Below are 57,671 nucleotides of genomic sequence, written 5' to 3'. Positions count from 1 at the left end.
CTGGCGTCTTTCGAGTTGCCCATTGGGTTGATACTACTTTTATTCGGCACCGTGTTCGGCATTTCGCACTGGATAGAGTCGTCTACCTCAGGCGTGATTACCTCGGCCGGCACGGTGATGCTTTCTGCTTTGCCCATACTGCTGGGAACCCAATTGATATTGGCGTTTATCGGCTATGACGTGCAGTCGGTACCCAGGCGCCCTTTTCATCTGCGAAAACATTATCTGACCCAAACCGAACTGGATAAAATCACTCACTCATGACTTATCTCATCGCGCTAATTTGTGTACTTGGCATTGCGGCTGGACAGCTACTGTTCAAGCTCAGTGCGATGGAGTTTCATCGCTCAGAAAACTTGTTGAATTCCAGCGCCGTGATTTATTTTATGGTTGCGCTGATTTTATATGGCGTCACTACCATCGGCTGGGTTTGGCTATTGCAGAAGGTCGACCTGGGGAAAATCTATCCATTCATGGCCCTGTCCTTTGTTGTGGTCCCGCTTGCCAGTCACTTACTGCTGGGGGAAAGGTTTCAGGCTCAGTATTTCATTGGTGTGGCGATCATCATCGTGGGGATTGTCATCGCAGTGAAAGCTTGAGCTTGTTGAAAAACGTGCGATCAAGGAAGGTGAAAGCTATGGAGTGTCGGAAGGTCATTAGCAGGTTGCTATCGATACTGTTTGTAATGCTGGTCTTGTTATCGCCCTGCGCATGGTCCTCTGCCTCGGCAAACCTGATTAATGCCGAGGGTGAAGGCTTCATAGATGCGATCACGCTTTCTGATAACCGTGTCAATGTCCAGGGATGGGCGGCACCTGACCAGGCTAATCAGCAGATAACCGCCATCAACATCCTGTTTAACAATACCTCCGTGTACCAGGGCTCATTTGCCCGATTTCAGCGGCCAGATGTCGCCAATGCCTATGCACGGCCGCAATGGAGTGCCTCGGGCTGGAAAGTATCGTTTGAACTGCCGGATGAAATCAGCGTTGGCGTTTACTCGGTAACGGCTCAGGCGCAGACCAGCGCAGGCGAATGGATTCAGTTGATGCCTTCGCAAGCAGCTAAACATATTTCCATTTCACGGGATGCCCGTGAAGAAAAACTACTTATCCGAAACGTGAAGATAGTGATTGCCTGCGCACTGCTTTTTTTGGCGGTGTGTTTTATCAAGGCTCGCCCGTTGGCACTGTTCATCAACACTCGATTCAGGCTCAATTTTTCGGAACCTGTCTTGTTCAGCGGTTGCGTTTTGCTCGTCGCGTTATTATTCGTCAGTCTCGGATTGACCGGTTCCTCATTGGGTCTGGGTCAACCCAACGCACCATTTGTGCAGATGAACTCAACGCCAATAATGGGGCACGACCGCCCAGTGCGCAGCGACGAATGGCTGGTTCTGACCCCGTTGGCTATTGCTCAATACAATCATTCTCCCAGCCATCCCATCCTCAATAAAAATCTGGGTGAGGACGGCCAGAATATGTTGGTCATCGGTATGACCGGTGCGCCTGTTGCACATATCTCCGAAATTGCCAAGCCCGCTACCTGGGGCTTTTTCATATTTGACCTGAGACGGGCGTTGTCCTGGAACTGGTGCTTCTCATTGGTCAGTTGCTTTCTTGGTCTGGCATTTGTTCTAAACAGACTTGGCGCGGAACACTGGAAGCATGGCTTTCTTTTTTCGGCGCTATTTTGTTGCGCGCCTTATGTCGTAGCATGGTCTAACTGGCCTGCGTATGCCGTATTTTTTCCGTGCATCATATTTCTCTGCGCACTGCATATCCTGAAAACGACAACGTTCTATAAATTGTTCTTGCTGGGCGGGTTGCTTGGTTTGGCACTGGCCGGCTTTGTGTTCATTTTGTACCCTCCATGGCAAGTTTCTATCGGCTATGTATTTATAGCAGCCACAATCGGTGTGATGGTACGTGAAAAGCTTTATAAGGCACTGACCATCAGAAGGGTTGCAGCCTACATTTTTGCCTTGTGTATTACTGGCATTATCGTAAGTTTGTGGTGGCTGGATGCAAAGTCAGCCATTCAACTGATGGAACAAACCGTGTATCCAGGACAGCGAATCTCAGTGGGGGGAACAGTAACGCTACCAACGTTATTGCGCGGATTCACCAATATTTCTACGTTGCAGCAATTGAACAGCCCCTTCAGCAATCAAAGTGAAATTGCTTCGTTTTACTATTTTTTAGTTCCATTGGCAGTGTTGTTTGTTGTGCGGTGGTTGCAAAAGACGGTTACCGCGTTTGAGTGGTCCCTGGTGCTGATGATTACGTTCATTGTGTTTTACATGTTTGTCGGGTTGCCTCTTGAATGGGCGAGATATTCGTTATGGGGACGTGTTCCCGCTTCTCGCGCCGATATTGCATTAGGGCTTGCCAGCATAATGCTGACCCATCTCCTGTTTACCCACAGGCATCAACCTGCCGAAGCTTCGTCATTGACACAGTCTCTGGGGCTGGTAGCGGCCGGGGCTTGGGCCTATATCGTCTATCGCAGCATGCGGCAATGGGATGAATCGGTTTTATCAGGGTTGAACAGCAGCATTATCATTGCCCTGTTGTTCGTGACTGCCGCCATCAGTTATTGCATGATCGCCAACAAACTCAAACCTTTTATGTACATGAGCCTGGGGCTCTCACTGGCCACGACAGCAAGCTTCAACCCCATCAATATTGCGCCAGAAACTATTCACATTCGACCATTGAAAAGCCAAAGCTCAGAACTGGCAACGCTGATTGGTAATGATCGCGTGCTTGTATTGGAAAATGCCACCACAGCTATGTTTCTGCTTGCATCGGGCATCCCCGTGGCCAACGGTGTTTTCTACTATCCACAAAAGGCCCTATGGTCGCGGTTGGACCCGGCAGGCTCTGAAACCAATACCTATAATCGCTATCAGCATCTCATTTACCTAGGTTCTGACTCACTGCCAAAGGACTACGTTTTAGGTACACCGCAGGCTGACGTTGTCACCGTAAGCGTCAACCTGGGAACCTTTGACTTTAGCAAGTCAGGCGCCCAGATAATCACCGCACCTGATGTTGACAAAAATGCTTTAAATAATAATTCGAGCTTGGCATTCCTCATGTCAGCTGATGGATGGAGTTGGTTCAGAACAAAATCCCTTTAAACCCTCGGCGGCCACGCCAGCCCAAAGTCATGATGATCCAGACTGAGATTGGGGTTATAGGCCAGGTCATTTCTAATGTCTGGCCATCTGCGGGTCATGTAATCCACTTCCGATTTGAAGCGCTCCTGTTTTTCGGGAGTGTCTTCAAGGCCTCGGGTAGCCGATTCGTGATGGTAAAGTTCGGCAAAGGGCGTCCAGACGTTGGTGTATCCCGCCTCTTGAACACGCAAACAGAAGTCCACGTCATTGAACGCAATCTTCAAGTTGACTTCATCCAGCCCGTTCACTTCCTGGTAGATGGATTTGCGGATAATCAGGCAAGCCGCTGTTACGGCTGATAGTGACTGGATCAAAACAGCGCGCCCAAAATAACCATGTTCGCCCTTGGGCAAGAACTTATGGGAATGGTTGGCAATACCACCGACGCCGAGAATAACGCCGCCGTGTTGCAGGCGATCATCGGCGAACCACAACCGCGCGCCCACTGCGCCGACGTTGGGCTGCAGGGCAATGGCGACCATTTCGTTCAGCCACTCAGGCGTAATCACTTCGATATCGTTATTGATCAGGCCGACCAATTCACCACGCGCCTGTTGCACCGCCTGATTATTCAAGGCGGAGTAGTTGAAAGGCCCGTTGTCCCTCAGCACCCTTACATTGGACTCGTGTGTCAGTTGAGCGAAGTATTCCAGAGATTCGGGCTCGTCAGAGCCGTTATCCACCAGAATGATTTCATAGTTGCTGTAAAGGGTAAGTGTCTGAATGCTGTCGATACATTGTTTTACCAGGCCACAGGCATTGCGCGTCGGGATGATCAAACTGACCAACGGTTGGGGTTCCGGAAGCTCGTAACGTACCCGGTACATTCCGATCGGCAACAATTCAGTGCGGGCCAAGATGCCTGTGCGCTGCAGATGTTCATCAACCGCCGTGGCCCCCGCCACCGCCGCATAGGGTTTCTCCCCTCCAGCCATCGCCGTACTGCCCGGCACGATTCGCCAGTGATACAGCACCCGCGGAATATGAATGATCTGCGCTGGTTTAATCAGCTCGATGCAGCGCAGCGCCAGGTCGTAATCCTGAGAACCCTCGAAACCGATCCGAAACCCGCCCACTTGCTCCACCAGATCCCGTCGGTACACGCCGAGATGGGAAATCATGTTCTGCGAGCGAAACAAAAACTCGTTCCAGTTCGGCTTGAAGTAGGGTTCGCTGCGTCGGCCGCGAATATCGATCTTGTCTTCATCGGAGTAAATCACCCCTGCATCCGGGGTTTCGATGATGGTGCGGGCGACCCAGTACAGCGCGTGTTCGGCAATCAGGTCGTCGTTGTCCATCAACGCCAGGTATTGCCCCTGGGCAATGGCAATCGCCGAGTTGCTGGCGGCCGAGATATGACCGTTCTGTTCGCGAAACACGACATTGATTTGTGGATCGTCACATTGAATCTGTTCAAGAAACTCCCGCACAGCGGGGTTGGTCGAGGCGTCATCGGCGATGCACAGTTCCCAATTCGGATAGAGCTGGTAGCGCACGCTGTCGATAGCCTCGCGCAGCAAATCAAGGGGCGGATCGTATACCGGCATGATGATGGAAATCAGCGGTTTGTCAGCCCAGCTGCGGATGTGTTCAGTGATCTGCCAGCGCCCTTGGGCGTCCAGCGTGTCGTACTGTTTGATCCAGGCGGCGTAGTCGTGCCGATCATGGTTTTCCTGCGTAACGGCGGCGGTGCCAATGCTTGCGTGCGAGCTGGCGTGATCAGTGCCACTGAACCAACGCAGCCGCGCAATCAGCCCGTTCACGCCTTGCTGTTTCAACACGCTGATGGCTTTGCGCGTGGTCGCCTTGAAACCACCGCCTCGGCGAATGATCGAGGGCAGCAGTGCTGAAACGCGCTTCAGACGCCGCACGGTATGAAACGAACCTCGGATGGGCGCAGCGAGTCTGCGACTGTAGGAGGACTCCAGCGCCATGATCCGCAGGTTCAGGTGATGGATATGCGTGTCCTTCTCCACCTGCTGGGTGACCAGCGCACTTTCCAGCTCGGTGATCCTGCATTGGAGCTGGTAGATATGCTCCTCTTTGTCCATTTGCTGTTGCAGGTGCGCGCGTTCCAGATCCTTGATCAGCTGCTGATGGTCATTGGCCGATTCAGTGTGATGGTTTAACAGGCGCTCGACCGTCTCGATGGTTTCATGCTCGGACTCGATCACGCTTTCGGCCAGGGAATGCGTGACCTTGTCCAGCTCGCCCATGCTCAGGGTGAGCTTCTGGATCTGCTCGCTCAAAGGGGCCAGCGCGCTGCGAAACTCGTGCTGGTACTGGCTGACTTCATTGAGCTCGACGCTGATCAGCTGCGCCATGACTTCGTCGGTGTACAGCACCAGGTCCAGCGCCAGGATCAGGTCGCCGGTCTCCTCGATCAGCGCCAGATCGACCGGCAGTTCCAGGTAGGGATCGTCATCCAGGCTCAGAAAAAACACCGGACCGCCGGCCTTTTCGACTTTCATCAGGCCTGAAGTCGAAAGCAGATGCTCGACCTGGCCATCCCAGGTCCAGATATCCCCGGTTGCTGCGGACAGGCGCAGTTTATCTAGCGAGAACGATACTTTCTTGTCGACCGGATCAAGCCTTAGCCGCTTGGGTCGGGTGGTCATTTGCGCGAAGGGAAAATCCACTGTTTGCCGACCGGGCTGCAGCTGGAGGGAAAGGGAAAAGTGCTCCTTGAATTCGCCGTCGCCGTTGCTGTAGTAGAGCCTGGCTTGCGGCGGGGCCTGAACGGGAGGTGTCTTCTGATTGATCGGCTGCTCAGGTTGCCAATCCATGAACTCACTGGCGGCGCGATCGGTGACGTAGGCCTGGAACAACGCTTCGCGGGCGATGTACCGATCAATATCGCGATCGGAAACCGGCAAATCAGCCAGGCGCAAACTCTCCACAATGAATTGCCGACGACTGGGCGGCATGATGCTGGGGTAGAACGGCGTGGCATTGGCGATCAACAGCAGCAATGAGCGCAACAGCAAATGTCCCAGCTCCACCCCATTGGTCACCTCCCATTCGACATCGATCAGCGCAGGGGTACCGTCGCGGGTGATCAGGATGTTATGGGGTACGGCATCGATGAACGCTCCCGGCAAACGTTCATTGGCATGCTCCAGGGAAAGCGTCAGCCCTTGTGCCTCAAGCAGGTTTTTCAGGATATCCAGGTACTGCCTGACGAACAGGGCAAAATCCTGAATTTTCCAGTCGGGTGTGGTGGCAATGTTCAGGAAGCGTTTGCTCAAGGGCTTGCCGCTGGCATAGGCATCGACCCCGGAAAGCACATGCCGAAACTCCCCGTCAGATTCCTCCGGTAGTTTTTCCCGCAAGGGCGCGTGGCGGACTTCAATAGCGGTCTGCGTTTCGACAAAACGCGTCACCTTGCAAAACTCCGCTTTGCGGCTGGTGTTGTAGTGGTACGCGAGCATTTCCAGCCCCACGACCCGCTCGGCAGACCGCGAAGCCACCACCAGAAACGAGTTGGCCAACTCCATGCCCAAGCCGTTTTCGATCACCACTGGCCAGGCACGCTCCAGATTGAAAGCGGTCGCGCCGGGTAATTGCGGGTCTTTTTTTACGCTCTGCCAGGCCAACGCCGCCGCATCGAATGCCTGGGCCTCAAAGCCATGTTGCGTGGTGATCGACAGGGGAAGTTTGTAGTCCGGCGCCGGGAAGAGAAACTCGGAATGATCGAACCCTGCCGCGTTGATCAGACTGGCCAGTTTGTGTCGGCCGAAGGTTTGCGGCTGGCCCTTGATGTAGCGTCCCTCGATGCCATACATGGGCACGCTGAGATGATCTTCGGGCGCACCGGCAAAGTACTTCAGGCCCAGTTGGTTTTCGATGGCCAGAAACAGCTTTCCATCAGGCTTGAGCAGGGCACAAACCCGTTCGAGCATGCCTTGCGCCGCGTCGGTTTGATGGCTGAACACGCTGGCATATTCCAGGACGCCAATCAGCGTGATGACATCGAAGCGCTCATCGGTATCAAAATCATCGAAACGCTCAGCCAGCACCACGACGTTATCCAGATCCCGGGTTCGACTGGCGGCGATCTGTGCCCGGCGGACGCTGCCCTCAAGACTCAGAACCGAGCCGCCGGACTCCCCCAGGTACCGGCTGATCGCGCCACAACCAGCGCCGATTTCCAGGATGCGACCTGCAAGGCAGTGCTCGAACGGACGCAGAATATTGCCCCGTGCGGTCCCCAGGTGATAAAGCGAAGCCCAATCGCTGCACTGCCGGGACAGCTCGGTGGACAGCACTGACAAATCCTCAGCCTCGCGAATAATCCGCGCGACCCGCTCCTCACTTTCGTCGCCATCGCTGTAGGCGAGCCCTTGGTAGTCAGGGCGCAGCCAGATGCCCATGTCCTGATTAAAAACATATCCCTGTTGTTCAAGCTTGAGCATTGTTCGACACCTGATCGATATCCATCGTAGCGGCCAGATCTATGAGGCCAAGTAACTGCGGCGTAGCAGACACGACAAAGTGGATGGAGTCGTAACGGCGATCATGGGGAACGATGGCTTCACCCTCTCGGGAAGCAATGCCGATGGAAATGAAGTAGTCGCCCGTGGCCAGCCGATTGACGAATTTCAGACACGCCCTGGCCTGTGAGCCGGCGTCGCCCAGTGCATGGGCGCTGGAGCATTCCAGCAGGTAGGAGTTGGTCCCGTAGACCGTGACGCCTTCCTTGGTTTTCAGGGTCAGACCCAGAATGGGATTGATCACCGTGCGGTTGAAGCGCAGGGCCAGATGCAGCACGACCTCTTCGCCCGGGGCAATCTGCGGCGGGAATTCATGGCCACCGGCGCACAGATGAAAGTCCGTCAGGCTGGCGGCCCCGTCACCCCAGCGGTATTCGTGGGCGTTGTAGCCGCTGCGCCGGGAGTACGCGTCCGTCAGGAAGTCCAGCGTGGGGCCATCTTCGTCGCGGGTGTAGTTTGAGCTGCCTGCGCTGAGCGCTGATCCATCCTGCACCGCAGCATTCTCCTGAGCAGGCTTGTCACGCCCGAACAGAATGTCCAGATACCGATTGATGACCGCCCGGGACGGCCCGATCATTGCCAACCGACTTTGATCCAGCAGAATCGCGCGATTGCAGTGGGTGACGACTTGTTCGCTGGAATGGGTCACGAGCAGAATGCTCGTGCCATTGTTTTTCAGCTGCCGCAGCCGCTCGAAGCATTTGGCCTGAAAACGTGCGTCACCCACCGACAGCGCTTCATCGACAATCAGGATGGCCGGATCGATCTGCGCCTGAACGGCAAACGCCAGGCGCATGATCATGCCGCTGGAGTAGGCCTTGACCGGTTGTTCGATGAAGTCACCGATGTCGGCAAAACCGGCGATGGCATCAAAACGCTGATCGACTTCTTCGCGACTCAAGCCGAGCACCGAAGCATTGAGGTACACGTTCTCCCGACCGGTGAACTCCGGGTTGAAGCCGGAACCCAACTCCAGCAGCGCCGCCACCCGGCCACGGGTTTCGACACTTCCGGCAGTCGGCATCAAGGTGCCGCAGATGATTTGCAGCAACGTGGATTTACCCGAGCCGTTGCGGCCGACAATCCCCACCGTTTCCCCGCGCATGACCTCGAAATCAATGTTGCGCAGCGCCCAGAATTCACGCCCATAAGAGGACACCGGCGCGCCCAGCCTGCGTTGCAGTCGCGGCATGATCGAATGCTTCAAGCGGTCCGAGGGTTTGTCGTAGGTGTAGAAACACTTGGAGATGTCACGCACGCTGATGACACTTTCTTCAGAGGACATCGGCAAACCCCTTGCGCATCTTTTGGAAAAACCAGAAACCCATGGCAGCAATCGCCAACCCGACCAGCATGGCGATACCCAGGCTATCCCAGTGCGGTAGTTGCCCAAACAACAGCACATTGCGACTTTCTTCGATGATGTAAGTCAGCGGATTAAGTTTGAGCCAGGGTTGGTAAGCTTCAGGCAACGCGGCGACCGGATAGAGTACCGGCGATAGAAATAACAACACCGTGGTCAGCACAGCAATAACCTGCCCCACATCGCGCAGATAAACACCCAGTGCGGCCAGTAACCAGCTAAACCCCAATGTAGCAATGAGCAGTGGCACTAGAATCACTGGAAAGAACACGGCCGACCAATACAGCGTATGGGTCAATATGAATTGCGCAACCAACAGCACGATTAAACTGATAGCCGTATGAAAAATGGCCGAACCCAGCGTTATAACCGGGAGAATTTCCAGTGGGAATACGACCTTTTTTACATAGTTGCCGTTGGACATGATCAATGACGGCGAGCGATTGGCACACTCGGCAAATAATCCATGCACGATCATGCCCACGAATAACAAAATGGCAAAACTACCTTTACCGGCCTCCTGTCCCGGCCAACGAGACTGAAACACTTCGGAAAATACAAAGGTGTACACCGCCAGCATCAATATCGGGTTGAAGAAAGACCACGCCAGGCCCATGACCGAACCGCGATAACGCCCGATGACTTCACGCTTGGTCATGACGAAAATAAGTTGTTTATGGTGCCACAAGCTACGGACAAGACTCAGGGGTCCCGCCCCCGGTGCGCTATGAGGATTCACGTTTATCAGTTACTCCCGCAAATTTATCGGACGGTAAGTGTTATTCCTCAAATTTCTCTAATGACTGCAGCCATGATCAATCCCAGGTTGCCCAATAGCGTCTGGCGATACACGCCCGAGCGCTTGAGATTCAGCAGACGGCCAGCGAGCCCTTGCGCGCGCATGGCCTTGAAGCGATCCAGTGCGATGCGATTGTCCTGGGTCAGGCGGTGACGGACGGTTTCCAGTCCCGCAATATTGATCTGGTTCCAGGAACGGAAACGCCCTTTGAACAACATGCGCAAGCGCACCATGCGCGCCGCCCAACTGGAGTTTGCACCCACCAGATTGCCCCCATGCTGGCGATAACGCACATAAGGTCTGGGGTCATAAAACACCTGCCCGCCTACGCCGGTTATCAGGAGATAAGCCCACCAGTCATGGGACACGATGTGCAGATGTTCCCCCGCCTCTTGCAACAAGGCACGCGCCGCGCGATTCAACACCATCGTGTTGCCACCGCCGATGTTTTGCACCAGGGCATTGGCAAACGAAGCCGGACGGCGGAACAGCGGCGAATAGCCCATGGGCTCGCCACCTTCGCTGATCAACTCGGTCCGCCCCAGATAGAGCGCGGGAACGTCTTCGGCCACGGTGCTCAGCCAGGCGACTGCGGCCGCCAGTTTGCCCTGATCCCAGATATCATCCTGATCACACCAGGCAAAATAATCGGCGTGCAATTGGCGATTACAGATGAATGACAGAAAGTTCCTGGCAAAACCCTGACAAGGCCCCTGCCAAAGACTGACTTTGTCTTCACCCCACAAATACCGGTAACGATTGGCGATGTTCAGTGTGGCGTCACTGGAGCCATCGTCTGAAATAGCCACATGCCAGTTGCCATGGCTTTGACACTGGATCGACTGCAGCTGTTTTTCCAGAAAATCCTGCCCGTTGTAGGTACACATGAGTACCGCAACACGGCCGTCGTTCTGCTTGTTGGCAAGCGCAGTATCATCGGCAACATTTTCATGATGCCTTGGTGTAATAGCTGCCGCACCGGGCATGGAGCCGGCAAAAGTCTTTTTAACGGGACACTCTAACGTTTCATTTACACGCGAACCACCATGAAGACTACACGAGGTCCCTTTCGAATGATCGTCGATCATTAGTTGGGCTACCTGTCAGGGATTCCAGTTCCCTGCTGCACAGCAGTGTGGCAGTCAATATGACATTAGGCCTGTCGAGGCGATGGATGGTTATTAGTACTTGTTACTTGCAGTTAACAGTTGAATCAATGTGTATCACTTCGCTTTAGAAACAGTGTTTGCGTTTCATTTTTGAAACATAATCGCCCGGATTTTTACCTGATTATCCGGTACAACAATCGACTTGCCAGCATGAAAATCAGCTACACATTTACAGGGAGTTTTAACATGTTCTCTAAAAAATCGAAAATCCTGTCTGCCTTCTTGATCTTGGCAGCAAATCCAGCATTGAGTTGGGCCGGGACATTTGACTGCGCGGTCTATGACAAGAAAATCAACAACGGTCTGGGTCCAGATGCCCGACAAGGTGATGTTCCCGTCGAAGCAGACACTATCGCCAAGGCTGTAAAGCAGACCCGTATTGACTATCCGGCATGGAAAAATGCCAAACGCTACAAGATCGAGTGTCGCGCGGGCGAGGAAGGATAAAAATTCCTAGGGTGCTGGCCTGGCAGATGACCGATAAGCGCGCGGGGAGGATGACTTTCCCACATAATCCCCCGCGTTCCTTTCACTGCCAGGTTTATCTTCAAAATGAAAAAAATTCTTCCTTATTTGCTCAGCGCCGCTTTTTCTTTCGTCCCTGTGGCCTTTGTTCACGCAGCAACGGTGGCCAAACCCGTTGAGCTTATCGTGCTTAGCTCCGGCGGCATCATGGGTGCGTTCAAGGCGATCAGCGCCGATTACGAACAGCGCACCGGCGTACGCCTGGTGGCTGAAGTCGCGCCGTCGATGGGCGCGACACCGCAAGCCATTCCCAACCGGCTGGCGCGTCATGAACCCGCCGATGTGGTGCTGATGGTCAGCTCGGCCCTGGACAAGCTGATCAAGGATGGTCAGGTCGATCCCAAGAGTCGCGTCGACCTGGGCAAATCCTACATCGCCATGGCCATCCGTCACGGTGACCCGAAACCCGATATCAGCACCATGGAAGCGTTCAAGCAGACGCTGATCGACGCCAAATCCATTGCCTATTCTGACAGCGCCAGCGGCGTTTACCTGTCGCGCGTGCTGTTCAATCAGATGCACATTGCCGACCGGATCAAAGACAAAAGCCACATGATCCAGGCCACTCCCGTGGGTGAGGTAGTGGCCCGTGGCGAGGCGCAGATCGGCTTTCAGCAACTGAGCGAACTCAAGCCTGTGGAAGGCATCGACATCATCGGCCTGATCCCGGATCAGGCGCAGCAGATGACCCTGTATTCCGGCGGTGTATCGTCGCGCAGCGCTCACCCGGAGCAGGCCCGGCAGCTGCTGGATTATCTGGGCTCCCTGGCGGCGGCCCCGGCGATCAAGAACAGCGGACTGGACCCGATCGCCAAATAATTACAGCGTCAGTTCAATCAACTCGCCACGCACGCCTTGCTCGTCGATGTGCAGCAAGCCCACCGCAATCGGTAGCTTGAAACGTCGCGGGCCGGCGCTGCCCGGATTGATGAACAACACGCCGTCACGTTGCTCGATCAGCGGTTTGTGCGTGTGGCCGGTAATGACCACGCCGATGTTCGCTGGCAGCGTCTGCGGCACGTCGGCCGGGATGTGGGTGACGTAGATGCCGACGTCGCCCACACGCAGCATGGCCGAATGCGGCACATCACTTGCCCAGGCGTCGTCCAGGTCGTTATTGCCACGCACCACAGTCAGTGGCGCGATGGCGCGCAAGGCGTCGAGGATCTCCGGCTTGCCGATATCGCCGGCGTGGATCAACTGGTCGCAGCCGCGCAACGCCTCCAGGGCATGCGGGCGTAACAGCCCGTGGGTATCGGAAATCAGGCCGATTTTCATGGGTTATCGCTCAAGTCAGAAGGAATCGAATGCTGTTCTGTTGGAGATTCTATATTCGCGGGCAAGCCTCGCTCCCACGGATTCTGAGCTGTGTCAGGGAGGCGGCGAGTTCATTTCCAGCGTCGCAAGATCAATCAGAGTGAAATAACCACTGCCGTTGGAGCGCCAGCCTCCGGTGTCGATGTGGAACACATTGCCGAGCACTTCTGGCTCAGGCAGCGGCGTGTGGCCGACGATCAGCGCGCGCAGATCGGGGATGCCACTCATGTCCTGCAACTGCTGGCGCTTGCGCGACCACTGGCAGAACTCTTCCAGCCCGCTCTGTTCCGGCATATGTCCCAATAACGTCGAGCGCAATAAATCCCAGGTCGGCAACGGGCAATCGGCATGCACCAGACCAATCAACCCTGAAGACGTTTCCACTTCCAGCGCCAGAGGCATCCGGGCGAAATGCGCGGCAAAAAGCGTCTGGGCATCGGGCTTGAGTTCCAGAAACCAGGCGCCGCCGCTGGCTTTGTACATTCGGTAATCCAGCGGCCGGTGCTGGACATGCTGGATCGCCAAAGACTCATGATTGCCTTGAATGGCAAAGAACCACGGTTTGGCCAGCCAATCCAGTGCCTGCTCGCTTTCCGGGCCACGGTCGACCAGGTCACCCACGCTGAATAACCGGTCCGCCGCCGGATCGAAGCCTGCCTCATCCAGCGTCGTCTGCAGGCGGGTGAAATGTCCGTGGATGTCGCCCACCGCAAAATCGCGGCCATCCGGATTAGCGTCAAAATGCTCGAACTTGCTCATGTCACAACCCCTTGGGTCAGTAGACGAAGGCCGATCGACCACGACAGCTTTCCCTGAGTCGGCTCATGTACAGCACACCCGCGAATGATTGGGGTCTTTAATTGACTGGTTTTGGGGGGGTGGGTTCAGTGCGAGGGCAGTCAACAGAAAACCTGTTGGAGATTCTAGGCTTGCCCGCGAAGAGGCCTACTCAGGCAATAACTGTCGACAGCAATAACGATACGCGTGCAAGTCGAAACGCCGTTCGCTCGCGCCAATGAGCGTAGGCCTACGCCATAAAAGAAACGCATCGCCTCACAAGCTGAACGCATTACCCCGGCCGGTTCGGCCGTGCCACCCTTGGCTCGACAATCAAAATAATGCCGGTTTTTTTAGTTAACGACCTGCAATGCCCCATACCTTGGCGCACGCTTGCACCGCGCCGGGTCTAGAGGCCCGAAACCCGATCCTAGACTTTCGTCTACAGACGGATTGACAAACCCGCTACAGGCTGTAAATAATCCATCAAAGTTGTACGACAACAGATAACAAAAATAACAATAATCAGGGAATCCAACGTATGACGACCTTCGTCTCTACCGCTCCCCCTTTGTCCCGCGTTTACGCCGCGACAAAAAACCTTGTGCCAACTAATCATTCCCCTCCTTTATTCCGATTAACCACGGGATGAACGCTGTCGAATTCGCTAAAGGCTAGACCTGAAGCAAAGGCTCGTCCGCATCGGCGGTTTGAGTCCAAAGCCCTGGCATAAGGGGCATCACAATCCTCCAACTAATGGCCGTAGTTAGCGGCCAGTGGAGGACAGCTTTGCATAAAAAGGGAGCACAACAATAATGAGATCTCACAACACCCGGTCGTTGGTCCTGTTGGGTTTGGGCAGCATGAGCCTGGCCATGCCACTAGTGGCCAGTGCCGAAGGCTTTGTCGATGACACCAAGGCCACGCTCAACTTCCGTAACGCCTACTTCAACCGTAACTTCACCAACCCCTCCTACCCCAACAGCGCGTCGCCGCAGGGCAAGGCTGAAGAGTGGACCCAAAGCTTCATCCTGGACGCCAAATCCGGCTTTACCCAAGGCGTAGTGGGCTTTGGTGTGGATGTGCTGGGCATGTACTCGGTGAAGCTCGATGGCGGCAAAGGCACCACCGGCACTCAGTTGCTGCCGGTCCATGGTGATGGCCGCCCAGCGGATGATTTCGGGCGTCTGGGTGTCGCTGCCAAGGCGAAGATTTCCAACACTGAACTGAAAGTCGGCGAGTGGATGCCGGTCTTGCCGATCCTGCGCTCGGACGACGGTCGTTCCCTGCCGCAAACCTTCCGTGGTGGTCAGGTCACCTCCAAGGAATTCGCTGGCCTGAGCCTGTACGGCGGCCAGTTCCGGGGCAACAGTCCGCGTAACGATGCGAGCATGGAAGACATGTCGCTCAACGGTCGCGGCGCCTTTACCTCGGACCGCTTCAACTTCGGCGGCGGCGAATATGCCTTCAACGAAAAACGCACCCAGGTCGGCGTGTGGTATGCGCAACTGGAAGACATCTACCAACAGAAATTCCTCAACGTCCTGCACAGCCAGCCGATCGGCGATGTAACCCTGGGCGCCAACCTGGGTTATTTCTGGGGCGAAGAAGACGGCAGCAAACTGGCCGGCGATCTGGACAACAAAACCGCCTACGCCCTGCTGTCCGCCAAGTACAAAGGCAACACACTGTATGTCGGCCTGCAGAAAGTCAGCGGCGACGATGGCTGGTTCCGGGTCAACGGCACCAGCGGCGGCACCCTGGCCAACGATAGCTACAACTCCAGCTATGACAACGCCAAGGAAAAATCCTGGCAGCTGCGTCATGACCTGGACTTCGCCATCCTCGGCGTACCGGGCATGACCCTGATGAACCGCTACATCAGCGGTGACAACGTGCACACCGGCGCGATCACCGATGGCAAGGAATGGGGCCGTGAATCGGAACTGGCCTACACCGTACAAAGCGGCACGTTCAAGAGCCTCAACGTGAGATGGCGTAACTCGAGTATCCGTCGCGACTACAGCACCAACGAGTTCGACGAAAACCGGATATTCATCAGCTATCCGCTGTCGTTGCTTTAACCTGAGTCGTGTTGGCGAGGCGCTGGTCCGGGTGATCGGAATATCGCCTCGCGAACAACACATCATCTGAACTAATGAGGATCCGTGGGACCGGATTTATCCGGGAAGAGGCCGGTAGATCACTGTATTTCTGTCGTCAGGAAAGCCGCCTTCCCGGATAAATCCGGTCCCACATGTTCGGTGTTTGCTACATAGGCTTTCGACCTAAGTCGCGTTGACAAGATCAATAATGACTGTTGATAATCCGATCCAAGTCATACGACAACAGATGACATCAATAAGAATTCAAGGGACTCTCCATGACCACCACTCACACCGTCCAAAATCCCTTCAATCGCCTTCTCTTGACTGGCGCAGCTGGCGGTCTGGGGAAGGTGTTGCGCGAAAGCCTGAAGCCTTACGCCAAGGTACTGCGACTTTCTGACATTGCCGAAATGGCCCCCGCTGCTGGCAGCAATGAAGAAGTGCAGATCTGCGATCTCGCCGATAAGAACGCCGTTCATCAGTTGGTAGAAGGCGTAGACGCCATTCTGCATTTTGGTGGCGTTTCGGTTGAGCGTCCGTTCGAGGAAATCCTCGGCCCGAACATCAGCGGCATCTTCCATATTTACGAAGCCGCACGCCGTCATGGCGTCAAACGCGTGATCTTCGCCAGCTCCAACCACGTGATCGGTTTCTATAAGCAGGATGAAACCATCGACGCCCGGTCGCCGCGCCGTCCGGACAGCTATTACGGCCTGTCCAAATCCTACGGCGAAGACATGGCCACCTTCTATTTCGATCGCTACGGCATCGAAACTGTCAGCATCCGCATCGGTTCTTCGTTCCCGGAACCGCAAAACCGCCGAATGATGAGCACCTGGCTGAGTTTTGACGACCTGACCCAGCTGATCGAACGCAGCCTGTTCACCCCCAACGTCGGCCACACCGTGGTGTATGGCGCGTCCAATAACCGTGACGTCTGGTGGGACAACCGTTTTGCGGCACACCTGGGCTATCAGCCCAAGGACAGCTCCGAAGTGTTCCGCGACAAAGTCGAAGCCCAGCCGATGCCAGCAGCCGATGATCCGGCCATGGTCTATCAAGGCGGCGCGTTCGTTGCGGCAGGACCGTTTGGCGACAACTGAAATACCCGAATCACAATAAAAACAGAACAAGTGGATCGAGCTGCCATGGATGCTGAACTGATTCTCGACGCACGCAATGCCACCGGCGAAAGCCCGGTCTGGAGCGCCCGTGAGCAGGCACTTTACTGGGTTGATATCCCGGCAAAACGCCTGCACCGCTGGAGTCTGGCGGACGGTACCAGCCAGAGCTGGGAAGCGCCGCAGATGCTGGCCTGCATCGCGCGTTATGGCGACGGCAGCTGGATTGCGGGCATGGAAAACGGCCTGTTCCGGCTCGTCGCCACTGATGATGGCAACCTGAGCGGCACGCCGCTGACCAGCGTGCCGCATGCGCAACCGGGCATGCGTTTCAACGATGGTCGCTGTGATCGCCAGGGTCGCTTCTGGGCGGGCACCATGCTGCTGGACATGGCCGCGGGCGCACCGGTCGGCGCGATGTATCGCTACAACGTCGGGCAAACCGAGCCATTGCACGCACAGCTCGACGGTTTCATCGTCCCCAACGGCCTGGCATTCAGCCCTGACGGCGCAATCATGTACCTCTCGGATTCGCACCCCAGCGTGCAGAAAATCTGGGCTTTCGACTATGACACCGACAGCGGTACGCCCCACAACCGCCGCCTGTTTGTCGACATGAACAGCTATCTGGGCCGTCCCGATGGCGCCGCCGTCGATGCTGACGGTTGCTACTGGATCTGCGGCAACGATGCCGGCTTGATTCATCGCTTTACGCCGGCCGGCAAGCTCGATCAATCCCTGGTGGTCCCGGTGAAGAAACCCACCATGTGCGCGTTTGGCGGGCCGAATCTGGACACCTTGTTTGTGACGTCGATTCGCCCTGGTGGCGATATCAGTGATCAACCCCTGGCCGGTGGCGTGTTTGCGTTGCGACCGGGCGTCAAAGGCCTGCAGGAACCTGAATTCAGGGGCTGAACCCCCCACTTTTTTCCCAACAATGCCGCTGCACAACATTAAAAAAACAACAACAACACTGGAGTTATCCATGGATTTCAAACGCAAGCTTCTCATCGCAGCACTTCCGCTGGCTTTCTGCATGTCAGGCCTGGCTCAGGCGGAAGTCAAAATCAAATTCGCTGAAGTTCACCCGGCCGGTTATGCACCAGTAGTCGCCGAGCAGGCCATGGGCAAGAAGCTCGAAGAGCAAAGCAAAGGCGAGATCAGCTTCAAGATGTACGCGGGCGGCGTGCTCGGCTCCGAGAAGGAAGTTGTGGAGCAGGTCCAGTCCGGCGCCATCCAGATGACCCGCGTCAGCCTCGGCATCGTCGGGCCGGTAGTACCGGACGTCAACGTCTTCAACCTGCCGTTCGTGTTCCGCGATCAGGCGCACATGCGTACGATTATCGACGGGGAAATTGGTCAGGAAATCCTCGACAAGATCACCAACTCCCAATTCAACATGGTCGCTTTGGCCTGGATGGATGGCGGCACGCGCAACCTGTATACCAAGAAACCGGTACGTCAGATCTCTGACCTCAAGGGTATGAAGATCCGCGTGCAAGGCAACCCGGTATTCATCGATACCATCAACGACATGGGCGGCAACGGCATCGCCATGGCCACCGGCGAAATCTTCAGCGCCCTGCAAACCGGCGTGATCGATGGCGCAGAAAACAACCCGCCGACCTACTTCCAGCACAACCACTATCAGAACGCCAAGTTCTACACCATGACCGAGCACTTGATCCTGCCTGAGCCGATCGTGATGTCCAAACCGACCTGGGAAAAGCTCACGCCTGAGCAACAGACCCTGGTGAAAAAACTGGCCAAGGAAGCACAGGCTGAAGAGCGCGTGTTGTGGGACAAGTCGTCCGCTGAAGCCGAAACCAAACTCAAGGCTGCTGGCGTGGAATTCATCACCCTGACACCTGAGCAGAAAAAAGCCTTCTACGACGCGACCCAATCGGTTCGTGACAAGTTTGGCGCACCTTACAAAGATCTGATCAGCCGCATCGAAGCCGTTAAAACCAACCCGGCCCTGGCCTCGGCAAAAAACTAAGCTGCCCAATAAGTCTGTCCGATAACGCTGCGGGGGCGAGCGCAAGCTCGTTCGCCGCCGCTGTGGTGAGCCCCCATGAAAAACACGCTACTAAGCATTAACGACATTCTGTATCGGGTCTGCGTCGGGATCGCCGGTATGTCGATCCTGATCATGACTCTGATCATTCCCTGGGGCATTTTCGCCCGTTATGTACTGGGCAGCGGTTCCAGCTGGCCGGAACCGACGGCCATTCTGCTGATGGTGGTGTTCACCTTTTTCGGTGCCGCCGCCAGCTACCGCGCGGGCGCGCACATGGCTGTGGCCATGGCCGTCGACCGCATGCCAGCTCAGGTGCGCAGATTTGCCGCCTTGGCAGTGCAAATCCTGATGGCTGTGGTTGCCCTGTTCATGATCTTCAAGGGCTTCAAACTCTGCGCCACCACCTGGAATCAGTTCGTCGGCGAACTGCCATTCCTGCGGGTCGGCATTTCTTATCTGCCGATTCCCATCGGCGGCATCATGACGTTGATTTTCATCCTGGAAAAATTCTTCCTGGGTGACCAAAGCCACCGCGCGGTCATGCGGTTCGACGTTGTAGAAGCAAGTGAAGGTGCCGCATAAATGGATGCTTTTATACTGTTGGGCAGCTTCATCGCGCTGATTCTGGTTGGCATGCCGGTCGCCTATGCGCTGGGCCTGTCGGCACTGGTCGGTGCCTGGTGGATCGATATTCCCGCCGACGCCCTGATGATTCAGATTGCTGGCGGCGTGAACAAATTCTCCCTGCTGGCGATTCCGTTCTTCGTCCTGGCGGGCGCGATCATGGCCGAAGGTGGCATGTCACGACGGCTGGTGGCGTTCGCTGCGGTACTGGTGGGTTTTGTGCGCGGCGGTCTGTCGCTGGTGAACATCGTGGCGTCGACCTTCTTCGGCGCGATCTCCGGTTCTTCCGTGGCCGATACCGCCTCGGTGGGCTCGGTGCTGATTCCGGAAATGGAGCGCGCCGGTTATCCCCGTGATTTCTCCACGGCGGTGACGGTCAGCGGTTCGGTACAAGCCTTGCTGACTCCGCCGAGCCACAACTCGGTGCTCTACTCGCTGGCCGCTGGCGGCACGGTGTCCATCGCGTCGCTGTTCATGGCCGGTATTCTCCCGGGCCTGCTGCTCAGCGCAGTGATGATGGGCCTGTGCATGATCTTCGCCCGCAAGCGCAATTACCCCAAAGGTGAAGTCATCCCGATGCGCCAGGCGTTGAAAATCGCCGGTGAAGCGCTCTGGGGCATGATGGCCATGGTCATCATTCTCGGCGGCATCCTGTCGGGTATTTTCACCGCGACCGAATCGGCGGCCATTGCCGTGCTCTGGTCGTTCTTCGTCACCATGTTCATCTACCGCGACTATAAATGGCGCGACCTGCCCAAGCTGATGCACCGGGCGGCACGTACCATTTCCATCGTGATGATCCTGATCGGTTTCGCCGCCAGCTTCGGTTACATCCTGACGCTGATGGAAATCCCGATGAAGATCACCACGGCGTTCCTGACGCTGTCGGATAACCGTTACGTGATCCTCATGTGCATCAACGTCATGTTGCTGCTGCTGGGTACCGTGATGGACATGGCGCCGCTGATTCTGATTCTGACGCCTATCCTGTTGCCGGTAATCGTCGGCGTCGGCGTCGACCCGGTGCACTTCGGCATGATCATGCTGGTCAACCTGGGGATCGGACTGATTACACCGCCGGTGGGTGCGGTGCTGTTTGTCGGTGCTGCGGTGGGTAAAGTGACCATCGAAGCAACCGTAAAAGCGCTGCTGCCGTTCTATCTGGCGCTGTTCCTGGTGTTGATGCTGGTGACTTACATCCCTGCAATCTCGCTGTGGCTGCCGAGCGTGGTGTTGTAACAGTCCAATCGAGGTTCATAGCGACACATGTGGGACCGGCTTTAGCCGGGAAGGCAGCACTGCTGACGATACATATGCGTCGGCAGTCCCCACTTCCCGGCTAAAGCCGGTCCCACGAGGTTATTCACCATCCTCTGTTTTCCAGCCAAGGAGGCTGGTTGCTCATGTCCGTTCCTGCGCTGTTCCCCCGCCATATCGCCGTACTGATCCTCGCTCTTCTGGCCTGCGCGTTCGCGGGCAACCATATCGCGGCACGTATCGCTTTCGACCATGACACCGGTCTGCTGCTGGCCATCCTTTGCCGCTCGGGCGTGACGCTGCTGGTGCTCACCGGCCTGGTGCTATGGCAACGGGAACGTCCGCGTCTGACGGCGCGTACCTGGCGCTGGCAATTGCTGCTCGGCTTGTTGATCGCAGCGCAAAGCTTTTGCATTTATTCCGCCGTGGCGCGGATTCCGGTGGCGTTGGCGTTGCTGATAACCAACATCGCACCGATTCTGCTGGCGCTGCTGACCTGGGCGCTGGGCGGTCCGGCACCGACCCGCCGCGCGGCGTTGCTGATGGGGCTGATCCTGATCGGCCTGGTGTTCGCGCTGGACGTTCCCGAGCGGTTATCCAGTCAGGCCAGCACCGAGGCGCAATGGCTGGAAGGCATCGCCTTCGGCTTTGCGGCAGCGGGTGTGTTCGCCTGTGCGCTGTGGATCACCGACCACAAACTGTCAAGCATGCGCGGCACGGTGCGTAGCATGTTGACCATGCTGATCGTGTTCAGCGCCGCTGCCCTGGCGGGTTTCAGCGGCCTGTTGCCGGGCGGCATTTCGTTGCCCGGCACGTCCACGGGCTGGACCGCTCTAGTGTGCCTGGTGGCGTTGTACGGGATTGGCTTTTCTCTGCTGTTCATCTGCATGACGCGCCTGGACATGGCCCGCAACGCGCCGGTCATGAACATCGAGCCGGTGGCGAGTCTGCTGTTTGGCTGGCTGATCCTGGATCAATTGCTCAGCAGCGGTCAGGTCGTCGGGGGCCTGATCGTGGTGACCGGTATTGTGCTGCTGACCTGGCGCCGCGCCACACCTTGAGTCGTCATTCCATTTAATCGCGCATTGCTGCGCCCAACACGGTGGATCGCCATGCAGCCGCACATCCTGACCCTTGAAGATGGCGTGACGCGCCTGACCCTGGCCCCGCAAACCGGCGGCAGTATCGCGAACTGGAGCGTCATTGCCAGCGGCCAACCCTTGTTGCGGCCCAACGATGAGCAGGACTTGAGCGCGGGAACGCCGCGCAAGCTGGGGTGTTATCCGCTGGCGCCCTGGTCGAACCGCATCGGTAACGGGGGTTTCGAGATCCCGCAAGGCTGGCTGGCGCTGGAGCCCAACAGCGCCAACGACGCCTTGCCGATTCATGGCAGCGCCTGGCAGCAACCCTGGCAAGTGATCGAACAGAGCGAGCGGCACGCCTGCCTGCAACTCGACAGCACCATCCCCTTCGCCTACCGCGCGCAGCTGCGTTACAGCCTGGACGAAGGCGAGCTGAGCATCGTCCTGAGCGTCACTCACCTTGATCCGCGCGCCGCCTGGCATGGCCTGGGTTTGCACCCGTACTTCCCGCGTACCGCCAACACGCGTTTGCGCGCCAAAGCTGCGCAAGTCTGGCTCTGCGATGACGCTGGCTTGCCTACGCAGCTCGAGAATCTACCTGCCGAATGGGACTTCAATACGTCGAACGCCCTGCCCGAGACGCGTCTGGACAACGGCTTCACGCAATGGGACGGCAATGGCCTGATCAGCCAGCCGGATCTGGGCTATGAGCTGGAATGCCAGGCCAGCGGCAGCCGCTTCTTCCTGGTCTTTTGCCCGCCGGGGCTGGATTTCTTCTGCTTCGAACCGGTCAGCCACCCCGTCAACGCCCACCACCTGCCGGGGCATCCGGGGTTGCAGCTGTTGCAGCAGGGGCAAACAGCGGAGTTGAGTTTCAGGTTGCGGTATCGGGGGGTGTGACGAATATGAACTGATGATGAGCTGTGCAGACTGTGTGGGAGCGAGCTTGCTCGCGAAGACGTTATCGCAGGCGACGAATCTGCCGACTGGAATTCCGATTCGCGAGCAAGCTCGCTCCCACAGTGATTCATCTATCAATCAGTACGCTGCACCTTCACCCCCAACGACTGCAACGCATCCCAATAACCGGGATAGGTCTTGCCCACGCAATCGGGGTCGAGGATGTTGATACCGGCGATTTTCAAGCCGGCCAGGGCGAAGCACATGGCGATGCGGTGGTCGGAGTGGGTGTCGATCAGCGCGTCCACGGTTTGCCCGGCCAGTTGCGGATTGGCGTGGACGATCAGGTCGTCGCCCTCTTCCACTGCCAGACCCGGCGCGATGGCGCACAAGCCGTGGGACAGCGCGGAAATGCGATCGCATTCCTTGACCCGCAGGTTCGCCAGGCCAACGAAACGCACCGGCTGATTATTGAATGCCGCCAGTACCGCCAGAGTCGGGATCGCGTCCTGCATTTGCGAACCGTCGATCACCGCCGGCATGTTCGGGAAGCTGCTGATGAGCTGGCTGGCCAAGGCATCCGGCTGGGTGAAATCCTCAGCCGCGACGCCCAGATCAATCGCGCCATCGGTCAGCGCCTGGGCGGCCCACAGGTAAGTGGCCGCCGAGGCATCAGGCTCAATGTGAAAATCGGTGGCCTGATAACCGGTGGCGGCGACTTTCCATGCGGTGTCACCCACGGCTTCAACCTGGGCACCGAAGGCTTTCATCGCCGCCAGCGTCAGGTCCACATAACCGCGCGCGCCGATGTCGCTGCCGGTCAGGGCCACTTCCACAGGACCTTTGCCGCAAGCGCCGGCCATCAGCAAGGCCGACACGTATTGGCTGGACAGGTTGCCATCAATTTCGATACGTCCCGCCGCGAGTCCGCCCTGGCCTTTGATGGCGACCGGAGGGCAACCGCTGGGCGCGCTGATGTCCACGCCCATGCGCTGCAACGCATCCACCAGCGGCCCAATCGGACGCTTGCGCATGTACTCGTCGCCGTCGACCACGAACTCGCCCTGAAAGTTGGCCAGCGCGGCAGTCAGGAAGCGCGTGGCCGTGCCCGCGTTACCCAGAAACAGCGCTTGCTGTGGCGCGTGCCATTGGCCGGTACTGGTGACCACGAAGGTGCTGTCGTCCGGCTCATCGATCTGCACGCCCATCAGGCGCAAGGCTTCGGACATCACTCGCGTGTCGTCGCTCTTGAGCGCCCCGCTCAGGCGACTGGTGCCTTTTGCCAGACCGGCCAGCAACAGCGCGCGGTTGGTAATCGATTTCGAGCCAGGCGGGCTGACACGGCCAATCAATGGCCGGTCCACCGGCAATACAGTGAGAGTGGATGAAGGTCGCATGATGCCCCTGATCGTCGCCGGAAAAATCGCGATCCTACCAGCAATCGGCTCTGCTCCAGAATGCAGGCGGGCATAAAGCCGGGTTTTTTCTACACAGACCTTGGCTTGCGGCAGCATATAGATAGCTAGATATCTAGCTATCTATATCGAAGCGCCCTGCTCCAGCCGTTGTCCGGCCGGGGTTTAATCGTGTACGGAGACTTGATTGCGGCCGTTTTTCTTCGAGATATAAAGTGCCTGATCAGCCCGCTCGATCAGGCTCTTGTAACTGGCCGTCGGCGTGGCGAGGTCCGCTACCCCAAGGCTGACGGTGCAGCGGATCGCGTGCCCGTCGTACTCGACCACTTCGGCTTCGATGGCCTGGCGCACACGTTCACTGAAGATACGCGCGCCCTCTTTATCAGTACCGGGCAGCAGCACCGCGAACTCTTCGCCGCCATAACGCCCGGCAATATCGGCATCACGGGCATGATGACGGATCACCTCGGCGACCCGCTGGATAACTGCGTCACCGGCCTGGTGACCATAGGTGTCGTTGACCCGTTTGAAGTGGTCGATGTCGAACATCACCAGCGAGGAGTTGGAGGCATAGCGACTGTGCCGCGCGTATTCGAGCTTGAGCGCTTCTTCCCAGTGACCACGGTTGTACAAGCCAGTCAGGCGATCGGTGCTGGAGAGCTTTTGCAGCTCGGCGTTGGCCGCCTGTAGCTGATGACGGTTGGTGGCAACGTCGGTGACGTCGTAGATCACCAGGCAGATATGGCTGATTTCGCTGTTGGTCGAGCGCAGCGGAAACAGGGTGGTGTTCTGGTACATGAAGTCTTCCTGCCCGGTAATCGGCTGGTAGTTCTTGAACCGCACCAGATAGGGCCGCTGTTCCCAGATGGTGAACGCCGGCGTACCCAGCGTCACCACGCTGTCGATTTTCCTGCTGAACCACTGTTCGTTGACTTCCGGGAACATCTTGAAAAATGACTGGCCAGCCGCTTCAGACGGCACCACACCCGAGCGGTTTTCCATAAAAGTGTTCCAGACCTGCACCCGGTAATCCCGATCCAGCACCACAACCCCCACGTCAATACTCTGGGTGATCGTCAGCAACCAATGAAGTTCTTTGAGATCGATACTGTCGTTCATGGGTCAGCCCATCAGGTAAGCGAGTTTGCGAGTCAGCAGTTCCACCGAGTCTTCGGTGAACAACATCAGCAGATCGAAATGGATATTGTGGCCTTCAAGGCTGTAGCTGATTTCCACCGCCAGGGTTTTCTTCCAGCGTTGCTGGTTGATGCGAATCAACTCGTCGATGCCGCCATGCGTGCCCAGCACTTGCGGATGGCCTTGGGAAAACTCCACGTCGATCTGCTCGGCGATGCCACTCAAACAGGCACCAATCAGGATCGTGGACAGATCCAGAAGCATTTCCATGTCCGAGTATTCGGCCGAGTCGCGGTTCATCAACTGGGCCATGTCGGCGACTTCCGAATCATGGAAAATCAGCAGCGCTTCTCCGGCGATGCCACCGCCGATATAGCCCTGGCAGACGGCGGTCAGGCGATCACTGCTCTGGGCATCGGCCAGCGCCATGTGCAACTCGCCCACCTCAAGCATGTTGACGTTGGGCACCGGCAATTGCACAAAAACCCCAAGGACCCGCGCCAGCAGCGCCGCCGCACGGCCCATCGCTACGTTGATGGTTTCGCGAAACGTATCCTGGAAGCTGATCAAACCGGTGTTGCCGGCCGGAATCACGGCCTGCACCGCTGGTTCGCCCAACAAGCCAAGGCGATTTAGAGTCTGCTTGAGTTCTTCGGGATCAGCCGGCTTTTTCAGAAATGCCAGCGCGCCCAGCTCCATGACCCGGCGTACCGCTTCTTCCTGGACGTCGCCGGAAACCACGATGATTTTGGCTTCAAGGTTTTCCGCACGAATGGCGGCCAACGCCTGGTAGCCGTCCATGACCGGCATGGTCAAATCCAGCAGTACAACCTGACCCAGACCATTGCGAACCGCGTCAAGACCTTCCTGGCCGTTGGTGGCCATAGTGACCGACACGCCCCAATCGGCGGGTAAAGCCCTTAACAGCTGCTTGCGCGCCATGTTTGAATCGTCGCAAATCAGCAGGGGAATCATGGGCATTGCTTTCTTTCTCACTGCAAAAGAGTTTCGGGCGCATACGCTCGAGAGGATTGGTGCGTTTATTTCAACAACGGGTAAATGAAACACATCCATGCACAAGCAGCTTGACCCATGCCTTCATAACGCTTCGATTGAGTGAAATATTCACCGATTCCGTTTACCGCTGCGCTCGATGCAATATTTGTGCTCAACAAATATTTAAAGGTCTGGATCAACGCACGCGCCTAAGCATCTGTTTTTTTTATACTCACTCATCCACCGTCAATACCTTGGCCTATCCACCTGTATACAGGCAGACCCTGCTGATCGGCTAATTCCTGCGATGGATGGCGAATAAATCTGACTGCGGAATGACCGCCCGGAATGCCGCAAAAATAAATGCACCATCGCTGCCGCGTTGAATATTCGTGAGCCATGGATGGACCGGTTATTTATTTCCTACGGCCAAGCACGGCAAATTCGCCATATTCCTGAGCACTTCAATGACGGATTACAAAAATCCTGCTCGCAAACTGCAGTCGACCTTTTCCCGGCCTGAACCGAGGCCTTCGCGAGCCCGCCTCTCCCCCTGAAAAGCGTGAATACCTCGACACCATAAAGTCGTTTCTTCCCGCTATCCCAGCAATCAAACAGAATATTGGCGTCAGCAACAGCCGCAAAACAGCATTTTGTAATCTGTTGGTATTACTTAAATTGGCGTCAGAAAAAATATTTTATATTTAACAAAAATAGTAATGGCACTTTGTGCCAGCCCTTATATAAATCGCCTTCCAACCCGTCAGCGACTTTGCGACATATGAATGACTCACGGAGTATGAGTGCAAACGTTTTGCAGCTGTGCCTGGTCACAACAACCTTTGCTGAATCGAGCGTCAGCGATATGGCAACACTGGCACAACAACGAACGCTCACCAGTAAGGAAGTCGGCGGGCTCAAGTTGCTTAAAGAAGCTGATAGCGACTGTAAGTGACATCGCCAGGTTGGCAGGTCACCACCGCACCTGTAGGACCGGACTTGTCCGGGAAGGCGTCGGTTCAGGCGCTGCATTTCCAGCGCCTGACAGATTTGTCCCTGCGACAGCGATCAGTAATCCCAGAAAGCCGCGATCCAGCGAAAGGCGTCACCACTCGCTGCCGCTTCTTGCATCAGGCGGACCCGAACACGAACCGACTCCTCGGGGTCATGTTCAAAACCGTTGTGCCAATCGGGGTGTTCGAAGGCGACCGGGAACAGCGCCGGCATTTTCGGTGTAGGTGAAATCGGGCGACTCCCAGAACGCGACCTCGGTCGCCGCAACGTGGATGCGCACGTCCGGGCGCAGGCGGCTTTTCACATTGTCGACCAGCAGCCCGCCGATATGGTCCATGTGCATGTGCGTAATCACCACGTCGGTCACGGCCGCAAGATTGATACCGGCGGCTTCCAGTCGTTTGGGGAGCTGCCCGGCCCGCGGAAAGCCGGGGAACTGCCCTCCCAGCCCTGCGTCGACGAGAATGAGCTGCTCGCCGCTGCGCACCACCAGGACGTTCAGCGCCCAATCGAACGCGTCCGGCCCCAGGTACATGTCTTTGAACCAGGCGGCACGATCAGCTGGACTGGCGTTGGTAGACATTGTCGAGGTCGGCAGCGGCAGCACCCCATCGCTGACCACCAGCACATCAATCGCGCCGACCCGCAGCGCATAGCGCGACGGAACCAGCTCCTCGAACCCCAATCCGGCGTGCGAAGCGGTGGGCTCGCTGACGGTTGCTGCCTGCTGATCGCTCACTGCCTGATTCTGGGTGACGTGGTTCAGATACGTTGTCATGGTCGCTCTCCTGTTGCTTGGGTCAAGAACTCGGGCGGTAGCCGCTCTCTCGGAGGTGAGAGCAGCGGATAACCAGGAGAATGAGTCTGCGTCGCGAGCAGCGGCCCCGAAACCATACTCGGGTATAGCCCGCGACCGCCGACCGGGCGCTGCATGCCGAATGCCTCTGTTGAAGGCGAGCGCGAACAGCGCAAGAACGGATCGGACAGCAGGCAGCGACACAGCTTCCCTGCTTCATACCTATGTATGTCTGGCCGCCGCAGGCGGCGCTTCAGCGCATGTGTGATCGGGAATACCGCCTCGTGAACAAGTTCGCTCTTACAGACATGCGTTCACTTGCACGGCATCTAGGGCAATGCCTTTGATATTCCGACACATACCCGATATGGCTAGCATCAATGTGCCACCATCGAATGAAATGTGAATCATTCGATCTTTTTTTAATTAATATTCTTGCAACTGAACTTTTATTGTCCGACACTCGCTGCATCGAGTCCGACAATATACAGGCGTCATTCGCGTGACTATCACGCTCAGGTTCATCCCGTAACGTTTCTATATGCTGCTTTTCGCGACATCGGTATATAAGAAAAGGTTCGTGCTTACAGACGAGTGGTATTGGATAAACACCAAACCCCTGTAAACAAAGGGCGAAACGCTAAACCAGAAGCCCGCAAGGTATCCTCTTTTAAAAACACAAAACCTCTTAAAGACCCATAAGAAAAATAAAAGTTTCACACTTAAGAATTAAACATTATTTTTGCATTTAACCCTTTGCAGTCCTCGCGGTTAGTGTTAATAATCCGGCCTGTTCCGGGAAGCAAGGCAATGCGCCATCTCACACGAAGTGAATATCAAGCTTTCATTCCGATTAAATCCCCGGCCCGATAAAACTCATTACGTTAGTTTGCTCAAGATGCCATCACACCTTGAGCAACTGTTGTGCGGCGCAAAAGCTGCGCGAGGAGGGCATCATCGCTCGTAGTCATTCAAGGATTAAAATCCTGTCGATTTTCGGCACACGTCCAGAAGCCATCAAGATGGCTCCTTTGGTTAAAGCTTTGGCTGCAGAACCGGGTATCCACTCGCAGATCTGCATCACCGGCCAGCACCAGAGCATGCTTAAACAGGTGCTGGAGCTGTTCGATCTGAAAGCTGATTTCACTCTGGATGTGATGACGCCGCACCAGACCCTCAACTCGCTGACCGCTGCGCTGTACGGGGCGATTGATCCGGTTCTGGAAATGACCCAGCCGGATCGTGTGCTGGTGCATGGCGACACCACCTCCGCGATGGTCGCGTCGATGTGTGCCTTCCATCGCCGCATCCCCGTCGGCCACGTGGAAGCCGGGTTGCGTACCGGTGATATCTACAGCCCGTGGCCGGAAGAAATGAACCGTCGCTGCATCGACCTGGGTGCCGACATGCTGTTTGCCCCGACCGATGAGTCGCGTCGCAACCTGCTGGGCGAACGCTTGCAAGGGCGCACTTTTGTCACCGGCAACACGGTGATCGATGCCCTGCAATTGACCGCGCAACGCATCGAGCAGGATGCCGAGCTGCGTGCCAGCCTGGATCAACAGTTTTCCTTCCTGCAGGCCGGCCGCAAGGTCTTGCTGGTCACCGGGCATCGTCGGGAAAACTTCGGCGACGGCTTCCTCGATATCTGCAAAGCCCTGCGTCAGCTGGCGCAGCGCAGCGATATCCAGATTGTCTACCCGGTGCATTTGAACCCCAACGTCCTGGGCCCTGTGACGGAACACTTGGGCGACCTGCCCAATGTGCACCTGATCCAGCCCCTGGATTACCTGGCGTTCGTGCGCTTGATGCAGCTTTCCCACGTGATCCTTACCGATTCCGGTGGTGTGCAGGAAGAAGCACCGTCGCTGGGCAAACCGGTTCTGGTCATGCGTGACGTCACCGAACGGCCTGAAGCCGTGGCGGCGGGCACCGTGCGTCTGGTTGGCACCCAGCCGGACTCGATCATCAGCGGCGTCAATGCGCTGTTCGACGATGACCTGCTGTGGCGTCGTGCCTCCCAGGCGGCCAACCCGTACGGCGATGGCAAGGCCAGTTCGCGCATTGTCGATGCCTTGATGGGCCGTCCGGTGGACGACTTCGTCGTTGGCCAGCTGAACCTTGAGCATGCGGCAGCGGACAACACCCGCCCGGCTTTCACCTATCAGTAACAAACGCTCGTCCCCTCTATCAGCTTGAGATCTGCCTGAATGAAGTCTTCCGTTGCCACCCATACGGGCGCGCTCAGCGCCCTTGCCTGTGGCGTGAGCCTGCTCGCGCTCATGCCGAACTTTGCCCTGGCGGCGGACAGTCCGCTCACCCAGGCGATCAATCGCCTCAATGCCGATACGCAGCAACAGCGCGAGATCCGCTTGCGAGATCTGGGGATCGACGCACCGATCATCCTCGGCTCCACCGATTCGCGTCGCGAGTTGTACCTGCCGGTTCCGGCCGGCGTGCCGCTGACCGATGCGTCGCTGACCTTCGATGCCAGTTATCTCAATGGCGAAGGCGGTCGCAACACCTTGCTGCTGTCGCTGGATGGTTATCCGGTTCGTGCCGAAGGCTTGAGCGAAGCCCAGGGCAACGCCAGCTCGACGTTGGGCGTGGACAAGGCCGCTCGCGACAGCGGCTCGGTCCGCCTGGGCGTGGCCTGGTCGTCGGTGGTTTCCCGCGTGCTATGTGAAGACGAACGCGCCATCGGCAACGTGTTGCGCATCGAGCCCGACACCCGCCTCAATTACAGCTACGACGCCAACCTGTTGCAGGACGTGGGCGCCGCCTGGACCGCATTGCCGGGCAAACCCGGGATCATGGTCGCGCCAGGCAGCCTGACGGCCGGCAGTTACGATGCCGCCTGGCGTTTGGGCGTGGCATTGGAGCGGATCGGCAAACACGCGCGTATCCTGCCCTTCCCTGCCGTCCAGGACAGCGTCGACCTGAGCGCTCTGCGTATTCCGGCCGAATTGCAGAACATTCCGGCCTTCGCCGCTCTCAATGGCAAGGGCGCGCATACCCTGGCCAACCCGGCGGAAATCGGCGCATTGCTGATGCTCGGTCAGACCCCGAACGTGCAGGCTGACCTGGCGATTAACGACCCGCAATTGCTCAAGGCGATCAATGAATCCCTGGACGCCTTGCAGAGCCAGTTCCAAGGCGCCGACGCCAGCGCAGGCAGCGCGTTCACTCAATGGCGCGAGCGTCATGTGAATGCCGGTCTGGCCGCCAAAGGTACCGACAACGTACGCCTGGCCTTGCTCGGCACGCGTCCGGTATTGATGATCGCGCCTGAAGCCACCGGCAAAGCCATGGCCCTGTTCAGCAGCGCCTGGAACAAACTGGCGCGCAGCCGCACCTTGACGGTCAGCGAAGCACAAATGCCGTTGAGCGCCGATGGCCGTGTGGCCTTGGCTAATCTGGGCGGCAACCCCGGCACCATCGACGTGCTCGCCAAGTCCGACTGGAGCGCTTCGTTCCCGTTGGGCAGCGTCGCCTACGACGGTCGTCTGCCGGTCAAGGCCGTGGTGGATGTCTCCGCCGCACCGGGAGCTTCGGACACGGCGCCAGTGGCGTCGCTGTTTCTCAACGATTACCTGATTGGCGCGCAACAACTGGTTGCCAACGGCGAGAAGCAACGCATCGAAGGTCGGATCCCGAGCTATGCATTGGGTTCGAAAAACGTGCTGCGTGTGTCATTCCAGCGTCAGCCGGTCAGTGATCGCTGCCTGGAAACGCCACAAGCGTTCCCGGTTTCGGTGCTGCCGACCAGCCACATCGTGCTGGACAAAATCAGCCTGAATGACGGCTTCTCCGGCATGGCCGCGCGGTACGCCGTGAACACGCAAATCCTCGTGCCTCAGGCGTATCTGGATCATCCGGCGAGCAGCTTGCCGCAAGTGATTTCGGTGGCCGATGGCGCCGGTGTTTCGCCACTGCGCGCCGAACTGAAAGTCAGCGCCGATCCAAAAGCCACGGTCACGCCGGACAAAGACTTCCTGGCCTTCGAGTTGCCACTCAAGGACAGCAAGGAATCGGTCCAGGTCGATGATCAGGGTCGCCTGCGCATCAATCACAAGGACCAGCCGCTGCTGGACCTGCACCCGCTCAATCACCTGGCTTCGTTGCAGGCTGTGGACGCCGGTGGGCAGCACGGTCTGATCTACCGCGCCCTGGGCAGCGACGCGCCAACCTTCACCAAACCGGTGCTGTTGACCCGTGGCGACGTGACGATTCTGGGCGACAACGGCGTGGTGACGACTTTCGACACCAAGGACCCGAGCGGCAGCCAGTTCATCGACAAGGAAGAACCAAAAGGCCTCGACGCCTGGCGCACCCCTTCGCTGTTGTGGTTGATTCCCGGCGGCATCCTGTTGGTGCTCATCCTGATGCTGGCTGGCCGTAGCGCCCGTCGCAATCGCCAGTAACGGAAACCTTCGATGACGTCGCTTTATTGGCCTTACTGGCTGGCCCACTACTACAGCTTCCTGGAAGTCGCGACCATTGTGGTCGCGGTGCTGATCCTGATCTCCAGCCTGGACGATCTGTTCATCGACCTGTGGTACTGGTCTCGCCGCCTGTTCCGCAAGTTCACCGTGGATCGCAAATACCGGCCACTGACGGCCCAGCAACTGCTGGACCGGGATGAACAGCCGTTGGCGATCATGGTCCCGGCCTGGCTGGAATACGACGTCATCGCGCCGATGATCGAGAACATGGTGTCGACTCTGGATTACCAGAACTATGTGGTCTTCGTCGGCACTTACATCAACGACCAGCGCACCATCGATGAGGTGGAGCGCATGCGTCGGCGCTACAAACAATTGCACCGCGTGGAAGTCCCGCATGCCGGGCCGACCTGCAAGGCCGACTGTCTGAACTGGGTGATCCAGGCGATTTTCCTGCATGAGGAAACCCACGGGGTAACCTTCGCCGGGGTCGTGCTGCATGACAGCGAAGACGTGCTGCATCCACTGGAACTGCGCCTGTTCAACTACCTGTTGCCACGTAAAGACATGATCCAGTTGCCGGTCGTGTCCCTGGAGCGTAACTGGTACGAATGGGTTGCGGGCACCTACATGGACGAGTTCGCCGAATGGCATGGCAAGGATCTGGTTGTCCGCGAAAGCATGACCGACACCGTGCCCTCGGCCGGCGTCGGCACCTGCTTCTCGCACCGCGCCCTGCAAGTGCTGGCCGGGGAAACCCAGAACCAGCCGTTCAACACTGACAGCCTCACCGAGGACTACGACGTTGGCGCGCGCCTGGCCAAAGTCGGCATGAACGCGATCTTCGTGCGCTTCCCGGTGGAGTTCCGGGTGTTGCGTAAATCGTGGTTCCGTAAACCCTACGAATCGACCCTGAAGATGCCGCTGTGTGTGCGCGAATTCTTCCCGGACACCTTCCGCACCGCGTTCCGCCAGAAAGCGCGCTGGACCCTGGGCATCGGCCTGCAAGGCTGGGAACAGATGGGCTGGAACGGCTCGCTGGCCAACCGTTATCTGCTGTTTCGGGATCGCAAAGGCGTGGTGACGGCGTTCGTCAGCATCCTCGCCTACGTGATTCTCGTGCAGCTGGTGGCGCTGATCATCCTGCGTCAAAGCGGGTTGTGGGACGTGAGCTTCCCGACGCCGTTTGAATCCAATGGCTGGATCAAGTATCTGCTGATTGCCAATGGTCTGGCTCTGGGCTGGCGCATCCTGCATCGCTGCTACTTCACCACCGTGTTGTACGGCTGGCAGCACGGTTTGCTGTCGATCCCGCGCATGGTGGTGGGCAACTTCGTCAACTTCATGGCCGCGTCACGGGCGTGGCGTATGTTCCTGGTCGGCAAGGCGCTCAATCGCAAGCTGGTCTGGGACAAGACCATGCACGATTTCCCGTCTACCGATCTGGTCGCCGCCGCGCCGCGCAAGCTGGGCAGCGTATTGCTGTCCTGGCAGGCGATCAACGACACCAATCTGCAAACGGCGCTGGACGAACAACGGACCCGGCACATGCCGCTGGGTCGGATTCTGCTCAGCCACGGCTGGCTGGATGACGAAACACTGGCCGAAGCCATCGCCTTTCAGAACGATCTGCCGCGAGTCTTCGATGTGGCCCACAAGGCCGATGCATCGCTGCTGACCGATGAATTCGCCCTGCGCTGGCGCGTTGTGCCGTTGGGGCTGAACGAGGAAGGCCGGGCGCAAATCGCCGTGGCCAGCCCGTTGACCGCCGAAGGCCTGCAACAGATCAGCGATGAACTGGGCAGCGAGCCGGTGCAGCTGATTGCCCGGGAAAGCGAAATCGTCGCGCAATTGCGCAACGTGAACGCTATTGACGGCCAGTCCGTACCCAATGCCCGTGCGCCGTTGCTGGGTGATTTGCTGATCGAAATGGGCCTGCTGGACCGCGACGTGTTCAGCCGCGCCATGCTCAGTTATCGCCCGCAGCACCACGGCCGCATTGGCGACTATCTGGTCGATATCGGCGTGCTGCCCCGCGCCACCATCGAACAGGCCGTGGCCCGTCAGCACAGTCACTACCCAACGGAGCTTCCGGCATGAATCGCCCCTTCCTGACGCTCATGGCCACGGGGCTGAGCCTGTTGCCGGCGCTGGCCCATGCCGAAATCCTGCCGCTGCCGTTGAGCGGTCCGGCGTACCAGACTGCCAACGAAGCCTACAGCGCCTACGACCGCAAGGACTACGACCTGGCCATCGCCAAGGCCCGCGAAGCCTTGCGCCAACGCGCCGATGTCACCCGTTTGAACCGGCTGATCGTGCAGGCGCAACGCGACAAGGAAATGCGCGATAACCCCAAACGCTATCCGCAATCGCAGTCGCGCCAGGCCCCCGGGTTCAGCGCAGCGGCCCAGGCGTTCAAGGCTTACGACCGCGATGACTTCGGTGTCGCTGCGCAATCAGCACGCAAAGCCATCGCCCAGGCGCCCAAACGCATGGATTATCGGCTGCTGCTGATTGAATCCCTGCAGCGCCAACAGCATCTGCAAGAAGCCGATCAGGCCACCACGGAAGCCCTTCGGGTGTTCCCGGATGACGACACCTTGCTGATGCGCCGCGAAGCCATTCGCCGCCAGTTGGCTGCGCCGCTGGCGATTGCCGGTTATCGCGCCCTGGAAGGCGGAAACTTGCCGCTGGCCGTGGATCAAGCGCGCAAGGCCGTGGCCTGGGCACCGGAAATCGGCGCTCATCAGCAACTGCTGATCAGCACGCTGATCGCCGCCAAGGATTATCGCGGCGCCGAACTGGCCGCCACTGGCGCGCTGGCTCAGGATGATGGCGAAACCGCGCCGTGGATTCTGCGCAGCTACGCCCTGGATCGGCAGGGCAAGACCCAGGCCGCGCAAGCCGATCTGAATCGGGCGCTGGCCATCGACGGTTTGCTGGATTCGGAAGTGCGCGAGATTCGTTTTTTCGCCGCCGACCTGGCGCTGGCCAACAACGAGCCGCAACAGGCACTGGACCAGCTGCAAAAGCTGCCCGCCGACACGGGCGGTGAAGTCGCCCGTCGCCGTGCCGCTGCGCAGGTCGCCTTGCGCCAGAAGAACAACGGCCTGAAAACCGCAATCCACTTCCCCGCGCCTGCGCTGAATTGCCAGGAAAGCGCGTTCGGTCTGATCTGCGATATCTGGCCCGGCAACCAGCGCGACGGCGGTACCGACATGGCCGTGCAGGCTTACGCTGCACTGGCCCGCAAGGACTCCGCTTCAGCGGCTGCTCTGGCTAGCCAGGCCATCAGCCGTGCGCCGCAAAACCCGGCGTATCGCAGCCTGTTGGTTAGCGCGCTGACCGAGCAGAAACGCCTGCCCGAAGCAGTCGCCGCAGCCAGCGACGGCCTGCAAGCCAATGGCGACGATGCGCGCTTGCTGGCCCAGCGCGGTCGCCTGCGTCAGCAAACCGGAGATGACGCCGGTGCCCGCCGGGACTTCACTCAAGCCCTCGCGCTGGGCAGCCTGCCGACTTATGAAGAAGCCAGCCTCTACGCCGCACTCGGTCAACGCCGCACCGCACGCGAACGCTTGCAGCAGGCGCGCAATGCCGGCGAACTGGATGGCATGACTGATCTGCAGGTCGCTTATCTGTCGGTTCAGGCCGGTGACGATGACGCCGCTCACCAGTCATTCCGCAAGGCCGATGCCGCCAAACCGCTGCCGCCGACCGCCACTCAGGATGCGGCCTACACCGCGATGCGCGTCAATGACGACGAGCACGCGGTGGCTTACTTCAAGCGGGTGATCGACGCGAAGAATTCCGGCGCACTGGATATGCCTGAACAACAGTTGTTCGACACCCGACGCGCCGTGGCGGATGTCTCGCGCACCTGGGGTTTGACCAGCACCACCAGCTATCGCGGCAACAGTTCCAGCAGCGGTCTGAGCTCCGCACCTAGCACTGGCACCAACAACGGTAATGGCGGCAGCGGCAGTAGCAGCAACGACAGCCTGCAAAACAGCACCGAGCTTTCGTGGCGTCCGCTGGGTTACCGCAACGCGCGTTTCGTCGAGCTTTACGGCCGGGTCACCGACACGCTGTGGAGTAAGAACAGCGATTCGGACACCGGTCTGGATGCCCTGCAAGGCGCGCTCGGCGTGCGGGTCAAGCCGTTCACTTCGCTGAACGTCATGGCCGCCGTTGAACGCACCTTCCCGCTCGGCTCGTCGGATGTCGACGGCGACTGGCTGCTGCGTCTGGGCTACGGTTCCAGCATCGGCACTGATTTGCGCGTCGATACCCCCAGTTGGTGGACGTCGCAGTTGTTCGCCGAAGCCGGGCATTACGTCAACGATTCGCGCAACTACATCAACAGCGAATGGCAAGGCGGCCGCAGCTATGCCATCGGCGGCACCGGCTCGCGCTGGGTGACTTTCCCGCATGTGGTCGCAGCCTTTGATTACGACTCCAAAATGGACAGCGAAACCAGGTCCGACGGCAGCACCGACTATTCATCCGGGCGAGCCGGCGGTGTTGGCGTGGGCAACAACGTGCGCTACTGGTTCCGCGAAGACACCTACAACGCGCCGCGCTCCTATGTGGATTTCTCGCTGCAATACCGAGTGAAGGTGTTTGGCGATGACCGCGCCAAAGGCGTGTTCGCTCGCCTGACTTACTCCTATTGAGGACTTTTATGCACCCTCGTCTTTGGTTGTTACTGGGGCTTGGCCTGGCCTCGACAGCAGCGCAGTCCGCGTCGGAAATCGCGCAGCTCTACGCGCCGAAACTGCCGGAAGGTTCGGCGTGGGTGCGGGTGGTCAATCCATCCGACAGCGCCGTGCAAGTGAGCGTGGATCAAAAACCAGGCATCGCCCTGTCGGCGCAGTCGGTGGTCGCCAGCCCGTTCCAGGTGGTGGACTCGCGACAGCCGCTGCGCGTCTCGGTCAACGGTCGTGAGATCAAAGGCCTGAGCGTGCCGAAAAACGCCTTGGTCACGCTGGTTCTCGACAACGAACTCGCCGCTGCACCTCGGGTCATCATTGATCCGCAGCCGCGTGGCAAAGACCTGCGCGCCGAGCTCAACGTCTACAACCTCAGCCCAGGCTGTGAAAAAGCCGACATCAAGTTGGCCAATGGCTCCAGCGTGTTCAGCCAGCTGCCGCTCAAAAGCCAGGCGCAACGCACCATCAACCCGGTGCAGGCGACCTTGATTGCCAGCTGCGAGCAGAGTGTCAGCCTGCCGCTCACCCTTGAGCCGTTCAAAGCAGGTGATCGTTACAGCCTGTTCCTGGTCGGCTCGCGCCAGACCCCACGCCTGATTGGCCTCGTTGACCAGACTGCCCCATGACTATTCACGTAAAACCTGAGCGTTTCCTGCGTCACCTGCCAGTCTCCGCAATGATTGCCGGCGTGCTGCTGAGCCTGTCGGGCACTGCCGTACAAGCCGCCTCGGCGGTCATCACCGGCAAGGATGGCTGGTTGTTTCCGGCCTGGGAAAGCCTGAACAAGGTCGACAATGCTGGCACCGCGCGCAGCATCGACCTGATCAAAGACGTTCAGCAGCAGCTTGAGCGCGAGAAGATCGCCCTGGTGGTGCTGGTGGTGCCGATGAAAGCGCCGTTCTACGCCCAGCGTCTGCCCGCCGATCAGTCGTTGAGTCCGGCGGTGGTGCAGCGCTACGAGCGTTTGCAAAGCGACCTGAGCAAAGCCTCGCTGACCACGCTGAACATCAAGCCGATCCTGCAACAGACCGAACAAGGCAAACAGACCGCGTTTTACCGCGCCGATTATCACTGGACCGCCTGGAGCGCCGAGAACACCGCCGACGCCACTGCGAAACTGATCAGCGGACGTTATCGCCTGCAGGGCGAACCCGGCGGTGGGGCGGTGCTGGGCGAATGGTTCGACAAGCGCGCGTTCGGTGACCTGGCCAGCAACTTCCTGCCCGCCATCAAGCGCAAAGCCATTGGCCGCGACATCTACACCGTGCGCCATCAGGTCGAAAAAGACCTGCTGATCGACGACGCTCCGGCGCCGGTCCAGGTGATCGGCAACAGCTTCGTGCAGCCTTATCTGGGCTATACCCAGAAGCTCTCCAGCGCCCTGGACCGCCCCGTCACCCTGACCTGGAACCCCGGCGATGTCGGGCCTTGGGCGACGCTGCTGCAATATCTGGAATCCCCGGACTTTGCCCAGCACAAGCCGCAAGTGATTGTCTGGCAATTCAATGAGGGTCAGTTTCATCTGGGCCCCGACGCTGCTGCCAACTGGAACGCCAAAGGCGTGACTTCGCTGAACCAGTGGCATCAGCGCATCAAGAAGGCGCTTCCTTGAAGATTCTCGGCAAGACCCTCAGCCGTGCCAGTCTAGGCGTTCTGCTGCTTGCAGCGACGCTTGGAACAGGTACCGCCATGTTATACGTCACTGCTGTGAAACCGCTGGACCCCGGCATCGTCGGCATCGTCTGGCAGCCGGACAACAAAACCGTCGGCATCAAGGGCGACTGGCAAAAACTCGGCGCCCGGGAGTTGCTGGTGCAATGGACCGTGGTCGACGATCAGGCCTTCGTGCCTGGCACCGGCCTGCCCAACGTGCCGGTATTGCCGGACTGGGCACGCATCGCCAAAGAGCCCTGGGCCCAGGATGTAATCGTCGGGCTGGCGGGTTACTTCAGCGAAAACCGCTCGCGGGACAACATCGAGCAACTGGCCGCCGTGTCCGAACGCATCGCCAGACTGCCAACGCCGCTACACGTCACCGGCTATTACTTCCCGGCGGAAGTCGACCCCAGCTGGACCCGCGCCAAGGAACTGCCTGCGCTGCTCGCCAAGCTGCCGCGTCCGTTGTGGATCAGCGTCTACGACGGCGCCAACATTGGCCCCGCCGCCACCGCCGACTGGCTCAAGCAATGGCTGCCGGACGACATCGGCGTGTTCTTCCAGGACGGCGTCGGCGTATATGCCCGCACCGCCCCCGTGGCCCGCACTTACGCTGATGCCTTGCGCGAACGCCTGGGCAAGAAGCGCGTGCGGATCATCGTCGAAGCTTTCCGGCCCAACTATGGCGGCGGCTTCCGTTCCGCCACCGCTGCCGAGTTGAAACCGCAACTGGCCGCCTACAACGGCTATCCGCTGTACCTGTTCGACGGCCCGCATTACGTGACGCCGGCGTTGGTCAAGGCGTTAGCGAAGTAACACCTGCCTTGTGTCGCCTATCAGCGTTGCCGCATCCAGATCGACTTCGCTACGCGCCTGGCATCAGGTGCCGCTGATCAATCAGGTTGCGCGACGAGACGCGCGCCTTTCTGAGTGACCTTCTGGCCTGGAGTGAAGCGGGCATTGGGCGAGCGCACGATGCTGCGCTCGCCTTGGCTGTTTTCTATTTCATAGGCTGTGCCGCTCAGGTCAGATGCTTCCTGAACGGTGCCGCCCATCCAGAAACCGGCACCTGCGCCTGCAATTGCCCCAATAGGGCCGGCTGCGGCGCCAATCATCAAGCCGGTCAGCGCGCCGTAACCTTTGCCTGCGATGGTCTCGGGCACTTCCCGAATGACTTGGTCTGCCATCGTCAAAGCGGGTACGAACGCGCATACGGATAAGCAAAGGAGGATTGCACTTCTCATGTTGATTCCTATAAATCAGTTAAAGACATCCAGCTCCTTCATTAAACGTGCCAATGAAAAACATCTTTATATTCAGATACATAGGATTTTATAGGTCATAATAACCATTTTAATTATGGTCTTTATGACCTTTCTAGTCGTGTCTTTATGACCCAGATCAATATCCGGGCGCGGGTTTGAGAGGATGATGAACGAGCCCGGCGTTGTGCACCGCTATCCCCTAAGGCCTGAGCATCATTGATAGTCGGCCTCCACGATTCCCCGTAGCGGATAATCACATATCAACTACTTGATGGTCGGCGAATAACACCGATCTAAAATATCCCTGCACTCTATAAGATAGCCGACTAATAGTTAGCTGGATCTCTTTCTCGACAACTTTACTTATTGATAATGGCAAGTTTTATCCCATTTAAATAGATAGCATCCTAAATACCGACAGTCTTAATTTTTGAATGCAAAACTACTGACTGCTATGCATTCGCATTGATAACTTGTAAACACATCTCCCTGTTTAAATTTTCTTCAGCCTATCGCCAAAAAATATAAACATATTCGATACCTAAGTAGCATATACACCGGGAATGGCTAATTGGAATTATGGCAATGCCTTGGTGTACATCCTGCCGCCTTGTTAGCAGGCGACAATTGTTTTGAAAGCAGTACAGGAACCCTACCTATGAAATTTAAATCCTTGCAGACCCGCATTTGCACCACAGCGGGTATCTGTCTTTTTATTTCCTGTACAAGCCTTGTTTTGTATGGACTCTATTCATCAAAAGCCAACGAAGTCTTCGTCTCCACTGAAGTCTCGAAACTGGTTCAGGATTCGACTATCCGCGAGGTAAAAAACCTTGCCGAATCACGCGCTACGGCGATCCAGGCCAAACTGCAGACAGCGCTGGATGCTGCACGGGTCATGGCCAACACCTTCGCGACGAGTAAATCTGCCAATAGCTCACTGCTGGTGGGCCGTGAACAGATCAACGCCGTATTGCTGGGCGTGCTCAAGGACAACCCTGAGTTCAACGGCACTTATTCCTGCTGGGAGCCCGATGCGCTGGATGGTCTCGATGCCTCGAACCGTGACGGCCAGAACGGCAACAACCCGACCACCGGGCGCTTCACCCCGTACTGGACGCGCAGTGCCGATGGACGTGTCGCCGTGCAGCCATTGGTCGAATACGACACTCAGGATCGTCACCCCAATGGCGTATTGAAGGGCGGCTGGTACAGCGGTCCGCGCGACACCCTTCAGGAGAGCGTGCTGGACCCTATCCCCTATGTGGTTCAAGGCAAGAACGTATGGCTGACCACCCTTTCAGTGCCGGTGGTGGTGAACAACAAGTTTTACGGCGTTGTGGGCGCCGACTACAACCTGGATTTCATTCAGAAACTGAGCGAAGAAATGTCAGCCGGTTTGTATGGCGGCAAGGGTTCAGTTTCGATTCTGAGCAACCAGGGTTTGGTCGTTGCAGACAGTCAGCATGCCGAGTTGATCGGCCAAAATCTGAAAACACTTCTACCGCAGACATGGGAGAAAATACTCGCCGATATCAAGTCAGGAACCGGCAACGGTCATTTAAATGAGGCGACGCAAAATATTGAAGTCTTGATGCCTATTGTACTGGGACGCACCAGCAAGCCATGGTCCATATTGATTCGGCTGCCCAAAGCCGTGGTCATGAGCCAGGCGATTGGCCTGGAGAATGAACTTCAGGCACGCAGCAACAGCAGCAGTATTTTGCAAATCCTGGTCGGCCTGGGCGTTTCAGTGCTTGCCTTGATAGCCCTGTGGATTGCCGCCGGTAAAATTGCCGGTCCGATCAAGGAATCAGCCACGCTTGCATTGCAAATCAGCCAGGGTGAATTTTCAAAGCGTCTGGAAAAAACCTCCGAAGATGAAGTTGGGCAACTTTCCGTTGCACTCAATGAAATGTCCGACAGCCTGCAAAGACAGGTCAAAGTGGCCGAACGAATATCTGAAGGCGATCTTGATCTGGAAGTGACTCTGTCCTCGCAAAATGATCAGCTGGGCAAGGCATTGCAGAAAATGGTGCGCAACCTCAACCACCTGATCATTGAAGTGCAGAGTAACGCCACGCAAATTACCGGCAGCTCGGCTCAGGTCAGTGAACTGAGCCATAACCTTTCCGACGGTGCTGCTAACTCCGCCTCTTCGATCACCGAAATCAGTGCGGCGATGACCCAGATGGCGGCGCAAACCAATGAAAACGCGGAGAACGCAGAAAAAGCCGATGAACAATCACAATCCTCACGCTCCGATGCCGGACAAAGCGATCAATTGATGAGCGAGTTGATCGCGGCCATGGGCGAGATCGATGCAGCGGGTAAAGACATCACGGCAATCATCACCACCATCGACAACATAGCTGCGCAGACCAACCTGTTGGCGTTGAACGCAGCCATCGAGGCCGCGCGAGCCGGAGAACTGGGCCGCGGGTTTGCAGTGGTCGCCGATGAAGTACGCAGCCTGGCCGCACGCAGCGCCGAAGCCGCACAACAAACAGCGGCATTGATTGCCGACTCTTCAATCAAGACCCAGCGGGGCATGGTGATTGCCAGCCGCACCGCCAGCTCCCTCAAAGGCATCGTTACCGGCACCAGCGAGGTCTCGACGCTGGTTTCATTGATCTTTCAAGCCTCCAGCGAGCAGGCTTCCGGGCTGCGCCAGGCCAGCATTGGTCTGGAGCAAATTGATGAAGTGACCCAGCAGAATAATGCCAGCTCCCAGGAATGCGCCGCCGCTGCCCAGCAACTTTCCGAACGCGCCGCAGCCATGCAGCGGGCCTTGAGCAGTTTCAAGGTCAAACGCGCCTGAAGGTCGCAAAAACTCAACACGTAGCACTCTGTATCGGCACTGAAACAATTCGGTAAACCAGCCTTGTTACCGTCCGAGGTCTTCCAACTCCAAGAATGGACCTCGGCACTCATGGCTACGACGCTCGAAACAGTCACTTCGTTCTATAAAAACATGCTCGGCCGCGATGCCTCCGCCAGCGAAACCGCCTACTGGGTCGCACGCATCGACAGCGGAGCGCAAAGCGTTGCGGACGTGGTGACAGCCTTCACCGTTTCGGCAGAAGCGGCGACTAACGTGGCGCCGATTGTCGAGCTCTACTTCACGGCATTCGGGCGCGCGCCGGACGTCGCAGGTTTGCAGTACTGGGTCAGCGCCAAACAGAACGGCATGAGCCTGGGACAAATCACCCAGGCCTTTACCCAGTCCCAAGAGTTCGCCCCAAGCGCCAAAAGTGATAACGCGAGTTTTCTCAACACCCTGTTCCAGAATGCGCTGGGCCGGGCACCGGACGCCGCAGGACTGAGCTACTGGACTGCCCAGCTGGCCAACGGGATGACCCGTGATCAGGTGCTGTCATCCATCAGCGACTCGCGGGAAGGTGACAGCAGCGTGGCCATCAAGGCGCAGGTCGCGCTCACTTATAACGGTTTGCTGGGTCGCTCGCCGACGACAGCGGAGATCACCACCATCGTCCAGAATCAGGGCCAGAAGTCCCTGACCGACCTGATCAAATCCACCGCCGATGATCTGTTGGCCGGGGCTGGCAGCACGCCTGTCGTCCCCGTCCCTCCGACTGCGCCGACAACACCCACAACGCCAACGCCGAGCCCTGCGCTGGAAGCGATTTTCACGCCCAAGGCGGGCACCAAAACCGGCTCGTCGGACGCCTCGGCGGCCGTGGCGCTGGACAGCAAATACATGATCGTCGGTGACGACGAAGGCAATGTCCTGCGCGTTTACGACCGCGAAGGTGGCAATGCCGTTTACGAATGGGATTACAGCGCAGCCCTGGGCATCAGTGGCGAAGTCGATCTGGAAGCGGCAGCGCTGGTGGGCGACACGCTGTACCTGACCGGCTCCCACAGCAACACCAAAAAGGGCGTGGATGCCGACAGCCGTGAAGTGGTGTTCAGCGTGAAGGTCGGCGGCACCGGTGCCAACACCACGTTCACCTATCAGGGCAAATTCACCGGTTTCGAAGCGGCGTTGGTGGCCTGGGATCAGAGCGGAGCCAATGGCAAAGCGCCGGGCTACTTTGGGTTTGCCGCGTCATCAGGCGCGGGCATTGCGCCGGAAAACACCAACGGTTTTTCCATCGAAGGCATGACCACCTCCGTCGACAATACCCAGTTGTGGCTGGGCTTCCGCGCCCCGCAAACCGACACCACGACCCGTGACAAAGCGTTGATCGTGCCGGTCGAAAACTATCAGGCATTGCTGGCTGGCACCGCCACTGCGCCAGTATTCGGCGCCTCTATAGAACTGAACCTGGGTGGTCGCGGCATACGCTCTATCGACAAGGCCGCCGATGGCAGCGGTTACCTGATCATCGCCGGGCCTGCGGGCGGCGCTTCCGATCAAGTCACCCATGACTTCCGGTTGTTCACCTGGGACGGCAACGCAGCGAGTCAGCCGCAGGAACTGGACAACAATCTGGATGCGCTGCTCAAGGCTACGGGCGGCAGTTTCGAATCCATCGTCTCGCCGGCCAGCATCAAGCCCGGCACTCAGATACAGCTGCTGCAAGACAACGGCGATACCGTTTGGCCCGGCCAGACCGAGGTTTCCAAAGACCTTGCTCCGGCAAATCAGCAGTTCAAGGGCAACCTGATCACGCTGGGCTCGCCGACGGTCGACAAAACCGCACCGGTGCTGGTTGCGGCAGCCCCTGCCGATGCGGGCACCGGCGTGGCGGTCAGCAGCTCGCTGTCGTTTACCTTCGACGAAGGCGTGGCGCTGGGTTCAGGCACCATCGACTTGCAGGACGCCAACGGCAATCTCGTACAAAGCTTCGCGGCGGGCAGCCCGCAGGTAAAAGTGGACTACAACAAGATCACCCTGCAGCCCACCAGCAAGCTGCACGCCACCACCGATTACAAACTGGTGCTCAACACCAACGCGGTGACCGACCACTCGGGCAACGCTCTGGCGAGTAAAACCATCAGCTTCACCACCGGCGCATTACCGCATTACGACCTGCTGATCACCGAGGTTAACTCGAATGCCGAAGGCGGTGATTTTTTCGAGATTTACAACTACGGCTCCACGACCATTGACCTCAGTGGCTGGAAGATGAACGACGAGGCCGGGACCTTTATCGGCGCAACCAGCCTGCCGGCGAGCCTGACCCTGGCCGCAGGCAAGAGCCTGGTTGTTGCCTCGATCACGGCCGACAAGCTGAGCGCCTTCAAGAGCGTATGGGGCTTGAGCGACAGCACCAACCTGATCAGCATCGAGGGTCCAGGGTTGGGTAAGAAAGATGCCGTGCTGCTGTTCGACAGCAATGGCAACGTCGCAACGTCGCTGAACTACGGCGCAACTACCATTACCGCAAGCGACGGCACTTTGGTCGCTCAGGCGCTGGCAACCAAGACCTTCACCAACGATCAACATGCCGGCGCGGCCTATGGCAGTACCGCCACCGCATCCGCCATGTGGGACGGCGTCTCGACCAGCAATCCGCATTACGTAGGAGCAGTCACCGGGCAACTGGGCGCCTACGCCCAGACCGCCAAACCCACTTCGGTCGGCTCGCCAGGCATCGTCGAAATCGTGCAGAGCGGCGTAGCGCTGGTTCAGGGCGAAAGCCTGGTGGCGTAAACCAGGCTGAAGAATATGCACGTCGACTTGCTCAGCAGCAGGTCGTAGCAGCTGAATTATCGGTACTTCGCCCTCGTATTGTAGGCGCCGCAATTGATCAACTTTTGAGGCAAGCAAAGGCAACGCTAATCGAAATAAGCTATGCCTCAAACTCTCAGCCGCTGACTAACGGCATCATTATATTCCCAGGCCCGAAAGCCATCACCGTAGCCATCGACAGTGCATTGCTGACCGTTGAGGGTGAAATACGCGCAGCCGTCAGCGACTTTTCACAGGCAATCGACATGCAGGAAGATGTTTCGGCAATAGGGGCCTTCAGTGCGATGTTGTACGCCTTCAAACAAAATGGTGTTGATATGCGAACCATCGGAGAAGCTGTTTACCCGCATTCATAAAATGCCACCGTGGCGCCTGGACGCCTCGGCTTGGGCGAACCCATTTAATTACAAGTTGGAATTAGGTCAACCTGTACAGAGTGTGTGAAAACCTCGGAGACGAGTTAGCTGGCTAAAAAACGAACTAAAACCGCGCTTCTACATGAGTTTCAGGTCTGCACACCACGCGAACTTTTAGAGAATTCACGTGAGAGCGCGCAGTTCGTTTTCAGTCGAGGGTTTCACACAGTCTGTGTAGGAGCGAACTTTTTCGCGAAGAAGCCGGTGTGAATGGCGCAAAGCTACGTCGTCAGGTACGCCGCTTCGCGAGCAAGCTCGCTCCCACATTTCCTAAAAAAACCATTTGATATAGTATATAAATATCAAACGATCAAGAGGACCCACCAATGTCCATCGCCATCCGCAATTATCAACCGGCTCCCGCTCAGGATCCGGGCTTCTGGCAGCAATTGGGCGTTCCGGCACGGGGCGCGCAATTGTATGCCGCGCTGCGCAAAGGCTTGCCTTACGAGGTATTCGAACGCCTGGCGCAGTACACCGACCTCAACCGTTCGACCTTGGCCATCCACTTGGGGATTGCGCCCGCCACGTTGCAGCGGCGCCTGAAAGTGCGGCAATTCAGTGCCGAGGAAAGTGATCGTCTGTTCCGCCTGGCGGCGGTCTACAAAGCTGCGCTGGATCTGTTCGAAGGCGATACCGACGCCACGCGGCGCTGGCTCGTCGAACCGGTGCGCGGGCTCGGTAACCATCGTCCGCTGGAAATGCTCGCCACTTCAGCCGAAGCTCAGGCGGTGCTGGACCTGATCGGCCGTCTTGAACACGGGGTTGTGGCTTGATCAGCATTTACCGTCTGGTCAAACGCAAATGGCTGGCTCAGGCGTTCGACGGCGAAGGTGCCCGGCTCTATGGCGGACGCTGGAACAGCAAGGGCAAAGCCTGCGTGTATTGCGCTGGCAGTGAGTCCCTGGCGCTGCTTGAAGTGCTGGTACACCTGGGTAATAGCGCTGTCATCCAGCACTACGCCATGCTCGAACTCCAGCTCCCGGAGCAGGACATCCTTAATGCCAGCGCGGACATCCTGCCCGCCGACTGGCGCGACGAACCCGCGCCGCCTTCGACAGCCAGTTTCGGCGACACCTGGCTGGAATCCGGGCAAAGCCTGGCGCTGGCGGTGCCCAGCGTCATCATCCCGCGCGAGTCCAATTACTTGCTGAACGTCCAGCATCCGGCGTATCAAGCCATAGTGGCCGAGGCGCGGGAGCTGGACTTCATGCTGGATGAGCGCTTGTTGAACGGTTAGAAATTGCCTTTCAACGCTTCCAGGCCACCTTCATAGATCCCCTGAAACAACTCATGAGCCTCGGTATCGGAAATGCCATTGGGCGTAAAGCTTCCGGACCAGGTCACCTGCGTTTCAGCGTCGCCAACTGCCTCGACCTGCAACGTAGCCAGGTAATCAGTGACCGGAAACGGCCCTTCGGTGATTGAGTAGCTGTAGGTGCGCGCCTGATTGTCGTAGGTTTGCAGGCGCTCGACGATTACTGCGCCGTCGTCCGTGGTCAGTTTGCGCAGACGTCCGCCTTCAGCAGGCTCGCTGGCGGCGATGAACGGCAGCCAGTCCGGCAGGGAAAGGAAGCCGCCGACCAGTTGCCATACTGTGTCGGCCTCGACCGGAAGGCGCAGGGATGCAGATGCTGTTGCCATGAGAAATTCTCCAGAATGAATGCCAGTAACAGGCCGATCAGATCGCCATGCTGTCCACTACGCCGCCGTCCACACGCAATGCGGCACCGGTGGTGGCAGATGACAAGGGAGAAGCAAGATACGCCACCAGATTGGCAACTTCATCCACTTCTGCCGCACGCTGAATAATCGACGTAGGTCGCGCGCTACGCACAAAATGGTCCGCTTCGTCCCGGGCGCTGCGGCCTGACTGGGCGATGGCGTCCTTGAGCATCTCTTCAACGCCATCGGTAAAGGTCGGGCCTGGCAAGATGGCGTTGACGGTCACGCCGGTGCCCGCCAGGCGCTTGGCCAAACCATGGGAAACCGCGAGGTTCGCCGCCTTGGTGGTGCCGTAATTGATCATGTTGGCCGGGATCGCAATGCCGGATTCGGATGAAACAAAGATCACCCGCCCCCATTTGCGCGCCACCATGTCATTCACGTAATGCCGCGACAGGCGCACACCGGAAATCACATTGACCTGATAAAAGCGTTCCCACTCGTCATCCGGCGTGTCGAAGAAATCCACTTCGTTGAACACACCCAGATTGTTGACCAGAATGTCTGCGGTCGGCTCGGCCTCGAACAACCGCTGTGCGCCTTGCGCCGTTCCCAGATCTGCCACACATCCGCGCAGTTGCGCGTCGGGCACCTCGCGCTTGATCGCTGCAATCGCCTCATCCACTTTGGCTGCGGCGCGACCGACGATCACCACAGTCGCGCCGCAGGACGCCAGCGCCTTGCCGACGCCCAGGCCAATGCCGGCGGTGGAGCCACTGACGATGGCGAGTTTTCCATTCAAATCGATTTTCATGGTGGGTCTCTCTTTGAATTCAGGCAATGGTTGTTGGCAACGGTGCCAGAGGTGAAATCAGCTCAGCCTTGACCAGCGCCTGCCAGAATTCGGCCGGAATACGCTGGGTCAACGCCGCCACATCCTGCTCGATACGACCGGGGCGGCTGGAGCCGGGAATAACCGCCGCCACGGCGGGGTTGGCCAGGGAAAATTGTAGCGCTGCGGCCTTGATGTCGACGTTGAAACGCTGGGCGATGGATTTGATCGCTTCGACTTTGGCAATGATCTGCGGCGAGGCTTTCTGGTACTCGAAATGCTCGCCGCCGACCAAAATGCCCGAGCTGTAAGGACCGCCGACCACGATGTCGACGTTCTGCGCGTGGGCCGAGGTCATCAGGCGTTGCAGCGCACGGTCGTGGTCGAGCAAGGTGTAGCGCCCGGCCAGCAGGAAACCGTCCGGCTGGGCTTCTTCCAGATCCAGGGTCAGTTCACACGGCTCGACGCGGTTGACGCCCAAGCCCCAGGCACCGATCACGCCTTCTTCGCGCAGTCGCGTCAGGACCTTGAACGCGCCTTTGCGCGCGGCGTTGAAATATTCCAGCCACTCATCACGGTAGAAATCCTGGGCAATGTCGTGAATCCAGACAATGTCCAGACGGTCAGTCTGCAAGCGCTTGAGGCTGTCTTCGATGGAACGCAGGGTCGCATCGGCGCTGTAATCGTTGACCAGTTTGTTCGGGCGGCCATGGTCGAACACGCCCGCCTTGTCGCCCAGATCGCGGGCAGAAACGTCTTCGATTTCGTCCAGCACCAAACGACCGACCTTGGTGCTCAGCACATACTGATCGCGGTCATATTGTTTGAGCGCTTCGCCCATGCGCAGCTCGGAAAGGCCCGAACCGTAGAACGGCGCGGTGTCGAAATAACGCACCCCGGCGTTCCAGGCGCCCTGCACCGTGGCCAGCGCTTCGTCCTCAGGAATCGCACGGAACATGTTGCCCAGTGGCGCGCCACCGAAGCCCAGTACGCCGGGCAATTTGTCTCTGATGCTCATGATTGATCCTCTTTATCTGCAAAGGACGGGAGACGACTCCCATCAACTTGCCACCCTCAGGTGACCATGAGGCTAGGTTAGGTTGACCAGTAAAGACCGTCCAAGACATAATTTGGCTGACTTGAGTCCTTGGAGGTCTGATCCCGTCATGATCGATTTACGCCAGCTTCGCTATTTCGTCGCCGTCGCCGAGGAAGAACACGTCGGTCGCGCTGCGGAACGACTGCATATCTCGCAGTCACCGCTGAGCCGACAGATTGCCCAGCTGGAAGAATTCCTTGGCCTCAACCTCTTCGAGCGTAGCCAACAACGTATTCGTCTGACAGTAGATGGCCGCACCTTTCTCGCCGAAACCAAAGCCCTGCTCACCCACGCCAAACGCCTGGAATCGTTGGGCAAGCGTCTGGGTCGAGGGGAAGAAGGCGGCCTGTGCATCGGCTACATCGAAAACGCCATGCACACCTCAGTCTTGCCCGACGCGCTGAAAATCCTGCGTGCGGCCCGGCACGATCTGCATATCGCGCTCTACAGCCAGGCCTCTTCGGATCAACTGGAAGGCCTGCGCCAGCGCAGCCTGGACATCGCCCTGGTGAGCGAGCCGCCTGCGGCCGATGATCCGGATCTGGACAGCGCGCTGGTACTCAACGACGTGATGCTGCTGGCAATGCCCGAACATCACCCGCTCGCGCAGAAGAACGTACTAACCCCCGAAGACCTGCAGACCGCGCAGTGGATTTGCGTGGCCAGCGGCCTCGCGCAACGCAGCGCGGGTGCTCACGAAGAAAGCTTCGTGGCGGCGTGCATGAAAGCCGGATTTTCCCCGGACATCCACCTGGAAGTCACCGAACCGATGACCGCATTGCGGCTGGTCGGCGCGGGCCTGGGCATCGCCATGCTGCAACGCAACCTACGCTCCAGCGCGCCGGAAAACGTGGTCTTGCGCGAAGTGCCGTGGATGCAATACACCACGCCGGTCTGGGCCGCCTGGCACCGCATCAATCTGCGCCCGCTGGTGGCGATGGCGCGGGAAGTGCTGCTCAGTGGTCCCGCAAGCCGCACAGCCAACGCAAACCCGGTAGGAGGGGACTTGTCCGGGAAGGCGTCAGCGCAGATATCGGTTCGTTCAGGTCAACCAGTTGTATTGGGTTGACGCATCCGGTGTGGACTCAAGCCAAACCGCATCCCACAGCGGGTAGTCACCGATGTATTGAACAAGGTTGGCGCGCAGGGGATTGGCGATGATGTAGCGGGCCATGTTTATCAGCTCTTGATCACGACGAATGGCCTGGTCGTGGAAGTCCGGCTGCCACAAACGCCCATTACTGCATCGCGCTCTGTTGATGGCTATGGCACTGCGTGCCTTCACTTGTTGGATCAGGCCGCTCAGCGTGCCTTTCTGCAGCTGGAACAACCAGTGCAGATGATCCGGCATGACGACCCATGCCAAGGACTGCGCCAATTCTTGCTCCTGTGCGCGCCGCAGCTCTTCGACAAGCAGGCGACCCAAATGAAACTCGACAAAGACCGGCTGCCGGTCCTGCACGACTGAAGTCACCAGATAGATTTGTCCAAGTTTGGAAAAGCGTCCATAGCGTAGATGTGAACCTGGCATTCCCTTGCCCTCATTCAGCGGATGAGCCGCCAGAATGATTCAGGCAATAGCTGGAATGAAGATGCAGTGTTTTTCGGGGCGTTTCAGAAGGGTGTCAGACAAGGTGATGACGCCATCGGGGACAAGTCCCCTCCTACCGGGCTTGCACGGATTCGGTAGGACCGGACTTGTCCGGGAAGGCGTCAGCGCAGATACCGGGCAGGGTCAGGCTGAATGAGGTTGGCCGATCCAACGCCTCGGCGGGTTTCAGCGGCGTGTTCATTTCGTACCCTGCTGGCGTTTCAAATTCTGCAATTGCGCAGACGAGTTGAATTCCATCAGCTTGAAGAAAATAAAAGGCCTATATAGCCCATTTAGTAGTCAGAACATTTACTTCCAGGCTCATTTTTTCACCTTACGAATCAAACCGGTTCCTGTAGGCTGCTGACTCTTTCTGTCCTTGTGCCATCAGGAGACCGCCCTTGCCTAAAGGGACGAGCACGCGTGCTACCGATACGTTCCCCACGCTTGAGTCTTCGGATTTTGCCGGTGAAGGGTCTTTCTATTTCGAGCTGGTGCGGCTGGAAGATCACGACGACATCCCGCGCGAATTCCTGCATCGCCACAATTACTATCATCTGCTCTGGATGACGGAGGCGAGAGGGACCCATATGCTGGATTTCGAGCAATTCGAAGTCCGCGACCACTCGGTGTTTTTCCTGTCGCCCGGTCAGCTTCACACCTGGACAACCTCGGTCAAACCGCGCGGTTTTGTCTTGAATTTCAGCACCGATTTTTTTGCGCAGATGTTCCCCCGGGTCGACGACATCGCCAAGTTTCCCTTCTTTCACCTGACCCGTGGCGCGCCAGCGATTTACCTCACCCGTGAGCAGCACGATGCAATGCTGCCGCTGCTCAATGAAATCGAATGCGAATCCCGGGATCGCCAGGTCGGCCGTTTCGATATCGTGCGTTCTTACTTGCTGATCCTGCTGACGCAACTGCGACGCCTGTATCCCGCTGACGAACACGGGCGCAGTTCGGGGCTCAGTTATTCGCTGACCAAACGCTTCGCGCTGTTGCTGGAAGAGAATTACCTGAGCTTCACAACCATCCGCCAATACGCCGATACCTTGTGCATCAGTGAACGGCAGCTTAATGAAGCGCTCAAGCGCACGGTGGGAAACACGGCCAGCCGGTTGGTTCAGGAACGGATTGCGCTGGAAGCCAAACGCCTGCTCAGCAACACCAAATTGAGCACTGCGCAAATCGCTTTCCAGCTGAATTTCGATGATCCGGCCTACTTCACCCGTTTCGTCAAAAAGCACACCACCTGCACGCCCGGCGAATTCCGTAAAAAGTATTCCCACCCTTCTGACTAAGCCCGCAAAAAAGTACAAAACAACGTCTGAACTGTCCTAACGCGCGCCCGGGCAGGGTGCGTACATTCCATCGGAAGAAGCCGCGGTCACGCGCCAATAAGAAAATATTCCGATGCCCATGATTCAGGAAATGAAGCTGCGCGTGCGCAGTCCTGCCCTCCGCTGCCTGGCCTCCAGTGCAACGCACAAGCAGCTCTTTGCCCATCGGCAAACGAGCCTTCATGACCCTGTTGCCTGTCCGTCTTCCTCTTCTCGACACCCGGCCTTTCACCGAGCGCATACAGACGCACTCGGTTGCCGGAGTCACCGCTGCAATTCCTCTTTCAACTGGAGTAACCGCCATGCTTTATGACGTTCGCACATACACCTGCCGCCCGGGGACTACCAAGAAACATCTGGCTCTCTATGCCGAACATGGCTACGAGATTCAAAGCCGCCACTTGGGCAAACCCTTGGCGTACCTGCAAACCGAAAGCGGCAACATCAACAGCTACATGCACATCTGGGTATACGAAAGCGCCGCAGATCGTGATGCCAAGCGCAAGGCGCTGCAGAACGATCCGGCCTGGTCGGTGTACCTGACCAAAAGTGCCGAAGCGGCCTACCTGATCAGCCAGGAAAACCGCTTGATGAGCCCGACGCCGTTCTTCAAACCCTGAGCCGAAACCGCATTTTTCAATAATAAAAAGCTCCGCAAAAGGAGAGACAAATGTTCCAGCAGGTTTACGACCCGGTAGGAGGATCGCTCCTCTTTTCGTCGCTTTTTGCTGCACTGCCATTGGTGACAATGTTCTTGTTGTTGGGGTGGTTGCGGGTAACGCCGCACATTGCGGCGCTTGTGTCGCTGGTGGTCTGTGCCCTGGTGGCTATTTTCGCCTATGGCATGCCGGTGGCGACGACATTGAACGCCGGCTTCTACGGCGCGGCGTTCAGCGTGCTCACGGTGTTATGGATCATCCTCAACGCCATCTGGCTGTACAACCTGACCGTCAAATCCGGCCACTTCGCCGTGTTGAAGGACAGCTTTGCGATGCTCAGCAAGGACACGCGCATCCAGGCCATTTTCATCGCCTTCAACTTCGGCGCCTTGATGGAGGCGCTGGCAGGTGCAGGCACGCCCATTGCTATCTCCGGGGCCATGCTGCTGGCTATCGGCGTCAGACCGATCAAGGCTGCGGTCCTGGCGCTGGTGGCAAACACCGCACCGGTGGCCTTTGGCGCATTGGCCGTACCGATCACGACGCTGGCCCAGGTCACTGGCTTGCCTTTCGAAACACTGGGCGCCATCGTCGGTCGTCAGACGCCGATCATTGCCGCCTTTGTGCCGCTGATTCTGGTCGGGTTGATGGATGGCCGTCGCGGGCTGGTTCAGGTCTGGCCTGCTGCGCTGGTGGCCGGTATTGCCTTCGGGATCAGTCAATGGTTCAGCGCCACTTACGTTTCGGTGGCCCTGGCTGACGTGGCAGGCGCCTTGGGTTCTGCCGGCGCATTGATCCTGTTCCTCAAGTTCTGGACGGCGCCTCATGTCGATGACATCGACGGCATGGATGTCCCGGTGAGCAGCAACATTCGCCACACGTCCAATGCAATGTGGCTGGCTTACTCGCCCTACATCCTGATCATTGTCATCTTTTCCCTGGCGCAGATCCCGCAGGTGAAACAATGGCTGTCTGCGGGCACGCTCATGTTCCCGTGGCCGGGGCTGGATATTGTCAGCACCAGCGGGAAAAAAGTGGCGACCAACTTCACCCTCAACAGCTTGTCCGCTACCGGTTCGCTGTTGCTGTTGGCCGGGGTAATCAGCGCCTGGATGCTACGCGTTCGGGCCAGTACCGCCATCGCGACTTACGGCGAGACCGTGCGACAGCTACGCTGGGCTATTCCAACGGTGCTGTGCGTACTGGCCATCGCGTTCATCATGAATTACTCGGGGCAGACCGTTACCTTGGGCGTCTGGCTGGCTCAGGCCGGGCCCGCCTTTGCTTTCCTGTCGCCAGTGATTGGCTGGATCGGCGTGGCAGTGACCGGCTCGGACAACTCGGCCAACGCCCTGTTTGGTGCACTGCAAGTTGCCGCTGCGCATCAGACCGGGCTTGATCCTGCCTTGCTGGCCGCAGCCAATGCCTCCGGTGGTGTGCTGGGCAAGATGATCTCCCCGCAAAGCCTGGCGGTGGGTGCCGCCGCGGTGGGCATCATCGGTCAGGAAGGGCTGATCTTCCGCAAGGTTATCGGCTGGAGCCTGGGGCTGCTCGCGGCAATGTCGCTACTCGTATTCCTGCAGACGGGCCCGCTGGCCTGGATGCTTCCGTAATCAAAGGAGTCTCTATGACTGACTATCGCGAACTCTTCAGCCTCAAGGGCAAAATTGCCGTGGTGCTGGGCGCCGCCTCGGGCATCGGCCAGGCTTCGGCCCATGCATTGGGGGCGATGGGTGCTCATGTGATCTGCGCCGACCGCGACGCTGAAGGTGCCAAGGCAACCGCGCAAACCATCAGCCAGGACGGTTCGAGCGACTGGATGGAAACAGACGCCGCCAGCGGCCAGGCCATCGGAGAACTGGCGGCCAAAGTGCTGGCCGATCACGGTCGGGTCGACATCGCGGTGTCGACGCCCGCGCTCAACATCCGCAAGCTGATCGTCGATTACACGGATGAAGAATTCGATCAGGTGGTAAATCTGAATCTCAAGGGCGCGTTCCATTTCATGCGTCACTTTGGCCGGCCCATGATGAAACAGGGCTCGGGCAGCCTGATTCTATGCTCCTCGATGCGCGCCGTGACCATTGAGCCCGGCCTGGGTATTTACGCCTCCACCAAGGCCGGTATCGAGATGATGGTCAAGGCCTTTGCCGCAGAAGTCGGAGGCTACGGGGTTCGAGTCAATGCGGTCATGCCGAGCATCATCGAAACGCGCCTGACCGCGCCGCTCAAGGAGCGTCCGGATATCTACAAGACCTACGCCGGTCATACCGTGCTGAACCGTTGGGGCCAGCCCCATGAGGTCGGATCTGCCGTGGCCTTTCTGGCCTCGGACGCGGCCAGCTATATTTCCGGCAGCAGCCTGTCGGTAGATGGCGGCTGGACTGCCATTGATGGCCCGCCGACCGGGCTGACCCAAACCCGGCCTTCGGAATAGGCCTGCCGGGAGAAGCAAACCTTGCTGCAGCCATCGCAGCAAGGTTCAGCTACCCCCGCCCCGCCAACATTTGACCTTTGGAGCTTTCAGCTCATGCCTGATTCCATTCCCATGCGCAACGGCGGCCAGATCCTGGTCGAGGCGTTGCGTCGCAATCATGTCGATACGCTCTATTGCGTCCCCGGCGAAAGCTACTTGCCAGTGCTCGATGCGCTGCATGACGAAACCGCGATCCGCACCATCGTCACGCGCCATGAAGGTGCCGCATCGAACATGGCCGACGCCTACGGCAAGCTGACCGGACGCCCGGGAATTTGCTTCGTGACCCGTGGCCCAGGCGCCACTCATGCCGCCAATGGCGTGCACACGGCGAAGCAGGACTCAACGCCGATGATCCTTTTCATCGGTCAGGTCGAAAGCGGCTTCATGGGCCGCGAGGCGTTTCAGGAAGTCGATTACCGACAGATGTTCGGCGGCCTGGCGAAATGGGTGACCGAGATCGACAGTCTGGAGCGCATTCCAGAAATTGTTTCCAAGGCCTTTGCCATCGCACAATCGGGACGGCCCGGCCCTGTGGTGATCGGCCTTCCTGAAGAAGTGCTGTTCGGTTCGGGCGCGGTCGCCGATGTCCCGGCTGTACGTATCGCCTACGCCGCGCCCGAGGCGCTGGCCATGACTGAGCTGCAGCAGCTGCTCGGCGCGGCGCAACGGCCACTGGTTGTTGTCGGTGGAACGGGGTGGAACGCGGCGGCTTGCGAGTCGTTGAAGCGCTTCATCACCGCCAACAACCTGCCAGTGGCCGCTTCATTTCGACGCCAGGATCTGTTCGATAACCGTGACCCGCACTATGTCGGTCAACTGGGCCTGGGTGTATCACCCAAACTCGCCGAGCGGGTGCGCGATGCGGACGTCCTGTTGGTGATCGGCTCGCGGCTTTCGGAAACAGTCACCAATGGCTACACGCTGATTGAGAGTCCGCACCCCAAACAGACGCTGATCCATGTGCATCCGGACCCGCAAGAGCTGGGCAAGGTTTATCAAGCGCATCTGCCAATACTCAGCGCGCTGCGCCATTTCGCCACGGCGCTGGAACAGCTGCAGCCTTTTGCTGCGCAGCCCTGGGCGGCATGGACACAAGCGGCCCGCGCGGACTATATCGCCCACTCGACACCGCCTGAGGCGCATCCGCAGCTCGCCGGCGTCGACATGGCGCAAGTGATCGCGCACCTCAATGACGTGTTGCCGGACGACGCAGTGATTACCAACGGCGCAGGCAATTACACGGTCTGGGTGCATCGTTTTTACCGCTATCGTCAACCGGCAACCGAACTGGCGCCCACCAACGGCGCCATGGGTTATGGGTTCCCGGCCGCAATTGCCGCCAAGCTGCACCAGCCCGAGCGAAGCGTGATCTGCTTTGCCGGTGACGGCTGCTTCATGATGTATCCCCAGGAGCTGGCCACCGCCGTGCAGTTCGACGCGCCGCTGATCGTTATCGTGGTCAATAACGGCATGCTGGGCACGATCCGCATGCATCAGGAACGGGAGTATCCGGGAAGGGTTTCGGCCACCGATCTGATCAACCCGGATTTCGTCGCGTTAGCGAAAGCCTTCGGCGCCCACGCGGAAAGTGTGCACCTTACCGAGGATTTTCCCGCCGCTTTTGCAAGAGCCCAGGCCGCTGGCGTTCCGGCCTTGATCGAACTGCGTACCGACCCGCGTCAGATCGGCCCGCAGGTTCGTCTTCCGTAGCAAAACCAGGCACTACGCCGAGGACTGGCAGATTGGCCGGCATGAT

General features: G+C 58.1%; 46 protein-coding genes and 1 pseudogene (1 of these 47 only partly in view). 31 read left to right on the top strand and 16 right to left on the bottom strand.

The genetic code is table 11. From position 1 onward, the window contains the following. From ACP7E4_RS18275 to ACP7E4_RS18265, 3 genes are all read left to right on the top strand, one after another. Positions 1 to 264: the 3' portion of a glycosyltransferase family 2 protein gene (locus tag ACP7E4_RS18275; protein ID WP_426116433.1), read on the top strand. Its footprint begins 753 nt before the window's first position; the window shows 264 of its 1,017 coding nt (coding positions 754-1,017); the start codon falls outside the window, past its left edge; the stop codon is at positions 262 to 264. Beyond that, complete coding sequence (locus tag ACP7E4_RS18270; RefSeq protein WP_426116431.1) at positions 261 to 599, top strand: EamA family transporter; 339 nt, start codon at positions 261 to 263, stop codon at positions 597 to 599. The genes ACP7E4_RS18275 and ACP7E4_RS18270 overlap by 4 nt, the downstream gene beginning before the upstream one ends. 86 nt (positions 600 to 685) lie before the next feature. After that, entirely contained in the window at positions 686 to 3,145 is a 2,460-nt protein-coding gene (locus ACP7E4_RS18265; protein WP_426116429.1) for a DUF7657 domain-containing protein, read from the top strand. Here ACP7E4_RS18265 and ACP7E4_RS18260 read toward each other — a convergent pair. The 4 genes from ACP7E4_RS18260 to ACP7E4_RS18245 are packed head-to-tail and all read right to left on the bottom strand — an operon-like array spanning position 3,142 to position 10,726. Then, complete coding sequence (locus tag ACP7E4_RS18260) at positions 3,142 to 7,599, bottom strand: glycosyltransferase (RefSeq protein ID WP_426116427.1); 4,458 nt, start codon at positions 7,597 to 7,599, stop codon at positions 3,142 to 3,144. The genes ACP7E4_RS18265 and ACP7E4_RS18260 overlap by 4 nt on opposite strands. After that, on the bottom strand, positions 7,586 to 8,962 hold the full coding sequence (locus ACP7E4_RS18255) for an ABC transporter ATP-binding protein (RefSeq protein ID WP_426116425.1): 1,377 nt from the start codon (positions 8,960 to 8,962) through the stop codon (positions 7,586 to 7,588). The genes ACP7E4_RS18260 and ACP7E4_RS18255 overlap by 14 nt, the downstream gene beginning before the upstream one ends. Then, the gene (locus tag ACP7E4_RS18250) at positions 8,952 to 9,779 is read right to left on the bottom strand and encodes an ABC transporter permease (protein WP_426116423.1); all 828 of its coding nucleotides are present in this window, start codon (positions 9,777 to 9,779) and stop codon (positions 8,952 to 8,954) included. The genes ACP7E4_RS18255 and ACP7E4_RS18250 overlap by 11 nt, the downstream gene beginning before the upstream one ends. Positions 9,780 to 9,826: 47 nt before the next feature. Next, complete coding sequence (locus ACP7E4_RS18245; RefSeq protein WP_426116421.1) at positions 9,827 to 10,726, bottom strand: glycosyltransferase family 2 protein; 900 nt, start codon at positions 10,724 to 10,726, stop codon at positions 9,827 to 9,829. Between the two features lie 432 nt (positions 10,727 to 11,158). Here ACP7E4_RS18245 and ACP7E4_RS18240 point away from each other — a divergent pair, with 432 nt between their 5' ends. Both ACP7E4_RS18240 and ACP7E4_RS18235 read left to right on the top strand, forming a co-directional pair. Beyond that, on the top strand, positions 11,159 to 11,455 hold the full coding sequence (locus ACP7E4_RS18240; protein WP_426116419.1) for a hypothetical protein: 297 nt from the start codon (positions 11,159 to 11,161) through the stop codon (positions 11,453 to 11,455). A 105-nt stretch (positions 11,456 to 11,560) separates the two neighbouring features. Further along, positions 11,561 to 12,352, top strand: a complete 792-nt coding sequence (locus tag ACP7E4_RS18235; RefSeq protein WP_426116417.1) for a substrate-binding domain-containing protein — start codon at positions 11,561 to 11,563, stop codon at positions 12,350 to 12,352. Here the strand turns inward: ACP7E4_RS18235 and ACP7E4_RS18230 are convergent, their stop codons facing one another. Beyond that, the gene (locus tag ACP7E4_RS18230) at positions 12,353 to 12,811 is read right to left on the bottom strand and encodes a metallophosphoesterase family protein (RefSeq protein WP_426116415.1); all 459 of its coding nucleotides are present in this window, start codon (positions 12,809 to 12,811) and stop codon (positions 12,353 to 12,355) included. Between the two features lie 93 nt (positions 12,812 to 12,904). After that, positions 12,905 to 13,609: a metallophosphoesterase gene (locus tag ACP7E4_RS18225; protein WP_426116413.1), complete on the bottom strand. Its 705-nt coding sequence runs from the start codon at positions 13,607 to 13,609 to the stop codon at positions 12,905 to 12,907. A gap of 833 nt (positions 13,610 to 14,442) precedes the next feature. Between ACP7E4_RS18225 and ACP7E4_RS18220 the strand changes: the two genes are divergently transcribed. The 8 genes from ACP7E4_RS18220 to ACP7E4_RS18185 all read left to right on the top strand — a co-directional run bounded on the left by ACP7E4_RS18220 (position 14,443) and on the right by ACP7E4_RS18185 (position 22,739). Next, positions 14,443 to 15,711 (top strand): OprD family porin, encoded by a 1,269-nt coding sequence (locus tag ACP7E4_RS18220; RefSeq protein WP_426116411.1) that lies wholly within the window; start codon positions 14,443 to 14,445, stop codon positions 15,709 to 15,711. Positions 15,712 to 16,010: 299 nt separating this feature from the next. Beyond that, on the top strand, positions 16,011 to 16,838 hold the full coding sequence (locus ACP7E4_RS18215; protein WP_426116409.1) for an NAD-dependent epimerase/dehydratase family protein: 828 nt from the start codon (positions 16,011 to 16,013) through the stop codon (positions 16,836 to 16,838). 45 nt (positions 16,839 to 16,883) lie between these two features. Then, entirely contained in the window at positions 16,884 to 17,771 is an 888-nt protein-coding gene (locus ACP7E4_RS18210) for a glucurono-1,5-lactonase (protein ID WP_426116407.1), read from the top strand. A 70-nt stretch (positions 17,772 to 17,841) separates the two neighbouring features. Beyond that, positions 17,842 to 18,855 (top strand): TRAP transporter substrate-binding protein, encoded by a 1,014-nt coding sequence (locus tag ACP7E4_RS18205; protein ID WP_426116405.1) that lies wholly within the window; start codon positions 17,842 to 17,844, stop codon positions 18,853 to 18,855. Between the two features lie 75 nt (positions 18,856 to 18,930). Further along, a complete protein-coding gene (locus ACP7E4_RS18200; RefSeq protein ID WP_426116403.1) occupies positions 18,931 to 19,458 on the top strand; it encodes a TRAP transporter small permease in 528 nt (175 codons plus the stop codon). Beyond that, entirely contained in the window at positions 19,459 to 20,739 is a 1,281-nt protein-coding gene (locus tag ACP7E4_RS18195; protein ID WP_426116401.1) for a TRAP transporter large permease, read from the top strand. Positions 20,740 to 20,903: 164 nt separating this feature from the next. After that, a complete protein-coding gene (locus ACP7E4_RS18190) occupies positions 20,904 to 21,818 on the top strand; it encodes an EamA family transporter (RefSeq protein ID WP_426116399.1) in 915 nt (304 codons plus the stop codon). Between the two features lie 51 nt (positions 21,819 to 21,869). Next, entirely contained in the window at positions 21,870 to 22,739 is an 870-nt protein-coding gene (locus ACP7E4_RS18185) for an aldose 1-epimerase (protein ID WP_426116397.1), read from the top strand. 134 nt (positions 22,740 to 22,873) lie between these two features. On the opposite strand, the gene aroA is transcribed toward ACP7E4_RS18185, so the two are convergent. The 4 genes and pseudogenes from aroA to ACP7E4_RS18165 form a co-directional block, all read right to left on the bottom strand. Then, the gene (gene aroA, locus ACP7E4_RS18180) at positions 22,874 to 24,136 is read right to left on the bottom strand and encodes a 3-phosphoshikimate 1-carboxyvinyltransferase (RefSeq protein WP_426116395.1); all 1,263 of its coding nucleotides are present in this window, start codon (positions 24,134 to 24,136) and stop codon (positions 22,874 to 22,876) included. A gap of 183 nt (positions 24,137 to 24,319) precedes the next feature. Beyond that, positions 24,320 to 25,273, bottom strand: coding sequence for a diguanylate cyclase (locus ACP7E4_RS18175; protein WP_426116393.1), 954 nt, complete (start codon positions 25,271 to 25,273; stop codon positions 24,320 to 24,322). A gap of 3 nt (positions 25,274 to 25,276) precedes the next feature. Further along, on the bottom strand, positions 25,277 to 26,272 hold the full coding sequence (locus ACP7E4_RS18170; RefSeq protein WP_426116391.1) for a response regulator: 996 nt from the start codon (positions 26,270 to 26,272) through the stop codon (positions 25,277 to 25,279). A 1,083-nt stretch (positions 26,273 to 27,355) separates the two neighbouring features. Further along, positions 27,356 to 28,079, bottom strand: a pseudogene (locus ACP7E4_RS18165) (MBL fold metallo-hydrolase). A 974-nt stretch (positions 28,080 to 29,053) separates the two neighbouring features. On the opposite strand from ACP7E4_RS18165, the gene wecB reads away from it, so the two are divergent. Genes wecB through ACP7E4_RS18130 form a run of 7 tightly spaced genes read left to right on the top strand, consistent with a single transcriptional unit; the run spans position 29,054 to position 39,723 of the window. After that, positions 29,054 to 30,268 (top strand): non-hydrolyzing UDP-N-acetylglucosamine 2-epimerase, encoded by a 1,215-nt coding sequence (wecB, locus tag ACP7E4_RS18160; RefSeq protein ID WP_426116499.1) that lies wholly within the window; start codon positions 29,054 to 29,056, stop codon positions 30,266 to 30,268. 39 nt (positions 30,269 to 30,307) lie between these two features. Next, positions 30,308 to 32,521, top strand: coding sequence for a hypothetical protein (locus ACP7E4_RS18155; protein ID WP_426116389.1), 2,214 nt, complete (start codon positions 30,308 to 30,310; stop codon positions 32,519 to 32,521). A gap of 12 nt (positions 32,522 to 32,533) precedes the next feature. Next, on the top strand, positions 32,534 to 34,642 hold the full coding sequence (locus ACP7E4_RS18150; protein WP_426116387.1) for a glycosyl transferase family protein: 2,109 nt from the start codon (positions 32,534 to 32,536) through the stop codon (positions 34,640 to 34,642). Continuing rightward, complete coding sequence (locus ACP7E4_RS18145; RefSeq protein WP_426116385.1) at positions 34,639 to 37,215, top strand: NfrA family protein; 2,577 nt, start codon at positions 34,639 to 34,641, stop codon at positions 37,213 to 37,215. Before ACP7E4_RS18150 ends, ACP7E4_RS18145 begins: the two co-directional genes overlap by 4 nt. A gap of 8 nt (positions 37,216 to 37,223) precedes the next feature. Then, the gene (locus ACP7E4_RS18140) at positions 37,224 to 37,877 is read left to right on the top strand and encodes an alginate O-acetyltransferase AlgF (RefSeq protein ID WP_426116383.1); all 654 of its coding nucleotides are present in this window, start codon (positions 37,224 to 37,226) and stop codon (positions 37,875 to 37,877) included. Then, a complete protein-coding gene (locus tag ACP7E4_RS18135; protein ID WP_426116381.1) occupies positions 37,874 to 38,863 on the top strand; it encodes an alginate O-acetyltransferase AlgX-related protein in 990 nt (329 codons plus the stop codon). The genes ACP7E4_RS18140 and ACP7E4_RS18135 overlap by 4 nt, the downstream gene beginning before the upstream one ends. After that, positions 38,860 to 39,723 carry a hypothetical protein gene (locus ACP7E4_RS18130; protein ID WP_426116379.1) on the top strand — a complete coding sequence of 288 codons (864 nt, stop codon included), beginning with the start codon at positions 38,860 to 38,862 and terminating at the stop codon, positions 39,721 to 39,723. The genes ACP7E4_RS18135 and ACP7E4_RS18130 overlap by 4 nt, the downstream gene beginning before the upstream one ends. A 77-nt stretch (positions 39,724 to 39,800) precedes the next feature. Here ACP7E4_RS18130 and ACP7E4_RS18125 read toward each other — a convergent pair whose 3' ends face one another. Next, a complete protein-coding gene (locus ACP7E4_RS18125) occupies positions 39,801 to 40,094 on the bottom strand; it encodes a hypothetical protein (protein ID WP_426116377.1) in 294 nt (97 codons plus the stop codon). Positions 40,095 to 40,830: 736 nt separating this feature from the next. Here ACP7E4_RS18125 and ACP7E4_RS18120 point away from each other — a divergent pair. From ACP7E4_RS18120 to ACP7E4_RS18100, 5 genes are all read left to right on the top strand, one after another. Next, complete coding sequence (locus tag ACP7E4_RS18120) at positions 40,831 to 42,993, top strand: methyl-accepting chemotaxis protein (protein WP_426116375.1); 2,163 nt, start codon at positions 40,831 to 40,833, stop codon at positions 42,991 to 42,993. 111 nt (positions 42,994 to 43,104) lie between these two features. After that, positions 43,105 to 45,795: a DUF3616 domain-containing protein gene (locus ACP7E4_RS18115; protein ID WP_426116373.1), complete on the top strand. Its 2,691-nt coding sequence runs from the start codon at positions 43,105 to 43,107 to the stop codon at positions 45,793 to 45,795. A gap of 104 nt (positions 45,796 to 45,899) precedes the next feature. Continuing rightward, positions 45,900 to 46,190: a hypothetical protein gene (locus ACP7E4_RS18110; RefSeq protein ID WP_426116371.1), complete on the top strand. Its 291-nt coding sequence runs from the start codon at positions 45,900 to 45,902 to the stop codon at positions 46,188 to 46,190. 386 nt (positions 46,191 to 46,576) lie between these two features. After that, positions 46,577 to 47,026, top strand: coding sequence for a type II RES/Xre toxin-antitoxin system antitoxin (gene parS / locus ACP7E4_RS18105; RefSeq protein WP_426116369.1), 450 nt, complete (start codon positions 46,577 to 46,579; stop codon positions 47,024 to 47,026). Beyond that, positions 47,023 to 47,490 carry an RES family NAD+ phosphorylase gene (locus tag ACP7E4_RS18100; protein WP_426116367.1) on the top strand — a complete coding sequence of 156 codons (468 nt, stop codon included), beginning with the start codon at positions 47,023 to 47,025 and terminating at the stop codon, positions 47,488 to 47,490. The genes parS and ACP7E4_RS18100 overlap by 4 nt, the downstream gene beginning before the upstream one ends. Here ACP7E4_RS18100 and ACP7E4_RS18095 read toward each other — a convergent pair. From ACP7E4_RS18095 to ACP7E4_RS18085, 3 genes are read right to left on the bottom strand one after another with little or no spacing between them, the layout of a single operon-like run. Next, entirely contained in the window at positions 47,487 to 47,894 is a 408-nt protein-coding gene (locus ACP7E4_RS18095; RefSeq protein ID WP_426116365.1) for an SRPBCC family protein, read from the bottom strand. The genes ACP7E4_RS18100 and ACP7E4_RS18095 overlap by 4 nt on opposite strands. A 37-nt stretch (positions 47,895 to 47,931) precedes the next feature. After that, positions 47,932 to 48,729, bottom strand: coding sequence for an SDR family NAD(P)-dependent oxidoreductase (locus tag ACP7E4_RS18090; RefSeq protein ID WP_426116363.1), 798 nt, complete (start codon positions 48,727 to 48,729; stop codon positions 47,932 to 47,934). Positions 48,730 to 48,748: 19 nt separating this feature from the next. Continuing rightward, on the bottom strand, positions 48,749 to 49,765 hold the full coding sequence (locus ACP7E4_RS18085) for an aldo/keto reductase (RefSeq protein ID WP_426116361.1): 1,017 nt from the start codon (positions 49,763 to 49,765) through the stop codon (positions 48,749 to 48,751). A 148-nt stretch (positions 49,766 to 49,913) separates the two neighbouring features. On the opposite strand from ACP7E4_RS18085, the gene ACP7E4_RS18080 reads away from it, so the two are divergent. Continuing rightward, complete coding sequence (locus tag ACP7E4_RS18080; RefSeq protein WP_426116359.1) at positions 49,914 to 50,915, top strand: LysR substrate-binding domain-containing protein; 1,002 nt, start codon at positions 49,914 to 49,916, stop codon at positions 50,913 to 50,915. Here the strand turns inward: ACP7E4_RS18080 and ACP7E4_RS18075 are convergent. After that, entirely contained in the window at positions 50,889 to 51,377 is a 489-nt protein-coding gene (locus ACP7E4_RS18075) for an REP-associated tyrosine transposase (protein ID WP_426116357.1), read from the bottom strand. The genes ACP7E4_RS18080 and ACP7E4_RS18075 overlap by 27 nt on opposite strands. A 133-nt stretch (positions 51,378 to 51,510) precedes the next feature. Next, complete coding sequence (locus tag ACP7E4_RS18070) at positions 51,511 to 51,639, bottom strand: hypothetical protein (RefSeq protein WP_426116355.1); 129 nt, start codon at positions 51,637 to 51,639, stop codon at positions 51,511 to 51,513. Between the two features lie 199 nt (positions 51,640 to 51,838). Here ACP7E4_RS18070 and ACP7E4_RS18065 point away from each other — a divergent pair, with 199 nt between their 5' ends. The 5 genes from ACP7E4_RS18065 (at position 51,839) to ACP7E4_RS18045 (ending at position 57,625) form a co-directional block, all read left to right on the top strand. After that, positions 51,839 to 52,738: a helix-turn-helix domain-containing protein gene (locus ACP7E4_RS18065; protein ID WP_426116353.1), complete on the top strand. Its 900-nt coding sequence runs from the start codon at positions 51,839 to 51,841 to the stop codon at positions 52,736 to 52,738. Positions 52,739 to 52,959: 221 nt separating this feature from the next. Further along, the gene (locus tag ACP7E4_RS18060) at positions 52,960 to 53,397 is read left to right on the top strand and encodes an NIPSNAP family protein (protein WP_426116351.1); all 438 of its coding nucleotides are present in this window, start codon (positions 52,960 to 52,962) and stop codon (positions 53,395 to 53,397) included. Positions 53,398 to 53,447: 50 nt separating this feature from the next. Continuing rightward, positions 53,448 to 55,049, top strand: a complete 1,602-nt coding sequence (locus ACP7E4_RS18055; RefSeq protein WP_426116349.1) for an L-lactate permease — start codon at positions 53,448 to 53,450, stop codon at positions 55,047 to 55,049. 14 nt (positions 55,050 to 55,063) lie between these two features. Continuing rightward, on the top strand, positions 55,064 to 55,873 hold the full coding sequence (locus tag ACP7E4_RS18050; RefSeq protein ID WP_426116347.1) for an SDR family NAD(P)-dependent oxidoreductase: 810 nt from the start codon (positions 55,064 to 55,066) through the stop codon (positions 55,871 to 55,873). Positions 55,874 to 55,966: 93 nt separating this feature from the next. After that, positions 55,967 to 57,625 carry a thiamine pyrophosphate-binding protein gene (locus tag ACP7E4_RS18045; RefSeq protein WP_426116345.1) on the top strand — a complete coding sequence of 553 codons (1,659 nt, stop codon included), beginning with the start codon at positions 55,967 to 55,969 and terminating at the stop codon, positions 57,623 to 57,625. The last annotated feature ends 46 nt before the right edge of the window (positions 57,626 to 57,671 follow it).

The sequence above is a fragment of the Pseudomonas sp. DSP3-2-3 genome (genome assembly GCF_049898225.1).
Lineage (GTDB): Bacteria > Pseudomonadota > Gammaproteobacteria > Pseudomonadales > Pseudomonadaceae > Aquipseudomonas.
Note: the sequence above shows the minus strand (reverse complement) of the source record. Positions and strands in the feature narration are given on the sequence as shown.

Coding starts and splice junctions, on each gene's coding strand:
- ACP7E4_RS18270 (WP_426116431.1), top strand. CDS start 261: ATGACTTATCTCATCGCGCTAATTTGTGTACTTGGCATTGCGGCTGGA.
- ACP7E4_RS18265 (WP_426116429.1), top strand. CDS start 686: ATGCTGGTCTTGTTATCGCCCTGCGCATGGTCCTCTGCCTCGGCAAAC.
- ACP7E4_RS18260 (WP_426116427.1), bottom strand. CDS start 7,599: ATGCTCAAGCTTGAACAACAGGGATATGTTTTTAATCAGGACATGGGC.
- ACP7E4_RS18255 (WP_426116425.1), bottom strand. CDS start 8,962: ATGTCCTCTGAAGAAAGTGTCATCAGCGTGCGTGACATCTCCAAGTGT.
- ACP7E4_RS18245 (WP_426116421.1), bottom strand. CDS start 10,726: ATGTGTACCTACAACGGGCAGGATTTTCTGGAAAAACAGCTGCAGTCG.
- ACP7E4_RS18240 (WP_426116419.1), top strand. CDS start 11,159: ATGAAAATCAGCTACACATTTACAGGGAGTTTTAACATGTTCTCTAAA.
- ACP7E4_RS18235 (WP_426116417.1), top strand. CDS start 11,561: ATGAAAAAAATTCTTCCTTATTTGCTCAGCGCCGCTTTTTCTTTCGTC.
- ACP7E4_RS18230 (WP_426116415.1), bottom strand. CDS start 12,811: ATGAAAATCGGCCTGATTTCCGATACCCACGGGCTGTTACGCCCGCAT.
- ACP7E4_RS18225 (WP_426116413.1), bottom strand. CDS start 13,609: ATGAGCAAGTTCGAGCATTTTGACGCTAATCCGGATGGCCGCGATTTT.
- ACP7E4_RS18220 (WP_426116411.1), top strand. CDS start 14,443: ATGAGATCTCACAACACCCGGTCGTTGGTCCTGTTGGGTTTGGGCAGC.
- ACP7E4_RS18215 (WP_426116409.1), top strand. CDS start 16,011: ATGACCACCACTCACACCGTCCAAAATCCCTTCAATCGCCTTCTCTTG.
- ACP7E4_RS18210 (WP_426116407.1), top strand. CDS start 16,884: ATGGATGCTGAACTGATTCTCGACGCACGCAATGCCACCGGCGAAAGC.
- ACP7E4_RS18205 (WP_426116405.1), top strand. CDS start 17,842: ATGGATTTCAAACGCAAGCTTCTCATCGCAGCACTTCCGCTGGCTTTC.
- ACP7E4_RS18200 (WP_426116403.1), top strand. CDS start 18,931: ATGAAAAACACGCTACTAAGCATTAACGACATTCTGTATCGGGTCTGC.
- ACP7E4_RS18195 (WP_426116401.1), top strand. CDS start 19,459: ATGGATGCTTTTATACTGTTGGGCAGCTTCATCGCGCTGATTCTGGTT.
- ACP7E4_RS18190 (WP_426116399.1), top strand. CDS start 20,904: ATGTCCGTTCCTGCGCTGTTCCCCCGCCATATCGCCGTACTGATCCTC.
- ACP7E4_RS18185 (WP_426116397.1), top strand. CDS start 21,870: ATGCAGCCGCACATCCTGACCCTTGAAGATGGCGTGACGCGCCTGACC.
- aroA (WP_426116395.1), bottom strand. CDS start 24,136: ATGCGACCTTCATCCACTCTCACTGTATTGCCGGTGGACCGGCCATTG.
- ACP7E4_RS18175 (WP_426116393.1), bottom strand. CDS start 25,273: ATGAACGACAGTATCGATCTCAAAGAACTTCATTGGTTGCTGACGATC.
- ACP7E4_RS18170 (WP_426116391.1), bottom strand. CDS start 26,272: ATGCCCATGATTCCCCTGCTGATTTGCGACGATTCAAACATGGCGCGC.
- ACP7E4_RS18155 (WP_426116389.1), top strand. CDS start 30,308: ATGAAGTCTTCCGTTGCCACCCATACGGGCGCGCTCAGCGCCCTTGCC.
- ACP7E4_RS18150 (WP_426116387.1), top strand. CDS start 32,534: ATGACGTCGCTTTATTGGCCTTACTGGCTGGCCCACTACTACAGCTTC.
- ACP7E4_RS18145 (WP_426116385.1), top strand. CDS start 34,639: ATGAATCGCCCCTTCCTGACGCTCATGGCCACGGGGCTGAGCCTGTTG.
- ACP7E4_RS18140 (WP_426116383.1), top strand. CDS start 37,224: ATGCACCCTCGTCTTTGGTTGTTACTGGGGCTTGGCCTGGCCTCGACA.
- ACP7E4_RS18135 (WP_426116381.1), top strand. CDS start 37,874: ATGACTATTCACGTAAAACCTGAGCGTTTCCTGCGTCACCTGCCAGTC.
- ACP7E4_RS18125 (WP_426116377.1), bottom strand. CDS start 40,094: ATGGCAGACCAAGTCATTCGGGAAGTGCCCGAGACCATCGCAGGCAAA.
- ACP7E4_RS18120 (WP_426116375.1), top strand. CDS start 40,831: ATGAAATTTAAATCCTTGCAGACCCGCATTTGCACCACAGCGGGTATC.
- ACP7E4_RS18115 (WP_426116373.1), top strand. CDS start 43,105: ATGGCTACGACGCTCGAAACAGTCACTTCGTTCTATAAAAACATGCTC.
- parS (WP_426116369.1), top strand. CDS start 46,577: ATGTCCATCGCCATCCGCAATTATCAACCGGCTCCCGCTCAGGATCCG.
- ACP7E4_RS18095 (WP_426116365.1), bottom strand. CDS start 47,894: ATGGCAACAGCATCTGCATCCCTGCGCCTTCCGGTCGAGGCCGACACA.
- ACP7E4_RS18090 (WP_426116363.1), bottom strand. CDS start 48,729: ATGAAAATCGATTTGAATGGAAAACTCGCCATCGTCAGTGGCTCCACC.
- ACP7E4_RS18085 (WP_426116361.1), bottom strand. CDS start 49,765: ATGAGCATCAGAGACAAATTGCCCGGCGTACTGGGCTTCGGTGGCGCG.
- ACP7E4_RS18080 (WP_426116359.1), top strand. CDS start 49,914: ATGATCGATTTACGCCAGCTTCGCTATTTCGTCGCCGTCGCCGAGGAA.
- ACP7E4_RS18075 (WP_426116357.1), bottom strand. CDS start 51,377: ATGCCAGGTTCACATCTACGCTATGGACGCTTTTCCAAACTTGGACAA.
- ACP7E4_RS18070 (WP_426116355.1), bottom strand. CDS start 51,639: ATGAACACGCCGCTGAAACCCGCCGAGGCGTTGGATCGGCCAACCTCA.
- ACP7E4_RS18060 (WP_426116351.1), top strand. CDS start 52,960: ATGACCCTGTTGCCTGTCCGTCTTCCTCTTCTCGACACCCGGCCTTTC.
- ACP7E4_RS18055 (WP_426116349.1), top strand. CDS start 53,448: ATGTTCCAGCAGGTTTACGACCCGGTAGGAGGATCGCTCCTCTTTTCG.
- ACP7E4_RS18050 (WP_426116347.1), top strand. CDS start 55,064: ATGACTGACTATCGCGAACTCTTCAGCCTCAAGGGCAAAATTGCCGTG.
- ACP7E4_RS18045 (WP_426116345.1), top strand. CDS start 55,967: ATGCCTGATTCCATTCCCATGCGCAACGGCGGCCAGATCCTGGTCGAG.